Raw genomic sequence first — 56,743 nt, 5'->3', positions numbered from 1 at the left:
GCGGACGTTGATGCGGGCCGCAGATGAGGCAACGCCGCGCTGGATACACCTGACATCATGGAACGCTCTCCGATACTTGCTCAACCTATGAGAGCAAATCCCGGGCCGCCGCCCCGAGCTTGAAGAGACTGGTTTTTTTTGCGTTCCGGGAGCTGCGGGGATCGGTCGATTTTGCCATGGTAGGCAGGACTTGCCGAAGACGACACTGGTGGCGAACAGGGATAGCCGAGATAGCGGCCGCGTTCGGGATGATGGCGGGACGGTTCTGTTTTGCCCGACGTGTCAAATGGCCTTGCTGCCGGAATCAGCCGTCTTGCGACTCGCGTAAGCCGTTGATTCCGCTATCACTGGCTACTGTGCATGGGGTTGTTTTCGCGATTTTTGTTTTGAGGCCACAACGACCCCACGCAGAACCTATCGATTCCCGCCGAACAGCCGGTCCATCAGCCAGCCGTCGAGTCCTGCGGCTGCTTCCGGACGGGCATTGGCGCGCGTCGGCGGCGGCCGATAGCCGCCGTTGTTGGCAGGTGCCGGTGCGGGCGCTGCCGCTGTTGGCGGCGACACTTGCGACGTTGCCTGCGCCAGGTTCGACAGGCCCCAGCCACCTGGAGAGCTCGGCAAGGCTGCCACCGGCACGCCCTCGTGCGCCGTCTTCATGAAGCGCGACCAGACTTCGACCGGCAAGCCGCCGCCGGTTGCCTTCTTGGTCGGCGAGTTGTCGTCATTGCCGAGCCACACGCCGGTGACGAGGTTGGCGGTGTAGCCGATGAACCAGGCGTCGCGGTAGTCTTGGCTGGTGCCGGTCTTGCCGGCCGCCGGCCAGCCCGGGATCTCCGCCTTCTTGGCGGTGCCGCTGATCAGCGTTTCCCGCATCATCGCGTTCATCATGCCGACATAGCGCGGGTCGACCACCTGGATGTGCTCGTCCGCCTGGCGCATGTAGAGCAGCTTGCCACTGAGTGTCCTGATCCGCGTGACGACATGCGGCGTCGCCGCGAAGCCGCCATTGGCGAAGGGCGCATAGGCGCCGACCAGCTCGACCATCGAGACTTCGGAGGTGCCGAGCGCGATCGAGGCGTTGGGCTCGAGTTTCGAGGAGATGCCGAGCCGGTGCGCGGTGCGCACCACGTTCTTCGGCCCGACCTCGAGGCCGAGGCGGATGGCGACCGTGTTGAGCGACATCGCGAGCGCCTGGGTCAGCGTCACCGCGCCGAAATATTCGTGGGTGTAGTTCTCAGGTTTCCAGCCCTTGACCTCGATCGGCGCGTCCTGGCGGAGCGTGTCGGGCGTCAGCCCCTGCTCGAGCGCGGTCAGGTATACGAACGGCTTGAACGAGGAGCCCGGCTGGCGCCTGGCGGTGACCGCGCGGTTGTACTGGCTCTCGGAGTAGTTCCGCCCGCCGACCATGGCGCGAACCGCGCCGTCCGGCGTCATCGCCACCAGTGCGCCCTGGCTGACATTGAACTTGACGCTCTTGGCCGCGAGCTCGTCGATGATGGCGGCTTCCGCCACGCTCTGGAGCTTCGGATCGATCGTGGTCTCGACCTTGATGCTCTCGTCGATCTGGCCGACCAGATCGTCCAGCACCTCGCCGATCCAGTCGGCGACGTAATTGACCGTGCCGGCGCCGACCGGCTTCACATTGTAGGAGGGTTGGCCGATCGAGGCCTGCGCCTGCGCCTCGGTGATGAATTTGGCATCCGCCATCGCCGTGAGCACGATTTTCGCGCGCGCTTCCGCGCCCTCGGGGTTGCGGTTCGGCGCGAGCCGCGAAGGCGATTTGACAAGGCCGGCCAGCATCGCGGCCTCCGCGACGGTGACGTTCTTGGCCGACTTACCGAAATAGCGCTGCGCGGCGGCCTCGACGCCATAGGCGCCGGAGCCGAAATAGACGCGGTTGAGATAGAGCTCCAGGATCTCGTTCTTGGAATGCTTGCGCTCCAGCCAGATCGCGAGCTCCGCTTCCTGCAGCTTGCGCGCCATGGTGCGCTCCTGAGTCAGGAACAGGTTTTTCGCCAATTGCTGCGTCAGCGTCGAGCCGCCCTGCGACACGCCGCGATGGAGCACGTTGGTGACGAGCGCGCGCAGGATGCCTACGGGATCAATGCCGAAATGCGAATAGAAGCGGCGATCCTCGATGGCGATGAACGCCTTGGGCAGATATTGCGGCAGATCCTTCAGCGAGACGTTGGCGCCGGCCATCTCGCCGCGTTGCGCCAGCATGCTGCCGTCGATGCCGACGATCTGGATCGTCGGCGGCCGTTTGGGGATTTCCAGCGACTGGATCGGCGGCAGATGAGCGCCGACCCAGATCACGACGCCGATCACGGCGATCGCGCCCCACAGGCCCAGCACCGCGCCCCAATAGACCAGGCGACCGAGACCAGCGCCGATGCGCGACTTCGATCGCCGCTTGGCACTGCCGCGGCCGGCTGGCGCCTTCCGCTCGCGCGGGGGCTCGTCGCCGGCATCCTCGCGCTTACGCTTGGCGGATGATTTCGTTGGTTTCTTCGGCTTGTCGTCGCCGCCGGGAATGCGGTCGGCTGCGGTCAGGCGCAGATCGGCGAGTGCTGCAGGCAAGCCGAACAGCGGCTCCTTGCGCCCACTCTTTTTCTTTCCCAACCCCATACGCAAACGCCCGGTCAGCCCGCCCCGCCGCACGCTAGCGGTCGCTGTTTAAGGCCCGGTTACCCAGAGCTTAACGCGCGATTAGGAGGTGCGGCATTCGCTGGCCGCAGTTCCGCTGCGCAGTCGGCAGAGCTAGGATCGCCGGCATAAAACAAGAGGGAACTCAGATGGGCCACATCGATCCGACCAAGGAGATTTTCGCGCAGTTCCGGGACAACGACCGCCCCGGTCCGATCCACATGCTCAACCTGGTACGCTTGCGCAAGGAGGCGGCCTATCCGGACGGCCGCAAGACGAGCGGTGCGGAAGCCTATGCGGCCTATGGCCGCGAGAGTGGTCCGGTGTTCGAACGCCTCGGCGGCCGCATCGTCTGGCAGGGCAAATTCGAGCTGATGCTGATCGGCCCCGAGACTGAGCGCTGGGACCATTGCTTCATCGCCGAATACCCAAGCGTCGCCGCCTTCGTCGAGATGATCCGCGATCCCGTCTATCGCGAAGCGGTGAAGCACAGGCAGGCCGCGGTGGAGGATTCACGGCTTATTCGGCATGCGGTGCTGCCTGCGGGGAAGAACTTTGGCGAGATACCGGAGTAGAGCCACGTCGTTCCGGGGCGATGCGAAAGCATCGAACCCAGGTGCGCAATTGCGCACCTGAGAATCTCGAGATTCCGGTCTGGCGCTCGCGCGCCAGCCCGGAATGACCGTGCAGAACTAACCCGCCGGACTCGCATCCTCGATGATCGGGCCGAACAGCTCCCAGCGTTCGCCGTTGAACTTCATCATCTGAAGCTGCTTGTTGACCCGGTAGTCGGTCGGTGAGGTGTTGGCCTTGATGCCCGGCAGCGCGGTGTCGCTGGTCACGTCCTTCAGCGACGCGGCCTGCTTCATCACGTTCTCGCGCGTCAGGTCGTCGCCGCACTGCTTCAGCACATGGACCAGCAGCTGCGCCGTGCTGTAGCCGTAGGTATTGAAGTTCGAGTCCTTGTCGCCGTCCGGATAATATTTGGCCATGAAGTCGAAATACCTCTTGAGGCCGGCATCGTCCTTCCAGGTCGGATCGAGCGGTTCCTTGCCGTAATTGACGCTGATCAGGCCCTTGGCGGCGTCGAGGCCGGCCGGCTTCAGCACCGCGCCGACCGAGGTGGCGTTGATGTCGACGATCTGCACCGGATGCCAGCCCATCTCGGCGATCTTCTTGATCGCCTGGGCCGCCTGCTTCGGCGTGGTGGCGCTGAAGAACAGATCGGCGCCGGCGTCCTTGATCTTGAGGATCTGCGAGTCGACCGTCGGATCGGAGACTTCGTAGGAAGCTTCAGTCACGATCATCTTGGCAGCCTTGTCGCCGAGGCCGGCCTTGATGCCGTTCAGATAGTCCTTGCCGAGGTCGTCGTTCTGATAGAGCACGCCGATCTTGGCGTTCGGATGCTCTTTCAGGATGTACTGTCCGTAGATGCGGCCTTCGACGAAGTAGTTGGGGTTGAAGCCCATCGTCCACGGAAAGTTCTTCGGATCCGTGAACCTCGAGGCTCCGGTCGCCGCGAACAGTTGCGGCACCTTCTTCGAATTGAGATATTTCTGTACGGCTGCGTTCACCGGCGTGCCGATGATCTGGAAGGTCAGCAGGACCTCGTCGCTCTCGACGAGCTTGCGAATCTGCTCCACGGCTTTCGGCGGCGAGTAGGCGTCGTCATACTGGATCAGATTGATCTTGCGGCCGTTGACGCCGCCCTGGTCGTTGATCATCTTGAAATAGGCGGCTTGGGTCTTGCCGATCGACGAATAGGCCGACGCCGGTCCAGAAAACGGCATCGTCTGGCCGACCTTGATCTCGGTATCGCTGGCGCCCGGATCATATTTCTTCTGGGCATTGGCCGCCGAGACCGACAGCGCCAGGGTCAGCGCCGTTGCCGTGGCCAGATGCAGCATTCCATTCCTCATTCGCGTTTTCCTCAGTGTTTATTGCCGGTGATCAATCGGGTGCGCTTGTGCGCACCTGATGTCACCGCTGAGGGCGATTGTGGATGAGGCATTGCTGCAACGCAAGCTGGGCGTGCGCCCGCAGTTCGTAGCATGGGCGGCTTCGTAGCAGCTTCATAAGGTGGGCCAGCCCAGGCGGATGCGCGATGCGCATCCGGGGCGTGACCCACCACTTCTGTTTCCGCGGAATCAAAGAGGTGGGTTACCCTGCGCTAACCCACCCTACCCAGTAACTAACCCGCTGGACCTGCATCCTCCATGATCGGGCCGAACAGCTCCCAGCGTTCGCCGTTGAACTTCATCATCTGCATCTGCTTGTTGACGCGGTAGTCGTTCGGCCCGGTGTTGATCTTGATGCCGGGCAGCGCGAAGCTCGGGGTGAAGTCCTTGATGTTGGCGACCTGCTTCATCACGTTCTCACGCGACAGGTCGTCGCCGCACTGTTTCAGCACCTGCGTCAGCAATTCGGCGACGGAATAAGCATAGGTGTTGACGGTATTGAGCTTGTCGCCTTCGGGGAAATACTTGTCCATGAAGGCGAAGAACGCTTTCACGCCCGGATCGTCCTTCCACTGGGGATCTCCGGGCTCCTTGCCGTATTGGGTCGAGATGATGCCCTTGGAGATCTCGAGGCCGGCCGGCTTCAGTGTCGCCGAGATCGGGCTCGCGTTGATGTCGAGAATGTGCACCGGCGTCCAGCCGAGCTCGGCGACCTTCTTGATCGCCTGCGCCGCGAATTTGGGTGTCGAGGCATCATAGAAAAGATCGGCGCCCAACGACTTCAGTTTGACCACCTGCGAGTCCACGGTCGGATCGGTGACCTCGTAGGAGACTTCGCCGACGATCATGCTGGCGGCCTTGTCGCCGAGACCGCTCTTGAGGCCGGCGAGATAGTCGCGGCCCATGTCGTCGTTCTGATAGAGCACGCCGATCTTGGCGTTCGGATGCTCCTTGAGAATGTACTTGGCGTAGATGCGTCCCTCGGACACGTAATTGGGATTATAGGCGATGGTCCAGGGATAGTTCTGCGGATCGTTGAAGCGCGCGGCGCCGGTCGAGGCCAGCAGCTGCGGGATCTTCTTGCCGTTGAGATATTTTTGCACGGCGGCGTTCGCGGCCGTGCCGATGATCTGGAAGGTGAACAGCACCTCGTCGCCTTCGACGAGCTTGCGCACCTGCTCGACCGTCTTCGGCGGCGAATAGGCGTCGTCATACTGGATCAGATTGATCTTGCGGCCGTTGATGCCGCCTTGATCGTTGATCATCTTGAAGTAGGCGGCCTGGGTCTTGCCGATATTGGCGTAGACGGAATAGGCCCCGGAGAACGGCACGGTCTGGCCGATCTTGATCTCGGTGTCGCTCGCGCCGGTGTCGTATTTCTTCTGGGCGAGAGCTTGGTTGGCGGAGAACGCGAAGGCGAGCGCCGCCGTGGCAGTGATGAAGGCTCTGCGATTGCTCATGTGGGGTTGTTCCTCCTGACGGAATTTCCGACCGACGGTCTTGTCCCGTTGATTGCCAACGGTCGCCATCGCTGTCGGAGATTGTGGAGGAACGGCAGGCGACGCGCAAGGATCGCGGCGCCGCGCCTTAGCGTCTCACGTCAGGAACAGCGCTAACAGCGCGAGCGCCGCCGGCAGCGCCTGCACCATCAGGATGCGCGTGCTGACGGTCGCTGCACCATAAGCGCCGGCCACGATCACGCAGAGCAGGAAGAATGCCTTGATCTGGAACGCGAAGGCCGGATTGCCGTGCACCAGCCCCCAGACCAGGCCTGCGGCCAGGAAGCCGTTATAGAGCCCCTGGTTGGCGGCCAGCACCTTTGTGATCGCTGCCTTCTCGGGCGTGTTGCGGAAGACCTTCAAGCCTTGCGGCTTGTCCCAGAGAAACATCTCCAGGATCAGGAAGTAAGCGTGCAGTGCGGCGACCAGCGCCACCAAAATATTCGCGATCCAAATCAAGTTGAGCTCCCCCAGCGCCAGCTTTCGGGTGGACGTTAGCACGGCGGGCGTGGCAAGTGCGATGGCGTGTTTCGATGCCATGGTGCCGCAATGCCCGCGCGACCAACCAAATCACCTGTAAGCTTCGGCCTCGATCGGCTGGCGACGCCGATCGGGATTGCGCTGCTCGTCACCGACGCTGCGGGCGCATTGCGCGCGCTCGACTGGGAGGATTACGAGCACCGCATGCGCGAGCTCTTGCGCCTGCATTACGGTGTGGTGGAGCTGAGTGACCAATCCGCGCCCGCGGCCATGCGGACTGCGCTGTCGGACTATTTCGACGGCGATCTCGGTCAGCTCTCGGGCATCGCCTGGCGCATCGCCGGCACGCCATTCCAGCAGAAGGTCTGGAATGCGTTGGCGCAAATCCCTGCCGGCACCACGATGAGTTACGGCGCGCTCGCAGCAAGGATCGACATGCCCAAAGCCATTCGTGCCGTCGGCCATGCCAACGGCTCCAACCCGATCAGCGTGGTGCTGCCGTGCCACCGCCTGATCGGCGCCGATGGTTCCCTGGTGAAGTATGGCGGCGGCCTCGCGCGCAAGCGCTGGCTGCTGCGGCATGAAGGCGTGGCGGTTTAGGTCTCCCCGCTCACGCCGCGGGCTGAACCGCCTTGTCGCCGGCCATCACGTGGGTCAGCGCGCTCTTGATCGCGGATTGCCGCGTCGGCGCGCTGATCTGTGCGCCCAGGAGGTCGGTGACGTAGAACACGTCGCGGGCGCGCTCGCCGAAGGTCGCGACATGGGCCGAGGCGATGTTGAGGTTGAGCTTCGAGATCGCGGTGGTCAGCTCGTAGAGCAGCCCGGGCCGGTCGAGGCCGGACATCTCGATCACTGTGTAGCGGTCTGACCATTGGTTGTTGATGGTCACTTCCGGCTCGATCACGAACGGCCGCGCCTTGCCGCGTACGGTGCGCCGGGCCACCACCTCGGGCAGACGCAGCTTGCCTTCCAGCACGTCCTCGATCATCTCGCCGATGCGCGTGGCGCGCCGTCCCTCGTCCTCGTCGCGGTCGTATTCCCTGGAGATCGAGATCGTGTCGAGCGCGCGGCCGTCGGTCGTGGTGTAGATCTGGGCATCGACGATGTTGGCGCCGGCCGAGGCACAGGCGCCCGCAATGATCGACAGCAGCCAGGGATGGTCGGCGGCGAAGATGGTCAGCTCGGTGACGCCACGCACCTCGTCGAAGCCGACATTGATCGCAAGCTTGTGGCCGGCCTGCTCGCTGGCGCGGACGAAGCGCGCATGGCGGATCTTGCGCGGCAGCTCGACCTTGAGCCAGTAGGCCGGATAGTGCCGGGCGATATAGGCGTCGAGCTCTTCCGCCGGCCATTCCGCGAAGGCGTTACGGAATTCGGCGTATGCGGCCGTGAGGCGCTTGCCGCGGTCAACCTCCGAGAAGCCGCCCGTCAGCACCGGTTCGGTCTCGTAGTACAGCGACCGCAAGAGCTGCGCCTTCCAGCCGTTCCACACGCCCGGGCCGACGCCGCGGATGTCCGCGGTGGTCAGGATCGTCAAGAGCTTCATCTGCTCGACCGACTGCACCACGGCGGCGAAATTCTCGATGGTCTTGCGGTCGGAGAGATCGCGCGACTGCGCGACCGTGGACATCGTCAGATGCTCCTCGATCAGCCAGGCCACGAGCTCGGTGTCGGCCGGACTGAAGCCGAGCCGCGGGCAAAGCCGTCGCGCCACCTTGGCGCCGGCGATCGAGTGATCCTCGGGCCGGCCCTTGGCGACGTCGTGCAGCAGCGTCGCAATGTAGATCACGGAGCGATGCTCCGGCCGGATCTTGCGCATCAGGTCGCTCGCCACCGCGAATTCCTCGATGCCGCCGCGCTCGATGTCCTGGAGGAAGCCGACGCAGCGGATCAAATGCTCGTCGACGGTGTAGTGATGATACATGTTGAACTGCATCATCGAGACGATCTTGCCGAAGGCGCGGATGAAATGGCCGAGCACGCCGGTCTCGTTCATCCGCCGCAGCACGATTTCCGCGTTGTCGGACGTCAGGATCTCCATGAACAGCCGGTTAGCCTCGGGATTCTCGCGCATCTGCGCGTTGATCAGGCCAAGCGAACGCGTCACGTCGCGCATCGCGTCCGGGTGGAAGGCGAGATTGTTCTTCTGCGCCAGGCGGAAGATGCGGATCAAATTGACCGGATCGTGCTTGAACACGTCTGGCGCGGCGACGTTGATGCGGTTGTTATCGACGATGAAGTCGTCGCTGTCGGGCACCCGCCGCTTCACCGCGGTGGGGCGCAGCCGCGCCATCATCCGGCTGAGCACCGGCGCGGGCTTGGCCTGCTGGTCCTCGAGCTTGGCGCAGAGGATGGCGGTGAGGTTGCCGACTTCCTTGGCGACCAGGAAATAGTGCTTCATGAAGCGCTCGACGTCCTGCATGCCGGGATGCGAGGTGTAGCCGAGCCGGACCGCGATCTCGCGCTGGAGATCGAAGGAGAGGCGCTCTTCAGGGCGGCCAGAGTAGAAGTGAAGATTGCAGCGCACCGACCAGAGGAAGTCGGCGCAGCGGCGGAAGGTGCGGTATTCCTGCGCGTCGAACACGCCGCGGTCGACCAGCTCGTCGGTGTCGCTCACGCGGTAGACGTATTTCGCGATCCAGAACAGCGTGTGCAGGTCGCGCAGGGCACCCTTTCCGTCCTTGACGTTGGGTTCGACCAGATATCGCGATTGGCCGCCGCGGCGATGCCGCTCCTCACGCTCGGCGAGTTTCGCGGTGACGAACTCGGACGCGGTGCCTTGCACGACCTCCTTGTCGAAGCGGGCGACCAGCTCGTCATAGAGCGGCCGGTCGCCGGTGAGGAATCGCGTCTCCAGGATCGCGGTGCGGATGGTCATGTCGCCGCGCGCCTGCCGGATCGACTCGTCGACGGAGCGCGTGGCGTGACCGACCTTCAGCCCCATGTCCCAAAGACAATAGAGGATGGCCTCGGCCACCTGCTCGCCCCAGGCGGTCTGCTTGTAGGGCAGGATGAAGAGCAGATCGATGTCGGACTCGGGAGCCATCAGGCCGCGGCCATAGCCGCCGGTCGCCACCACCGCCATGCGCTCGGCACCGCTCGGGATCGGCGAGCGGTAGAGATGGCGGGTCGCGGCCGAATACAGGATGCGAATGATCTCGTCCTGCACGTGGCACAGTCGCTCGGCGCAGCGCCGGCCGTGACGGTCCTTCAGCAGGATCGTCTGTGCCGCGGCGCGCGACGCAATCAGCTCGGCCTTGAGCAGTTGCGCCATGGCGGTGCGGAACGCGTCCTCGCGTCCCTGGTGCTTCTCGGCAAGCGCATCGACCGCGGCGGTGATCCGCGCGGTGTCGAAGCGATCGTCCACCTCGGCCTTGTGCTCAGTTGCGACGCTGTCCATGTCTCACCGGATATAAGAGGCGGCAGGCGCTGTCACCCGCCATTCTCTCGCAATAGTCGTTCCATGCTGGAAACGTGCGGCTTTGGGCAAAGCTGTTCTCAGCCGGCGCGCTTTCGAGGGGCGGATTTTCTCGTTGACCTCTAGATATAACTCATTGAAAAACAATGAAGTTTTGGAGGAGGCCGGGCATGACCAGAATTACTCGACGGATACTTTTGGCGGGAGCGGTCGCTCTTGCCGTGTCCCCCGCGGCGCGAGCGGCGGATCCGCTCAAGGAAATCCGTATCGACTGGGCGACCTATAATCCGGTGTCGATGGTCCTGAAGCAGAAAGGGCTCCTGGAAAAGGAGTTCGCCAAGGACGGCATCACCGTCACCTGGGTGCAGTCGGCCGGCTCCAACAAGGCGCTCGAATTCCTCAATGCGGGCTCGATCGATTTCGGCTCGACCGCAGGCTCGGCGGCGCTGGTCGCCCGCATCAACGGCAACCCGATCAAGTCGATCTATGTCTATTCGCGCCCCGAATGGACGGCGTTGGTGACATCAAAGGATTCCAAGATCGCCGATGTGGCCGACCTCAAGGGAAAGCGCGTCGCGGTGACGCGCGGCACCGATCCGCACATCTTCCTGGTGCGCGCGCTGCTTGGCGCAGGTCTCACCGAAAAGGACATCACGCCGGTGCTGCTCCAGCACGCCGACGGCAAGACCGCCCTGATCCGCGGCGACGTCGATGCGTGGGCCGGGCTCGATCCGATGATGGCGCAGGCCGAGATCGAGGACGGCGCGAAACTGTTCTACCGCAAGGCCGACGCCAACACTTGGGGCATCCTCAATGTGCGCGAGCAGTTCTTGAAGGACTATCCGGACGCCGCCCGCCGCGTGCTTGCCGTTTACGAGGAAGCGCGCAAATATTCGCTCGCGAACTACGACGAGCTGAAGAAGACCTTCATCGCCGTGACCAAGCTGCCGGAACCTGTCGTCGACAAGCAGCTCAAGGAGCGCACCGAGCTTACCCACAGCCGCGTAGGCGCACCCCAGCGCGAATCGATCCTCGCCGCGGGCCTCGCACTGCAACAGGCCGGCGTCGTGGACGCCAAGGTCGATGTGAAGGCAACGCTGGATGCGTTGATCGACGATCGGGTGCCGCTGCCGACGAACTAAAGGCAGGCGCGCGGCAAACTCGGTCGTCGTCCCGGGGCGCGAAGCGAGCCCTGGACCCATAACCAGAGGAGCAGTCTGGGCCAACGGGCAAATCCGAGTCCCCGTAACCAGTTCGCCCCGTGGTTATGGGTCCCGGATCTGCGCTCCGCTCCGCTGCGCTTGTCCGGGACGACGGCTGAGAATGCCGCGCGCTCTTGCAATCTCGCACAAGACGCGCTTCCTACCGGCCATGATCTCCGACGCGCCAGTCCTGCAACAGACTACGGAACCGGCCGAAGGCGCCGCCGCGCCTTCGTGGTTGTCGCGCTATGCGCGTCCATTGCTGGGCGTGTTGCTGCCGCTCACCCTCGCGCTCGGTTGGGAGTTCCTGGTCTGGCTCGGCTGGTCCAACGGCCGGCTGGTGCCGCCGCCCTCGCGCGTGTTCGCCACCATCGTTGATCTTGCCCGCTCCGGCGAATTGGTCCGTCACATTGCCGCAACGCTGTGGCGTGTCGGCCTCGGCTTTGCGTTCGGCGTGGTCGCGGGCACCTTGCTCGGCGCCATATCCGGCTATTGGTCGCTGGCGCGGCGGCTGCTCGATCCGACCGTGCAGGCGCTGCGCGCGATCCCGTCGCTGGCCTGGGTGCCGCTGTTCATCCTCTGGCTCGGCATCTTCGAGACCTCGAAGATCGCGCTGATCGCGGTCGGCGTGTTCTTCCCGGTCTATCTCGGCGTGATGGGCGCGATCCTCATCGTCGATCGCAAGATCGTCGAGGTCGGTCGCACCTTCCGTCTCTCTGGACCCGCCATGATCCGGCGGATCCTGCTGCCCGCGGTGCTGCCGGCCTATGTCGTGTCCTTGCGCGTCGGACTTGGTCTGGGCTGGATGTTCGTCGTGGCGGCCGAGCTGATCGGCGCGTCCGAAGGCCTCGGCTATCTCCTGCTCGACGGCCAGCAGCTCGGCAAGCCCGCGCAGATCCTCGCCGCCATCGTGATCTTCGCGATCCTCGGCAAGCTCACGGATTGGGTGATCGAGATCGCGGCTGCGCCCTTCCTGCGCTGGCAGGACGCCTTCGGGCGTACGACGGGAGCATAAGGCGATGCTGGCGCTCGACCGGGTCAGCAAGACCTATCCCAACGGCGTGCAGGCGCTGGCGCGCTTTTCCGCCGAGATCAGGCAAGGCGAGATCGTCGCCATCATCGGCGGCTCGGGCTGCGGCAAGTCCACGCTGCTGCGCGCCATCGCCGGCCTCGACCGCGCAAGCTCGGGCACGGTGACGCTCGACAACGAGGCGATCGCCGCGCCGCATGCCAAGATCGGCATCATCTTCCAGGAGCCGCGGCTGCTGCCCTGGCTCAGCGTCGCCGACAATATCGGCTTTGGGCTTGCCGATTGGCCCGTGACCGAGCGGCGTGAAAAGGTGGCGCGTGCGCTCGAGCGTGTCGGGCTCGCCGAGAAGGCGCAGGCCTGGCCTCGCGAGCTCTCGGGCGGGCAGGCACAGCGCGTCGCGATCGCCCGCGCACTGGTGCCGCAGCCCGAGGTGCTCTTGCTCGACGAACCGTTTTCGGCGCTCGATGCCTTCACCCGCAGGGACCTCCAGGATCATCTGCTCGACCTCTGGGCCGACACGCGGCCGACGCTCATCCTCGTCACCCATGATGTCGACGAGGCCGTGGTGCTGGCTGACCGCGTGCTGGTCATGCGGCCGCGGCCGGGCCGGCTGTTCGACCAGATCGAGATCAATCTCGGCCGCCCACGCGACCGCAATTCGCCGCTGTTCGAGAATTTCAAGCGGAGTGTGCTGACGTCACTCGACCGTTCGCTCGACCGCAGCGTGCCCGACCGTGACGCAACCCAGGGTCCCGGTCAGGCCATGTGGTGGTGACAATTTCTCTCCAAGCCGGTACATCGCAAGCCGGTACTTCGTAGAGACGATTTTCCCGGGAGAGACAAAATGGACGCTGCAGCACTGCGCCAGATGCAGGCCCCGATCAAGGAGCGCTACAAGGCCGACCCCAAGACCGCGATGATCACGTTGAAGGCCAAGGGCTCGACCGACAGCGAGGGTATCGCGTGCAAGGTCGAGACCGGCCGCGCCATCGCAATGGCCGGCCTGCATCCCGCAACCGGCGGCTCCGGCCTCGAGCTCTGCTCCGGCGACATGCTGCTCGAGGCGCTGGTCGCCTGCGCCGGGGTCACGTTGAAATCGGTCGCGACCGCGATCGAGGTGCCGCTGAAGACCGGCAACGTCTACGCCGAGGGCGATCTCGATTTCCGCGGCACGCTCGGCGTCGACAAGGAGACGCCGGTCGGTTTCGCCGAGATCCGTCTGCGCTTCGAGGTCGACACTGATGCGCCGCAAGACAAGCTCGACCTGCTGCTCAAGCTCACCGAGCGCTATTGCGTGGTCTATCAGACCATCAAGAACGGTCCGAAGGTCTCGGTCTCGATGCAGCGGATGTAGCGAGCGAAGGCCGCTCGCCCAACAATCGTGTCGTCTCGGCGAAGCCCGGGACGACAAAAGAAAAAAATGTCCCCCGATCTCCACTTCATCCTCATCCTCGTTCTGCGCATGATGGTCGCGGCGGCGTTCGTCGTGACGGCCTCGATCATCACCGAGCGCTCAGGGCCGGTGATCGGCGCGCTGGTCGCGACTTTGCCGGTTTCAGCCGGACCATCCTACGTCTTCCTCGCGCTCGACCACGATGCTGGCTTCATCGCGGAGGGTGCGCTCGCAAGCCTGCCGGTCAACGCCGCGACGATCTTCATGTGCCTCACCTATGTGGTGCTGGCACAGCGGCGCAGCCTTCTGGTGAGTTGCGGAAGCGCGGTCGCGGTCTGGATCGTGTTCGCATCGATCATCAAGCAGTTCGATTGGCCGCTCACCGCCGGGCTCGCCGCCAATCTGATCGCATTCGGCATCTGCATTCCGCTGCTCGCGGGCTATCGCCACGTCAAGATGCCGCTGGTGACGCGGCGCTGGTACGACGTGCCGATGCGGGCTGCGCTGGTCGCGACGCTCGTCGCCATCGTCGTCTCGACCTCGGGCTGGGTCGGTCCCCGGATCAGCGGCATCATTGCGCTGTATCCCGTGGTGTTCTCCAGCATCATGGTGATCCTGCATCCGCGCATCGGCGGTCCGCCGACTGCTGCCGTACTGGCCAATTCGGCCTGGGGCCTGCTCGGATTCGGAATGGCGATCGCGGTGTTGCACGTGGCGGTGGTGTCGTTCGGCTCCGCTATCGGACTCTCTGTCGCGCTTGGCACTTGCGTGACCTGGAATCTGACGCTGTGGTGGATGGGCCGGCGGAAGCTTCGAGGCAACGAGGCCTGACAACATCGTCGCGCAGACTTTTCAAGGCGAGCCGCAGGTCACCCGGAGTACTACGGTGGTGGGCTGACGCGTGGCGGCAGTTGCAGCCTGCAGTGCACTTTTCATCCTTCAGGCATCGTTGCCCCGCTAAGTCATTGAATGATCATTCATCTGCCGATGCGTCGGCGCCCAGGTGCAGGTTTTTTTTCGAGCGTTCTTCAATCACTCGCGCGTGCCATTTATCGATAGCTTAGTTAGCGGTTTGTTTCAGCTTGCGTCCTATACCTGGACTCGTTGGCGTCCAGTTTAGCATTCAACGCCATTTTTTTTCGGCCATCGGTCCATGGCACCGAGCACAACCAGATCAATTTGGAGAGACCATGTTCAAGCGCAAGTCGAATAGCGGTGCATTGGTTATGATGGCTGCCAAGGCCGTGAGCGCCAACCTGATGGTGGCCGACAACGACCTGAACATCGTCTACATGAATGATGCGGTGACAGACCTGCTGCGCGCGGCTGAGCCCGACCTCAAGAAAGAGCTGCCCCACTTCAACGTGGCGACGCTCGTTGGAACTAACATCGATGTGTTTCATAAGAATCCCCAGCATCAGCGCAAGATGCTAGCGAGCCTCAGCGCGGTGCATCGTGCGATGATCCAGGTTGGTGGCCACAAATTCGACCTCGTCGCGACACCGCTGAAGAACGAAGACGGCAGCCGGGCCGGAACTGTCGTGGAATGGTCCGATGCTTCGATCCGCCTTCAGAACCTCGACTTCGGGGGACAGGTTGCGGCCGCGAACCGCTCACAGGCGGTCATCGAGTTCGCGATGGATGGCACGGTCCTCACCGCCAACGAGAATTTCCTGCGTACGCTCGGATACACGATGAACGAGATCCAGGGCAAACATCACAGCATGTTCGTTCCGTCTGTCGAACGCGAAAGCCCGGCCTATCGCGAGTTCTGGGCTGCGCTCAACCGCGGCGAATATCAGGCCGCCGAATACAAGCGGATCGGCAAGGGCGCCAAGGAAGTCTGGATCCAAGCCTCATACAATCCCGTTTTCGACGAGAAGGGCAGGCCCACCAAGGTGGTGAAGTTCGCGACCGGTGTCACTGAACAGAAGCTCAAGAGTGCCGACCTTGCGGGCCAGATCGCGGCGATCGACAAGGCGCAAGCCGTGATCGAGTTCAACATGGACGGCACGATCACAACCGCTAACTCCAATTTCCTCGGCGCCCTCGGCTATTCGCTGGCGGAGATCAAGGGCAAGCACCACAGCATGTTCGTCGAGCCCTCGGAGCGCGATGGCAATGACTATCGCGAGTTCTGGGCGGCGCTCAACCGCGGCCAGTACCAGGCGGCCGAATACAAGCGCATCGGAAAGGGTGGCAAGGAGGTCTACATCCAGGCCTCCTACAACCCGATCATGGATCTCAACGGCAAGCCGTTCAAGGTCGTGAAATATGCGACCGACGTCACGAAGCAGGTGCTGGTCCGCATGGGCAACGAGCGCGTCCGCAGCATGATGGAATCGGTCGCCGCGGGTTCGGAGGAGCTGAACGCCTCGGTGCGGGAGATTTCCGAGGCCATGACCAAATCGCGCGAGACCGCGATGAGCGCGGTGGAGCAGGTCGCGTCCGCTGATGCCCAGGCCCAGCGCCTCACTGAAGCGGCGCTGGCGATGAGCGGGATCGTCGAGCTCATCAACAACATCACCGGGCAGATCAACCTCCTGGCACTTAACGCCACCATCGAATCCGCCCGCGCCGGCGAAGCCGGTCGGGGCTTTGCGGTGGTGGCCTCGGAGGTCAAGAGCCTCGCCAACCAAGCCAAGCAGGCCACTGACAAGATCGGCGCGGAGATCGGCAGCCTCAACGGCATCTCCGGAGACGTCGTCACCGCCCTGGCTTCGATCAAGACGGCCATCAGCAACGTCAGCGAATATGTGACGTCGACGGCCGCGGCAATCGAAGAGCAGAGCACCGTAACCAACGAGATGTCGACCAGCATGCAGCGCGCCGCAGCGGAAGCCGCGGCGATCTCGGCGAGGGCATAGCCAGCGCTCGGAACGGTAGGGTGGGTTAGCGGAGCGTAACCCACCTCTTTAGTTTCTGCGGTGACAGAAGTGGTGGGTTACGCCTTCGGCTGACCCACCTACGGCACCGTCACTGCTTCGGCAGCTTGGCCTTCAACGCATACAGCGCGTCGAGCGCTTCGCGTGGCGACATCTCGTCCGGATGCAGCGCCTTCACCGCGTCCACCAGCAGTTCGGCCTCGCTGAGTGGGGCGGCTTCTGCGGCAGCGCGCGAGGGCACTGCGAACAACGGCAGATCGTCGGCGAGCGCCCGCGCCGTCTGACCGCGGTCCTGGGCTTCCAGCTTCGCCAGTACCGATTTCGCGCGCGTGATCACGGCCGGCGGCAGGCCCGCGAGCTTGGCGACCTGGATGCCGTAAGAGCGATCGGCCGAACCCGGCAACACCTCGTGCAGGAACACGACATTGCCCTGCCATTCCTTCACCCGCACGGTGGCGTTGAACATCCGCGGCAGCTTTGCGGAGAGCGCCGTCAGCTCGTGATAATGCGTCGCGAACAGCGTGCGGCAACGATTGCTCTCGTGCAGATGCTCGATCGCGGCCCAGGCGATCGAGAGACCGTCGAAGGTCGCGGTGCCGCGGCCGATTTCATCAAGGATCACAAGCGCGCGCTCGCCGGCCTGGTTGAGGATCGCAGCCGTCTCGACCATCTCGACCATGAAGGTGGAACGGCCGCGGGCGAGATCGTCGGCGGCGCCGACACGCGAGAACAGGCGGTCGATGATGCCGATCCGCGCGCGTGTCGCCGGCACGAAACTTCCGATTTGAGCAAGAAGAGCAATCAGCGCGTTCTGGCGCAGGAAAGTCGATTTACCGGCCATGTTCGGACCGGTCAGCAGCCAGAGCTGGCCGGATTTTTGCGCAGGGCCCGGCGAGAGGTCGCAGGCATTGGCGATGAACGGCTCGCCATTGCGCTTCAAGGCCTGCTCGACCACCGGATGACGGCCGGCCTCGATGGCAAAGCCGAGAGACGAGTCCACCTCGGGCCGCACATAGTTCTCGTCGATCGCCAGCTTGGCAAGCGACGTCGCGACGTCGAGCAGCGCAAAGGCGTGGGCGGCGGCGCGCAGCTCCTCGCTGATTGCTAACGCCTTGGCGCAGAGCCGCTCGAAAATCTCGAGCTCGAGCCCGAGTGCGCGGTCGCCGGCATTGGCGATCTTGGCTTCGATCTCCCCCAGTTCCGAGGTGGTGAAGCGGACCTGGCCGGCCAACGTCTGGCGGTGAATGAAGGTTGCGTTCAGCGGCGCCGACATCAGCTTGTCGCCGTGCTGGGCGGTAACTTCGACGAAATAGCCGAGCACGTTGTTGTGCCGGATCTTGAGACCCTTCACACCTGTTTTGTCGGCGTAGCGCGCCTGCATCGAGGCCACCACCAGGCGCGAGGCGTCGCGCAGGTTTCGCGTTTCGTCCAGCGCAGGCTCATAGCCCTGTCGAACGAACCCGCCGTCCCGCTTGATCAGCGGCAGTTGATCGTCGAGCGCCCGGGCGAATTCCGCCGCGAGCTCGCGCGATGGCCTTTGGAGCGCCGCCGTCACCGCGGCGATCTCCTGCGGCGGCTGGTCGAGTTCGTCAAGCCGCGTCAGCACCTGGTCGGCGGCGATGATGCCGTCGCGCAGGCCGGCGAGGTCGCGCGGCCCGCCGCGGCCGACGGATATACGGGCCAGCGCCCGCGACATGTCCGGAGCGCCGCGCAGGATGCTGCGGATGTCCTCGCGCGCGGCCGAGTCGGCAACGAAGCTGCCGACGGCATCGAGCCGCCGCGCAATCGCCACCGCATCGGTCAGCGGCGCCGCAAGCCGCTGCGCCAGCAGGCGCGAACCGGCCGAGGTCACCGTGCAGTCGATCGCATCAAGCAGCGAGCCGCGGCGTTCTCCGGCCAGCGTCCGCGTCAGTTCGAGATTGGCGCGGGTGGCGGGATCGATCGCTATGGTCGCGCCTGAGGCTTCGCGCGCGGGCGGCGACAGCGGCGGATGTTTGCCGACCTGGGTGCGGTCAACATAGGTGACGGCAGCGGCGGCAGCAGTGGCTTCCAGCCGCGTGAGCTGCGACAGTCCGTCCATGGTCGCGACGGCAAAATAGTCGCACAGCCGCTTCTCGGCGGTGGCGCCGTCGAAGACGTCGCGGGTCAGCGGCGTCACTGCCGGCAGCTCGCGCAGGGTCTGTCCGAGCTCGCTATCGTTATAGAGCGCGTCGGTGACGATCACCTCGTTCGGATTGATGCGCGCGAGCGTGGCGGCGAGTTCGCCGCCCGAACATTCCGTCACCATGAATTCGGCGGTCGAGATGTCGATCCAGGCGAGGCCAAAGCGGTCACCGCCCGCCGATGAGCGCGCGCGCGCGAGCGCGAGCAGGTAATTGTTGGCGCGCGCGTCGAGCAGCGTGTCCTCGGTCAGCGTGCCCGGCGTGACCAGGCGCACCACGCCGCGGCGCACGACGCTCTTGTTGCCGCGCGCTCTGGCGGCGGCGGGATCCTCGGTCTGCTCGCACACGGCGACCCGGTGCCCGCCGGCGATCAGCCGGTGCAGATAATCCTCGGAGCGCTCGACCGGCACGCCGCACATCGGGATATCGGCGCCCTGATGTTTGCCGCGCTTGGTCAGGACGATGCCGAGCGTCCTGGAGGCGATCTCGGCGTCCTCGAAGAACAGCTCGTAAAAGTCACCCATCCGGTAGAACAGCAAGAGGCCCTGATGCGCCGCCTTGATCTCAAGGTACTGTTCCATCATCGGCGTGACGCGCGCGGCGGCTTCCCCCTGCGGGGCGGGCGCTTCGTCGGGGGGCGGCACTGGGATCGGCTGTTGCATCGTCATGGGTGGCGCAACCTACAAAATTTCACCTCGCGCTCCTATCGCTTTGGCCGCGGAGGGGAGGTTTTCCACGTTGTCCGCACCGCGGCATGCGCAACTCGCGTGCGCACCCCTCGGAACACGGGCGTATCGGTCAATTGACCTGCCGCGGGCGCCCTCCTAAAACTCCGTCGACATTGAAGAATTCAGGCCGGATCGCGGCATTCAGGGAGAACAACGATGCGTGACGTTTTTATCTGCGATGCCGTGCGGACCCCGATCGGCCGTTTTGGCGGCTCGCTCGCCAAGGTGCGTGCCGACGACCTGGCTGCGGCCCCGATCAAGGCTCTGATGGCCAAGCACCCCAATCTCGATTGGGCACAGGTTGACGAGGTCTTCTTCGGCTGTGCCAACCAGGCCGGCGAGGACAACCGCAACGTTGCACGCATGGCGCTCCTGCTTGCGGGTCTGCCGGATTCGGTTCCGGGCCAGACCCTGAACCGGCTCTGTGCCTCCGGCCTCGATGCGGTCGGTGCCGCCGGCCGCGCCATCCGTTCCGGCGAGATCGAGCTTGCGATTGCCGGCGGCGTCGAATCCATGACGCGCGCGCCCTTCGTGATGGGCAAGGCGCAGGAAGCGTTCTCGCGCTCCGCTGAGATCTTCGACACCACGATCGGCTGGCGCTTCATCAATCCGTTGCTGAAGGCGCAGTATGGCGTCGACGCGATGCCCGAGACCGGCGAGAACGTCGCCGAGGAATTCCAGGTCTCGCGCGCCGATCAGGACGCCTTCGCGATCCGCTCGCAGCAGCGCGCGGGCGCCGCGATCGCGGCCGGCTATTTCGCCGAAGAAATCACCCCCATCACCATTCCCGGCGGCAAGGCCGGCCCTGTTACCATCGACAAGGACGAGCATCCGCGTCCCGAGACCACGCTGGAAGCCCTGACGAAGCTCAGGCCGATCGTGCGCAATCCAGGCACGGTGACCGCCGGCAACGCCTCCGGCGTCAATGACGGCGCCGCCGCGATGATCCTGGCGTCCGAGGCTGCCGTGAAGAAGCACGGCCTGACGCCGCGTGCGCGCATCCTCGGCCTCGCTTCGGCCGGCGTGCCGCCGCGCATCATGGGCATTGGACCTGTGCCGGCCACCCGCAAGCTGATGGAACGTCTCGGTAAGAAAATCAGCGATTTCGACCTGATCGAGCTCAACGAAGCCTTTGCCTCGCAGGGTATCGCCTGCATGCGCCAGCTCGGCGTTGCCGACGATGCCGATTTCGTCAATCCGCATGGCGGCGCCATCGCACTCGGTCATCCCCTTGGCATGAGCGGCGCGCGCCTCGCGCTCACCGCGGTGCACGGCATGGAAAAGCGCGGCGGCAAGCTGGCGCTCGCCACCATGTGTGTCGGCGTCGGCCAGGGCGTGGCCGTCGCGATCGAGAAGCTGAACTGACGGGACGCGAAGCGTGCCGTCATCCCGGAACCGGGTGCCCAGACTCGTCATGCCCGGGCTTGTCCCGGGCATCCACGTTCTTGTGCCGCGAGAAGAAGGTCGTGGATGGCCGGGACAAGCCCGGCCATGACGCAAGGTGAGGCGAGCATCCCATGATCATCGCGAGCGAGCAGGACGTCACGGCCGCGGCATTGGCGGTGATGGAGCGGACGTCCGATCCCCGGCTGCGCCAGATCATGGTCTCCCTGATCAAGCATCTGCACGGCTTTGTCCGCGACGTGCGCCTGACCGAAAAGGAATTCCGCGACGCCACGGCTGTGATCGCCGAGCTCGGCAAGCTCTCGACCGACACGCATAACGAGGTCGTGCTGATGGCAGGCTCGCTCGGCATCTCGCCGCTGGTGTGCCTGCTGAACAATGGCGATGAGGGCAACACGGAAACCGACCAGTCGCTGCTCGGACCGTTCTGGCGGCTGAACTCGCCGCGGGTGGAAAATGGCGGATCGATCGTCCGCTCCGAGACGCCGGGCGCGCCGCTGTTCGTCAACGGCCGCGTCGTGGACAAGGACGGCCGTCCCGTTGCGGGCGCCGAGGTCGACGTCTGGCACGCGTCGCCGGTTGGTCTCTATGAAAACCAGGACCCCGAGCAGGCCGACATGAACCTGCGCGGCAAGTTCACGACCGACCAGGACGGAGCCTTCTCTTTCCGCTCCGTCATGATGGTCGGCTATCCCATTCCGACCGACGGCGTGGTCGGCCGTCTCCTGAAGGCGCAGAGCCGGCATCCCTATCGTCCCGCGCACCTGCACGCCCTGGTCTTCAAGCTCGGATTCAAGGTGTTGATCTCGCAGGTCTACGACCCCGCCGATCCGCATATCGACAGCGACGTGCAGTTCGGCGTGACCAAGGCGCTGGTCGGCAAGTTCCAGCGCCATGACACGCCACATCCGACCGAGCGCGACGTCGCGACGCCCTGGTATTCGCTCGATCATGTCTACCGGCTCGAAGCCGGCGAGGCCGTCCTGCCGCGTCCGCCAATAGGGCCCAAAGCCGCTTCCCCCAATTAGTTATATCCTATAATGATTGGCGGAAGCGTTGACCGGTCGGAAACAGGCCGGGGAGGAGTTCGCCAATGACATTCATCTATCCCGTCGGCAGCAACGCGGCGCATCCGCTGCCGCTGTCGCCCGAGTACAAGAGCTCGATCAAGCGGGCGCCGAACAAGCCCTTGATCCCGATGCGCCATACGCTCTCGGAGCTGACCGGCCCGGTCTATGGCCACGAGACCGTGCGCGAGGGCGACAATGACCTCACCACTCAGCACACCGGCGAGCCGCTCGGCGAACGCATCATCGTGCACGGCCATGTGCGCGACGAGGACGGCCGCGGCGTGCCGAGTTCGCTGGTCGAGATCTGGCAGGCCAATTCCTGCGGCCGTTACGTTCACGTCCGCGACCAGCATCCGGCGCCGCTGGATCCGAACTTTACGGGCGCCGGCCGCACCGTGAGCGACGCCTCCGGTTACTATCGCTTTGTCACGATCAAGCCTGGCGCCTATCCCTGGGGCAACCATCACAACGCCTGGCGTCCCGCCCACATCCATCTCTCGGTGTTCGGCCATTCCTTTGTCACGCGTCTCGTGACGCAGATGTACTTCCCGGCCGATCCGCTATTCCCGTTCGATCCGATCTTCAATTCGGTACCGGACGAGAAGGCGCGGGCGCGGATGGTGTCGTCGTTCGATCTCGAGAACACCCAGCCCGAATGGGCGCTGTGTTATCGCTTTGACATCGTGCTGCGCGGCAAGAACGCCACCCCTATGGAGAACCATTAAGTGCAGGACAATGGGATCACGCCGTCGCAGACCGTCGGCCCGTTCTTCAAATACGGCCTGACGCCGACCGGCGAGTATGCCTGGAACGATGCGTTCAGCAACTCGACCCTGACGCCCGACGTCACCGGCGATCGTGTCCGGATCGAGGGCCGCGTGTTCGACGGCGATGGCGTCGTTGTGCCCGATGTCATGCTGGAGATCTGGCAGGCCGATGCGCAGGGGCGCTTCGCCGATCCGCAGGACAAGCGCGCGCTGCCGAATGCGAGCTTCAGTGGCTTTGCCCGCTGCGGCACCGACAAGGACGGCAATTATTCCTTTGAAACCATCAAGCCGGGCGCGGTGCCCGATCCCGACGGCAAGCCGCAGGCGCCGCATATCCTGCTTGCGGTGTTTGGCCGCGGCATGCTGCGACATCTCTACACCCGCATCTATTTCAACGACGAGGCCGGCAATGCCGCCGATCCCGTGCTGGCGGTGGTGCCGGCCGACCGCCGCGCTACGCTGACCGCCGTGCGCGAGGCCGGCAAGCCGGTTTACCGGCTCGACCTGCGGCTTCAGGGCGACAACGAAACGGTGTTTTTCGACGTGTGAATCCAGCGTCGTCCCGGGCAGGCCGAGCGCCGATCCGGGACGACAGCGGAGGACGGGCCTGATTTCGCTGCCCAAAACCGTTCACCTGACGCCATTTCCCGTATTTTTTCGGAGTTCGCGCGATGCAATTTCCGCGCGATGCAATCCCGTGTTTACCGTAATCCTCTAGGGTCCGTGGGATTCGGCGCGGCCCATTGGATTGTTCCATGAAAATTCGCCTTTCACTTTCTTCGGCAATCATTGCTTTCGGCATCGTTCTGGCGATCGGTTTCACCGCCGTGGTCTCCACCAGCCTTTACGCCTTGAAAGAGCTCAAGGTCGGCGGTCCGCTCTATTCCGACATCAAGCTGGGCAATGACCTCATCGCCGACATCCTGCCGCCGCCGGAATATGTGATCGAGGCCTATCTCGAGGCCACGCTCGCCATGCGCGAGCCTGACCAGTTGGCGGCCCATGGCGAGCGCCTGGTCCAGCTCCGCAAGGACTACGACGAGCGCAAGGCATTCTGGGTCACCTCCAGCCTCTCGGCCGACCTGAAGACGGCCCTGGTGTCGAAATCGGACGCCGAGGTGCAGAAGTTCTGGAAGCTGTTGTCCGACCAGCTCCTCCCCGCGCTCAAGGCCAAGGACACGGCCGCCTCCGAGCGCGCCTACGCGCAGCTCAAGGACGCCTACACCGCGCACCGCGCCGTCATCGACAGCATCGTCGAGAGCGCCAACAAGCAGAATGCCGACATGGAGAAGCTCGCCGCGGACCGCGACAGCTCCATGCTTTATATCCTCCTCGGCGTCTCCGCCGCCGTCCTCGCCTTCATTGCGGCGGGCCTGCTCGGCGTCGCGCTCGGCGTGATGCGTCCGATCGTGCGCATGACCGGCGCGATGCAAAAGCTCGCGACCGGCGATCTCGCCGCCGACATTCCTTTCGCGCACCGGCGGGACGAGGTCGGCTCGATGGCGGGCGCGCTTCTGGTGTTCAAGCAGGCGGCGGTCGAGAATTCCCGCCTGCGCGAGGAGCAGTTGCAGAAGGAGCAGGAGGCGGCGCTCGCCAAGCGCGGGGCCCTGCACCACATGGCCGAAACCGTCGAGCGCGAGACCGGCCGCTCGGTCGACACCGCGAGCGCGGCGACGCAAGGCGTGGAGCGTGCCGCCTCCAGTCTGTCCGAGATCGCAAAGTCGCTCTCGACACAGTCGCAGGCGGTCGCAGCCGCCTCCACCCAGGCCCTCGGCAGCTCGCAGACCGTCTCGGCCGCAGCTGAAGAACTCAGTGCTTCGATCCGCGAGATCGCAACACAGGTCGCGCGGACCAGCACGGTTACAAAATCGGCGGTCGCCGGTCGGGAACAGGCGCGCTCGACCATCCAGACGCTGGCCGGATCAGTGAAGAAGATCGCCGAGGTCTCCGACCTCATCGGCGGCATCGCCGGCCAGACCAATCTGCTGGCACTCAACGCCACGATCGAGGCGGCGCGCGCCGGGGAGGCCGGCCGTGGCTTCGCGGTGGTCGCCGCCGAAGTGAAATCCCTGTCCGACCAGACCGCCAAATCCACCGAGGAGATCGCGCGGCTGATTGCCGAGATTCAGGCCTCGACGCAGGCCGCGGTCGACGCCGTCGAAACCATGGGAGGCCACATCGTCGAGATCGACGGCGTCGCCACCTCGGTTGCCGCCGCGATGGAAGAGCAGGACGCCGCGACGCGAGAGATCACGCGGTCGATCTCCGAATCGGCTTCCGCGGCCAAGGAGGTCTCGGCCAAGATCGGTGATGTCAGCCGCGACGCCGCCTCCGTGAACGAGCGCGCCGCGGAGGTCAGACAGGCGATCGCCGGCATGGCGGCCAATCTCGAACAGCTCCGGTCGGTCGTGGTCCGGACGGTGCGCGATTCGACAGCGGCGGCGTGAGCCCGGCATCAGGTCGGCCGCTGGGTGCATGGGGCGTTATCGTGCAGTATAGCGCGGGACAGGGGCATCGGGGTTATGACACCTCCACCATTGCCGGCGGTCGTTGAGCCCGCCCGACTGACGGCTGCACTACGCAGGGGTGGCGTACTGGACGCTGGCGCAGTGCGCGAGGTGAAGGTCCTGCACCAGCGCGAGACCGTCGTGTCACAGATCGTTCGCCTCGGCCTGCGCTATGTCGGGGAATCCGCCGGTGCGCCGCAATCGCTGATCCTGAAGACTGCCAATTCCGACTTCGCCAAGACGCTTGCAGATGCTGGTCGACAGGAAGTGGCTTTCTACACGCAGCTTGGGCCAAGCATGCCGCAGGGGCTCGCGCCGCGCTGCTTCGACGGGAGTTTCGACGAGGAGAGCCTCGATTGGCACCTGCTGCTCGAGGATCTCACCGACAGCCACGAGATCGCGACCAAATGGCCGCTGCCGCCGTCGCGTGAGCAGGGGGTGGCGATCGTCACGACGCTGGCACGCTGGCATGCGGCGTGGTGGGACCATCCTGGTCTGGGTGATACCGTCGGCACTTGGGCGAGCCCCGAGGACCGCATGCAGCACATGGAGACCTTCGCCGGCCATTACGATCGTTTTGCCGATCTGCTCGGCGACCGCCTCGGCGAAGAGCGCCGCATCCTCTACCGCCGCCTGATCGAGCACTCGGCCCGGCTATCCCAGCGCTATCATTCGCGACGTCACATCAGCATTGCCCATGGTGATGCCCATATCTGGAATTTCCTGCTGCCGCGCCCCGGCGTCGCGGATACCGCGCGCATCTTCGATTTCGACCAGTGGCGCATCAACGTGCCTACGAGTGACCTCGCCTACATGATGGCGATGCAGTGGTATCCGGACCGCAGGCAGATGCTCGAGCGGCCGCTGCTCAACCTCTATCACGAGACGCTGATCGCCAGCGGTGTCAGCGGCTACACGCGCGGTGCGCTCGACCAGGACTATCGCCTGTCTGTGCTCTGGCACATCACGAGGCCGGTCTGGCAATGGAGCATCAACCTCCCGCCGTTGATCTGGTGGAATAATCTGGAGCGTGTGATGATGGCGGTCGAGGATCTGGGCTGCGAGGAGTTGTTGGGGTAGAGACGGGCAACATCATCGGTGTCGTCCCGGCGAAGGCCGGGACCCATACCGCGAGGTCTATCGGTCTTGAGTGACGTTCGTCCCAAACGAAGGTCACTCCCAGTCTTCGTCAAACTGCATCCGGTGGGTATGGGTCCCGGCCTTCGCCGGGACGACGGCGTTACTCCATCACCGCGTGCTCCGGCCCGGCCGCCTGCTTGCGCAGGGTGGCCTTGGTCGAGCCGATCAGCAGGGCGAGCGGGATGGTGCAGAGGATGAAGAACATCACCAGCTGGTAGTCGTGCGCGAAGGCGATGATCTGCGCCTGCACGCTGACCATGCGATCGGCCATGGCACGGCCGGCGTCGGTGGAGAGATTGATCATGCCGCTCACGCTGGGCATCTGGAGCGCGTGGTTGAACGGGTTGATGTGCTCGGACAGGATCGCGTAGGTCCGCCGCGTGCCCTGCGTCAGCTGGGCGATGACGACGGAAATACCGACCGAGCTCGCGACGTTGCGCATCAAGGTCAGCATCGCGGTGCCGTCGGTGCGCAGCTCGTTCGACAAGGTCAGGAACGCCACCGTCGATAGCGGCACGAAGACGAGGCCGAAGCCGAAGCCCTGGATGACGCTGACGGTCACGATCTCCGGCACCTGGGTCAAATCGGTCCAGCCGGTCATCTGGAACAGCGAGCCCGCGGTCAGCGTCAGGCCCGTGATGATCAGCGTGCGGGCCTCTACATAACGCATCATGCGGCCGACCAGCATCATGGCGAAGAAGGTGCCGAATCCACGGCTCGCCAGCAGCAGGCCCGCGGTGATGATGGGATAGCCGATCACGTTCTGCATGTAGGGCGAGGCCAGCGCCATGGTCGAGAACAGCACGAGCCCCATCACGACCATGAACATGCAGCCGGTGACGAAGTTGCGATCCCTGAAGAGCGCGAAGCGGATGAACGGCGTCGAGGTCGTGAAGGAGTGCGCAATGAAGAAATAGAAGGCGACGGCCGAGACGATGAACTCCGCAAGGATCTCACCCGATTCGAGCCAGCCCAATTGCTCGCCGCGGTCGAGCGCGAGCTGAAGCGAGCCGATTGCGACCGCCAGCGCCGCGAAGCCGAACCAATCGAACTTGAGACTGAGATCCTTCCGGGTCTCGTCCATGAAGATGATCAGCCCGATCACGGTAATGGCGCCGAACGGCAGATTGACGAAGAACACCCAGTGCCAGGAATAAGTCTCGGTCAGCCAGGCGCCGAGCGAGGGACCCATGATCGGTCCCATCATCACGCCCATGCCCCAGATCGACATGGCCTTGGCGCGTTCCTGGAGCGTGTAATAGTCGAGCATCACCGATTGCGACAATGGCACCAGGGCCGCGCCGAACACGCCCTGCAGCAGGCGAAACAGCACCATCTGGTTGATGTCCTGCGCAAGCCCGCACAGCACCGATGCCATGGTGAAGCCGGCCGAGCAGATGATGAAGATGCGCTTGCGGCCGAAGCGGTTGGCGATCCAGCCCACCGGTGCCGTCATGATCGCGGCGGCGACGATGTAGGAGGTCAGCACCCAGTTGATCTGGTCCTGCGAGGCCGACAGAGTGCCCTGCATGTAGGGCAGGGCGACGTTGGCGATGGTGGTGTCCAGCGCCTGCATGATGGTTGCCGTCATGGCGCAGATCGTCACCATGTTCCGGCGCAGGCCGGGAACCATCAAATGGGCATTGGGGCCGGACATCGGATCAGTCCCTGTCTCAGTCTTTGTCCGAATCTTTGTCTTGGCTCGCGGTCGCCGACAGGCCGAGCAGGCCGGCGAGCGAGCGCCGGTGGCCGGTGTCGATGGTGGCGTAAACGCTCATGCCGGCCTTCAGCTTGCGCACGTATTTGTCGGTCTCGTCGAAATAGATCCGGATCGGCACGCGTTGCACCACCTTGACGAAATTGCCGCTGGCGTTCTGCGGCGGCAGGATCGCGAATTGCGCGCCGGTGCCGGGCGAGAGCGAGCCGATCTTGCCCTTGAAGAGATGGTTCGGGAATGCATCGACCTCGAGCGTGACCGGCTGTCCTTCGGTGACGTAGGTGAGGTCGCTCTCCTTCGGATTGGCGTCGACCCAGGGATGGGCGACGTCGATGATGGAAAACACCGGCGTGCCGGCAGCGACGTAGCGGCCGAGCTGGATCTGCTCGACCTGGGTTGCCACGCCATCCATCGGCGCGCGGAGCACGGTGTGGTCGAGGTTGCGCTGGGCATCGTCCAGCTTGGCTTTGGCTTGCGCGTAGGCGGGGAATTGCTCCAGCGGCAACTCGGGATTGCCGAGCAATTGGGTCTTTGCATTGGAGAGCTGCTGCTTGATGTATTGCGCCTGCGCGCCGGCGGTCACCAGTGCATTCGACGCGTTGTCGAGATCGAGCTGCGAGCCGTAATTGTTCTTTACCAGCGCCTGCTTGCGCTCGACGTCGCGCTGCTTCAGATCGACGCCCTGCTGGGCGAGATTGAGCATGTCGCCGTAGATCTTGATGTTGGCAACGAGATTGTCATAGGTGATGCGGGCTTGGGCGAGTTGCGCTTTGGCTTCTTCCAGCGCATGACGGAACGGAGCGGGGTCGATCTCGAACAGCTCGTCACCGTGCTTGACGATCTGGCCCTCCTTGACGACGACCTTCTGGATTTTGCCGGAGATATCGGGCGTCACCAGCACCTTCTGGGCGCCGACATAGGCGTCGTCGGTGCCGACGTAACGGCCGCCATTGAGATAGAAGGTGAAGCCGGCAACCGCGACGACGACCGGCAGCACGACCAGGAGCAGGACGCGGCGATAACGGCGCAGGCCCGCCACCAGGCGGCGGCGCGGATTGGTGCCGGCTTTCTTGGTGGGCTTGCCGCTGTCGCTCTTCTGCTCGGGCTGGAATTTGAGAACCTGATCAGCCATAGCGCTGCTCCTTACGCGCTTGTTCCGCTCCGCTGGTCTGGATCGCGGACCGCACGTTTTCCTTGATTGTTTCGAGTTGGGTGAGGAGGCGATGGGCGTCCGCCGGCGTGATGCCGTCGAGTGCGTTGGCCGTGAGCTCGGACTTCAGCCCGCTCATCCGCCCGAGCAACTGCCGCCCGGCCTTCTTCAGGTACAGCCGCTTGACGCGGCGATCCGAAGGATCGTTGCGTCGCTCGATCCAGTCGCTGTCGCAGAGTTTGTCGATCAGGCGCGTCAGCGTGATCGGCTGCACCTCGAGAAGCTCGGCGAGCTCCGACTGCTTCATGCCTTCGCTGCGCTCGACCTTGGCGAGCACCGCCCATTGCGCGCGGGTGATGCCGAAGCGCGAGGCTTCCTTGTCGGCATAGACCCGGAGCAGGCGATAGAGCTCGGCGAGCGTAAACAGGAAATTCTGGTCCACGGGCCCTGGGCTCATGAGCTTGGTCTCCAATAAGCTTGGAATATAATAAGCAAGCTTATGATTATTTCACGGCGGGTTTGCGGGACGCTGTCCCGCAGGCCGAGCATGGCTGATGGGCGCATCGCCGGTCCTGCTTTGGGTTCCCCTGTCGAAATGCTAGAACGCCGGTCGCATGACCCTCGTAAAGCCGGCATTTCCCGCGCCCGACCACGATCACGGCCGCTGCACCGCGGATGCGCTGGCGCATGCCGAAGCCGTCTGCGGAGAGCGCGCGCAGAAATTCACGCCGATACGCCGCCATGTGTTGGGGGCGCTGCTCTCGAGCCACCGGCCGCTCGGCGCCTATGAGGTGATCGACGAGCTGGCGAAATCGATGCCGCGGCCGGCGCCGATCACGGTCTATCGTGCTCTCGATTTCCTGATGGCCAACGGCCTCGTGCACCGCATCGAAAGCCGCAACGCCTATCTCGCCTGCGCCGCTCACGACCACGACGCGACCTCGGCGGTGACGTTCCTGATCTGCGAGCGCTGCGGCCTGGTCGGTGAGATTCCGTCGGCTTCCTTCGCCAAGGACCTCAACGCCGCCGCGCGCAGCTCAGGCTTCGCTCCCAAATTGTCCGTGGTGGAAATCACGGGCGTCTGCGCGCATTGTCAGAAAGCTGCATAGAACAACAACGGCGCAAGCCGGTTTTTTTTCAGGAAGAAATGTCCCCACCTCAAACCATGCCGTCCGCCGGTCGTCCCCTCAGTGCCGGCGCCATCGCCCTGATGCTCATGCTGTGCCTGACCTGGGGGTTCAACCAGATCGCGGTGAAGCTGGTGCTGCCGGACATCCCGCCGATGCTGCAGGCCACGTTCCGCTCGATGGGCGCGCTGCCGGTGCTGTTCATCATCGGCAGCTTGCGCGGCGTTAACTTCTTCGAGCGCGACGGCACCTGGAAGCCGGGCGTCATCGCCGGACTGATGTTCGGCATCGAGTTCGTGCTGATCTTCCAGGGTCTGCGCTTCACGCCGGCATCGCGGGCGGTCGTGTTCCTCTACACCGCGCCGTTCTTCGTCGCGCTCGGCTCCTACCAGGTGCTCGGCGAGCGGCTTGGCGGGACGCAATGGCTGGGGCTCGCCATCAGCTTTGCCGGTGTCGCACTCGCGATCGGCGTGCCGCAGCCCAATGTCGATTCGCATGTTCTGCTCGGCGACCTCATGATCGTCGGCGGCGCGGCGCTGTGGGCTGCGACCACGCTGGTTGCCAAGGGCACCCGGCTGCGCTTCGCGGCGCCCGAGAAGGCGCTGGGCTACCAGGTCGCGACCTCGGTCCCGATCCTGGGGCTGGCCGCCTGGCTGTTCGGGGAGACGATCCCCCACACCCCGTCGCCGCTGTCGCTGGGCCTGATGGCCTTCCAGGCGATCTGGGTCGTGGGAACCACGTTCACGCTTTGGTTCGCGCTGGTGAAGACCTATTCAGCCAGCAAATTGTCGGCTTTTACCTTCATCACCCCTTTGTTTGGCGTGGTGGGTAGCTATTTCATCATGCACGATACGCTGAACCTGACATTCGGGGCTGCCGCGGTCCTTGTCATTGCTGGGCTTTTTCTGGTTAACCGTCCCAGCCAATCCGCTGCGGCGCCGCGCGATGCATTGCTGAACGTCACCAAAACCTGATATTTGGACGCCATGAACAAGCTCGAAAACACCATCGATTCCGACGTTGCGGGCCCCGCGCCCCGGCACAAGACCACCCAGGTCAAGGTCGGCGACGTCGCCGTCGGCGGCGGCGCGCCGATCGTCGTGCAGTCGATGACCAACACCGACACCGCCGATATCGACGGCACCATCGCCCAGGTCGCGGCACTCGCCCGCGCCGGCTCCGAAATGGTCCGCATCACCGTGGACCGTGAGGAGGCCGCCGCTGCCGTCCCGCACATCCGCGACGGCCTGCTCAAGCGCGGCATCACCACGCCGCTGATCGGCGACTTCCACTATATCGGCCACAAGCTGCTCGCGGCCTATCCGGCCTGCGCCGAGGCGCTCGCCAAATATCGTATCAATCCCGGCAATGTCGGCTTCAAGGACAAGCGCGACACCCAGTTCGCCGACATCATCGAGATCGCCAACAAGAACAACAAGCCGGTTCGCATCGGCGCCAATTGGGGTTCGCTCGACCAGGAGCTCTTGACCAAGCTGATGGACGAGAACGCCGCGTCCGCCGATCCGCGCGACGTGCGCGCGGTGACGCGCGAGGCCATGGTGCAGTCCGCGCTGCTCTCGGCCGCGCGCGCCGAAGAGCTCGGCATGCCGAAGGATCGCATCATCCTCTCGGCCAAGGTGTCGGCCGTGCAGGATCTGATCGCGGTCTATCAGGATCTCGCCAGCCGTTCCGATTACGCGATCCATCTCGGCCTGACCGAGGCCGGCATGGGCACCAAGGGCATCGTGGCGTCCTCGGCCGCGCTCGGCATCCTGTTGCAGCAGGGCATCGGCGACACAATCCGCATCTCGCTGACGCCGGAGCCCGGCGGCGACCGCACCCGCGAGGTGCAGGTCGGCCAGGAGCTCTTGCAAACCATGGGCTTCCGCACCTTCGTGCCGCTGGTTGCGGCATGCCCCGGCTGCGGCCGCACGACTTCGACCACGTTCCAGGAACTGGCCAGCTCGATCCAGGGTTTCATCCGCGACGAGATGCCGACCTGGAAGACGAAATATCCGGGCGTGGAAGAGCTCAACGTCGCGGTGATGGGCTGCATCGTCAACGGCCCCGGCGAATCCAAGCACGCCAATATCGGCATCTCGCTGCCGGGCACGGGCGAGGCGCCGGCTGCCCCGGTGTTCGTCGACGGCAAGAAGTTCCGCACCCTGCGCGGCCCGACCATCTCCGCCGACTTCAAGGCGCTCGTGATCGACTACATCGAGCAGCGCTACGGCCAGGGCGCCAAGGTGCCGGTGACCGCGGCGGAGTAGTATTGCTCCAGATCAGGAATCGTAGGGCGGGTTAGCGAAAGCGTAACCCGCCTTATTTTTGCGGGCGCGAAGTGGCGGGTTACGCTTCGCTAACCCGCCCTACATTGCTACGATGCTCCCAAGCAAGAATGCATCGGGAGACACGCCATGAGCTCACTCGCCGGCAAGCACGGCCCGCGCTATCGCCACGCGACGGACGACGGCGCGCCCTACGAGACCATCGCGGTCGAAAAGCTCACCCCCATCATCGGCGCGGAAATCTCCGGCCTCGACATCGGCAAGCTCGTTTCCGATGATGCGCGCTCTAACCGGCAGATGGACGAGGTCCACCGCGCGCTTGCCGAAAACCTCGTCATCTTCTTCCGCGACCAGGCCATCACGCCCCAACAGCATCTCGCCTTCGGTCGCAAGTTCGGCGAGCTGCATTTTCATCCCGCTGCTCCGCACGAAGATGAAGACCCGGCGCTGATGAAGATCTATGCGGATGCGAATTCGCCGCGCGCCAACGGCGAGGGCTGGCATTCCGACGTGTCCTGCGATCTCGAGCCGCCGATGGGCTCGATCCTCTATATCAAGCAGTGCCCGCCGCGCGGCGGCGACACGTTGTTTGCCAACATGTACGCAGCCTACGAGGCGCTGTCGGACCGGATGAAGGCCTATCTCGACGGCTTGACCGCGCTGCATGACGGCGAGCCGATCTATCGCGGGCTCTACGCCAATTACGGCGTCGCCGACCGCCCGTCCTATCCGAGTGCCGAGCATCCCGTGGTGCGGACGCACCCGGTCACCGGCAAGAAGGCGCTCTACGTCAACCGCGGCTTCACCCGCCACATCAACGGCATCCCGCGCGACGAGAGCGATGCGATGCTTGCCTATCTCTACCAGCACGCCGAGAACCCGCTGTTCCAGTGCCGCTTCCGCTGGACCGAGAACGCCATCGCGTTCTGGGACAACCGCTGCACCCAGCACCGCGCGATGTGGGACTACTGGCCGCACACGCGCTCCGGCACGCGGGTGACGGTGAAAGGGGCGCGGCCGGTTTAACCCGCCTGCGCACCGCTTCCGCGTTGACGTCTTCCCGCATCCGCGCCAATCTTCCCGAAAAACAAATCGGGAGGATCATCCATGCTCCGCGCCGAGGACAACAAATTCCTGACCGAGTCGGGCCCCGGAACGGGGATGGGCGAATTGCTGCGCAGGTTCTGGATCCCCGTGCTTCTCTCCGAAGAACTCCCCGAGCCCGACGGCGAGCCGAAGAAGATCTTCGTGCTCGGCGAGGAGCTGCTCGCCTTCCGCGATACGCGCGGCGTCGTCGGAATCATCGACCAGTACTGCCCGCATCGGGGCGCCAATCTCTGGCTCGGGCGCAATGAGGAATGCGGCATCCGCTGCGTCTATCACGGCTGGAAGTTCGACACCGACGGAAGGTGCGTCGACATGCCGACCTCCTATCCCGACCTCAACGCCAAGGATCTCATCCGCATCAAATCCTATCCGGCGCGCGAATGGGGCGAGATGATCTGGGCCTATATGGGTCCCGCAGATGCGATGCCCGACCTGCCCGATCTCGAAATGGCGCTGCTGCCGGCCTCGCACCGCTATGTCAGCAAGAAATGGCAGGACTGCAACTGGGTGCAGGCGCTGGAAGGCTCGATCGACACCGCGCATTTCACCTTCGCCCATCTCTCCTTCGACAAGGAGGAGAACGAGATTCTGGACATCAAGAAGCATTTCGTGAATCCGATCGCGCGGATGTCGAGCGATCACATGCGCTGGATCGCGGAGGATCCGCGCCCCGTGATCAAGATCGCCTCGCACGAGGCGGGCCTCACCATCGCCGGCGGGCGGCTCACCGGCGGCGACAACATCTACTGGCGCATTGCGCAATTTCTGATGCCGTTCCACGCCTATGCCCCGAGCGCGATGCCCGGCGAGAACATCTTTGGCCAGACCTTCGTGCCCGTCACCGACTCCAATTGCTGGATCTACACCTATGCCTGGAATCCGGAGCGGCCGCTGACGCAGGCCGAGCGGGACGCCTTTGACCGCGGCAATGGCGTGATCGCGGAGGTCGGCGACAATTACGTTCCGCTGCGCCACAAGGGCAACGACTATCTGATCGACCGCAAGCTGCAGAAGACCAGGAGCTACACCGGCATCAAGGGCGTCTCCGAGCAGGACGCGGCCGTGCAGGACAGCCAGGGCCCGATCGCCGACCGCACCCGCGAGCATCTCGGTCCGACCGATCTCGGTATCATGCATTTCCGGAAAGTCGTGATGGAGCTGGCGCGGGCGCTTCAGCAGGGCGAGCCGCCGCCGCACGCCGCGCATCAGGATCGCTACGCCGTGCGCTCGGGCGCCTGCGTCACCAGCAAGGCCAAGGACCTTTCCGCGGTGATGCTGGAGCGTTTCGGCGACGTCACAGGCTTTGTCGGCCGGCCGCGAACAGCGGCAGCGGAGTAGCACTTGGGGCAGCCGCGCAGCATCATCGCAAGTCTCGTCTCGACGCTGGTCGCGTCGATCTTGCTATGGTCGCTGGCGCCTGCAGGTGAGGGCCATGCTGCTATCGCGCGGAAAATCACGAAACCCAAGCCGCCGCACGCGCCGGTCAAATGCGAGATGTCGAAATTCCGGATCGTCGTGGATGTCGGGCACACCCCGGACTCCTACGGCGCACTGAGCGCGCGCAACGACACGGAGTTCGGCTTCAACTTCCGGCTTGCGAGTCTGATCACAGCGAAGCTCAAGGCCGAAGGCTTTGCCGCGACCCGGCTGCTCGTCACCGACGGCAAGGCGCGGCCGAGCCTGCTCAAACGCGTCGGTACCGCGAATGGTGCCCGGGCCGATCTCTTCCTGTCGATCCATCACGATTCGGTGCCGGACAAGCTGATCGAGACCTGGGAGTTCGACGGCGCGAACAGCTATTTCAGCGACCGCTTTTCGGGCCACTCTCTGTTCGTGTCGCAGCGCAATCCGCACTACGCTGCGAGCCTGATGCTGGCCCGGATGATCGGCCGGCAGCTGAAGGATCAGGACCTGCATTATGCCGGCCAATACGCCCTGCCGGTGATGGGCCGCTACCGGCGCCAATTACTCGACAAGGATGTCGGCGTCTACCGCTATGACGGGCTCGTCGTGCTCTCGCAAACCCGCAGCGCCGCTGTGCTGCTCGAAGCGGGCTCCATCATCAACCGCGACGAGGAGATGGCGATGAACTCCCCGGAGCGGCAGGAGATCATTGCGGGCGCCGTGGCGGTGGCGATGAAGGAATTTTGCGAGAGGCGGTAGTCGGCTCGCTTGCAATGACGAGAAGCTACAGTGGCCCTCCGCGATACTCGCGGTTTGCCAAACTCGCCTCCTCTAGATCCAGGTCCCGCTCGATCCGCCGGCGTGTCTCGTCAGTGATCTGGCCGTCACGCAGCAGGTTGTGGATGAATTTGCGCTCGGCGGCGATCAGATCGCGAGTCAAGGCGGTACCGGCGGCGGAGACGTCGTGGCGGGTGGGATCGAGCGAATCGGGCAGCTGGTTGACCCGGATCTCGTGGCGGGCGCGCAGGAGCCGCATCACCTCGTCCGACACGTCCTTCTCCTCGGTCAGCGCGTCGAGCGACTTCAGGGCGGCATCGAGGGCCTGGCGCCGGGCCGCGATCTCGAACTCGTGCTCGGCGGCATGCTCGCTGCGGCCGGCTTCCGCGACTCCGAGCCAGCGCACCACCGGAGGCAGCGTCAGGCCGACGCCGATCAGCGTGATGAAGATGATGCCGAAGGCGACGAACAGGATCAGGTCGCGAAACGGAAAGGCCTCGCCGCCCGGCAGCGTGAACGGCAGCGCCAGTGCTGCCGCCAGCGACACCGCGCCGCGCACGCCGGTGAACGCAAGCACGAACGGCCATTGCCATGGTGGTGACGGATCGCGCGCACGCAGCGACTTGCTGAGCATTCGTGGCAGATAGGTCGCGGGATAGAGCCAGGCAAAGCGTGCGATCACGACGACCGCCAGCACCACGGCGGTCGCGATCATGATGTCGTCGAGCGGAAACGCCTTCGACTTCTCGTAGAGCGCGCGCATCTGGAATCCCGTGAGCAGGAACAGCAAGCCCTCGATCAGATAGATCACGAGATCCCAGAAGAAGATTCCCTGCAGGCGCGTCGATGCCGAGATCAGCAGCGGGCCGTTCCAGCTCACATAGAGGCCACAGGCGACGGTGGCGATCACGCCGGAGCCGCCGAGATGCTCGGGCAGCCAATAGGAGACGTAGGGTGTGATCAGCGACAGTGTCAGCTCGACCTGCGGGTCCCCCGACCATTTGCGGAAACGCAGGGAGAGCCAACCGACACCGATGCCGAAGGCGATCTCGCCGGCGACGATGAGCAGGAACTCGCCGCCAGCCAGGGGCAGCGAGAAGTGTCCGACCATGATTGCGGCGAGCGCGAACCGATAGAGGATCAGCGCGGTGGCGTCATTCGCCAGCCCTTCGCCTTCGAGGATGACCATGAGCCTGCGCGGCAGATGCAGCCGACGCGCGATCGCGAGCGGCGCCACCACGTCGGGCGGCGCGACGATGGCGCCGAGCAGGAAGCCGATGGTCCAGGGCAGGCCGATGAAATAATGCGTGGCGGTTGCGACCAATGCCGCGGTGAAGATCACCGCGCCGACCGCGAGCAGCACGATCGGGCGAAGATTCTTCTTGAACTCGCGCCAGCTCATCGCGACGCTCGCCGAGTAGATCAGCGGCGGCAGCACCATCAGCAGCACCAGTTCCGGCGGCAGCTCGACCGGCGGCATGCCCGGCACGAAGGCAAGGCCGACACCGGAGAGCATCAGCAGAATAGCGGGCGCGATGTTGAAGCGGCGCGCGACAAGCGCGGTGCCCGCCAGCACGGCGAGCAGGATGAGAAAGGTTTGAAATTTCGCTTCCATGATGATCCCTCTTCACCCGGAAGCGGCCGCAAGGTCAATGCATGCGGCTTACGCGAACCGCTCGGCCACCATGCGGCCGATGCGTGCGAATACGGTTTCGATCTGCGCCGCACTCGGCGTGCCGCCCTGGGTATAGGCCGCGATCAGGATCGGTGCATCGGGCTTCGCATCGGGCTTGGGCCAGGCCACTGCGATATCACCCGAGGCGTCCTTGCCGTTGTTGCCGGTCTTGTCGCCGATCTTCCAGCTAGCGGGGAGCCCGCCACGCAGCCGGTTCGCGCCCGTCTTGCAGCCCACCATCCATTCCGTGAGCTGTGCGCGCGAGGTGGCCGACAGCGCCTCGCCCGTCATCAGCCGGCGCAGATTGCCTGCCATCGCCGCCGGCGTCGTGGTGTCCCGGGGATCGCCGGGCGGTGAGCGGTTGAGCTCGGGCTCGTTGTGGTCGAGCCGCGAGGTGGTGTCGCCGAGCGACCGCCAGAATGCCGTGAGCGCGGCGGGGCCGCCGATCCGTGCCAACAGCAAATTGGCGCAGGTGTTGTCGCTGAGCTCGACGATCGCCTTGCACATCTCGGTGACCGACATTGCGCCGGCAGCAATGTTTTGCTTGGCGACCGGTGCGTATTCGAGCAGGTCGGCCTTGCCGTACGGGATCATGGCCGCAAGCTGCTCCTCGCCACGATCGACCCGCGCCAGTACGCAGGCCGCGAGCGAAGCCTTGAACGTCGAGCACATGACGAACCGTTCGTCGGCGCGCCATGCGAGCTTCGCGCCGGTCGCGAGATTCTCGGCATAGACCCCGATCCGGCCGCCACTCTCGCGCTCATAGGTTTCGAGCTCAGGCAGCGCGTCCGCGGCGAACGCAGGGGACGCAGCAATCCACCACAGCGAGGCGAGCAGCGAACGGCGGTCGAGAACCATGGGGACCTGTTGGACGGAGACGAGGGGAGGGAACGTAGCGGCGAGCGGGAGGGAAGCCCCCTCACTCCCGCAGGTCATACCGATAAGATTTCGACACGATCTGCCAGCCGTCGGCGAGTTTCATCGCCACCAGGTAGTCGGTGAAAAAACGCGGCGGCAACTGGCACCGGACCTTGATAAAGGCGGTCTTGTCGTCGGAACGGTCGATGGTGACGATGAAATCCTCGCGCGCTTTGCCTTCGGCCTTGCCGGAGGGACGTTTGCGCACGCGGTCGAGCCAGTCCGGCACGGTCAGCACCTGCAGCTCGCCCTTCTCGACCCAGCGCAAATCGGCGGAGGGGTGGAAGATGGCGCCGAGTTTTTCGGCATCGCCCTCGTAGAGTCCGTCGAAGTAAGATTGCACGACGGCTTCGACGCTCGAACGGTTCTGGCTCATGGGTCATCCCTTTGAATGATGGCTCGGGGCGAACTTAGTCGTACACATCAAAATGCGCTATGGTGTCCGTACCATTTGCGCAAGGACACGGTGATGACCGGATCAGAGAATTCGAACGCTCGTATCCTGGTCGGCGAATGCTACTGCCGCGCCGTGCGCTACGAGGTGGCGGACGCGTTCTCCTATGCGATGAACTGCCACTGCTCGAATTGCCGCCGCACCACCGGCGCCGCCTTCAAGCCGTTCGCCGGCATCGAGCAGAGCAAGCTCCGCATCGTCAGAGGCGAGGACCAGCGCACCATCTACGGTGACGACACCACCCATGACGCCCACTGCGCCCGCTGCGGCTCGCTGCTTTATTCCCGGGTGCGCGAGGGAAAATGGGTCCATGTCGCCATGGGAACCCTGGTCGACGCCCCCTCGATCCGACCGAGCGCCCACATTTTCGTGGGCTCGAAGGCGCCCTGGCACGAGATTACGGACAATCTGCCTCAATATCGGGGCCACATCGGGGTGTTTGAGGGAACCTGCTGTGGGATTCTCGGCGAACCGCGCACGGACTGGCGCGACAAACAAAAGGGGCCTTTCGGCCTGCCGCTGGCGCCACCTTCGTGACCTCCATCACAAGCGCTCGCGGCGGACCCTGCTAAAGCCATCCCAAAGGGACTTGAAATGCCCTGAACCCGGAAGTCGTGTCATGCGCAAATTGCTCAGATTTTGCCCCCTTCTCCTCGCCGTCGCGCTGCTATTCGTCGCCGGGCCGGCTTTCGCGGGGAAGCGCGTCGCGCTGGTGATCGCCAACTCCGCCTATCAGCATGCGCCGTCGCTTACGAACCCGGTCAATGACGGTTCGGTGATGGCCAAGACGCTGAAGGAGGCCGGGTTCGACATCGTCGATTCCCGGCACGATCTGACGGCGCTGGAGACGCGGCGCGTGCTGCGCGAATTCGCCGACGGGACCCGCGATGCCGATATCGCCGTCGTCTATTATGCCGGCCACGGCATCGAGGTCGAAGGCTCGAACTATCTGATCCCTGTCGACGCCAAGCTGGAGCGTGACACCGACGTCTTTGACGAGGCGCTCTCCCTCGACCGCGTCCTGGTCGCGGTCGAACCGGCCAAGCAGCTTCGCCTGGTGATCCTGGACGCCTGCCGTGACAATCCGTTCGGCAAGACCATGAAGCGCACGGTCGCCTCGCGCGGCCTCGGCCGCGGCCTCGCCCAGGTTGAGCCGACCAGCCCCAACACGCTGATCGCCTATTCGGCCAAGGCCGGCTTCACGGCGCAGGATGGCGACGGTGCGAACAGCCCCTTTACCGTTGCGCTGTCCAAGCATCTGACGACGCCCGGCCTCGACGTCCGACGCGCCTTCGGCTTCGTGCGCGACGACGTGCTCAAATCGACAGGCAACAAGCAGGAGCCGTTCGTCTATGGCTCGCTCGGCGGCGAGGACGTGCCGCTGGTGCCGGTCAAGGTGACCGCTGCGGCTGCTGCTGCGCCCGTGCCGAACCCGCAGGCCGACATCCGCCGCGATTACGAGCTCGCGCTCCAGGTCGGCAACAGGCCGGCATGGGAGGCGTTCCTCGCCCAGCATTCCGACGGCTTCTATGCGAGCCTTGCCAAGCTTCAGCTCGAAAAAATTGGCGCCGAGCAGGCTCATGCGGCGGCCACCGAGAAGGCGAAACAGGCCGAGGCCGAGCGCGATCGTCTTGCCGCACTTGGCGCGCAGAAGGATACGCAGGCCAAGGCAGCTGCCGATGCCAAGGCCGCCGAGCAGGTACAGCTTGCCGCGCAAAAGGCCAAGGAGCAGGCGCAGCAGCAGGCGGCCGCCGCCGAGCAGCAGCGCGTCAATCTCGCCGCCGCGGCGCCGGGTGCAGCGCCGGCCAGCACGGCGAGCCCCGCCGGCACCAACGTCGCGTCGCTGACGCCGGCCACCGCGCCGGCCGATCTCAGCCGCTCGGTGCAGACCGAGCTCGGCCGTGTCGGCTGCTTCTCCGGCGCCGCCGACGGCAACTGGACGACGTCCGCGCAGCGCTCGTTGTCGCAGTTCAACCGTTACGCCGGCACCAAGCTCGACGTGAAGGTGGCGAGCACCGATGCGCTCGACACGGTCAAGTCGAAACAGTCGCGCGTCTGTCCGCTTGTTTGCGAGCACGGCTTCAAGGCCGATGGCGACAAGTGCACCAAGATCGTCTGCCGTGATGGCTATGCGCTCAACGACGACAACGAGTGCGAGAAGCAGCGTGCCGCCAAGCCCGCCAAGCCCGCGACCGCCAAGCCTGCGACCGCAAAGCGTGACGACGGCGATGAGCGTCCCGCACGGCAGCGTCGTCAAGCCGGCGGTGAGGCTGCCGGAGCGGCGGGCGGCTTTGGCGGTGCTGCGGGCATTGCTGCTGCGGCTGGCGCCAGCCGCCGCTCGAGTGGCGGACAGCTATTCTGCAACAATAGCGGCTGTCGTGCGGTCAACCGCGGCTGCCATCTCGAATATCGTGGCGGCGGCGGCCCCGGCAACGATGCCAATGCCGAGGTATGTAATTAGCTCCCAATGTCGTCCTGGCGAAAGCCAGGACCCATTACCCCAGGGAGAAATTGCGGCGCCGAGGAGCCAACCACCAGTCTTCGCAAAACCACGGCCGGTGGCAATGCGTCCTGGCTTTCGCCAGGACGACGACTACGTCGAGATCGCGCTCGCCGCGATGTTGACCGTCAGCGCCAGCAAGGCCGTATTGTAGATGAATGAGACGATGCCGTGCGCGGTCGCGGTGCGGCGGATGGTCTTGTCGGAGATGCCGACGTCGGAGACCTGCGCGGTCATACCGATCACGAACGAGAAATAGACGAAGTCCCAATAATCCGCGTGGTCTTCCTTGTCGCCGCTGGGAAACTGAAGGCCACCCGGCGTGGCGTGCCGGTAATAATCATGCGCGTAATGCAGGGCGAAGATCGTGTGCACGGCGGCCCACGACAATACGATGGTGGTGATTGCGATGCTCAGCTCCAGGACGCCGCGATGCGGCGTTCCAAGCTCGGAGACGATCGCGGCGATGCTGGCGAAGGCGCCGATCGCCGTCACCAGCAGGATTACGAAGCGACCGTCGTCCTGCATCGCTGCGGCGCGGCGGATGTGCTGGTGGTCGTTGCACAGCATCATCGCGTAGACCAGCACCAGATAAACGGCGATCAACGCATCCCAGCCGAACAGAAGCCGCGTGACCAGCCGGTGCGAACCCGGGATGAGCAGGCAGACGAGAATACCAACGGCAAGCGACATGAACGTCCGCGGACGCGCATAGATCAGCCGCATCGGCCGCGACATCTTGCGAAAACGGGCGAGGGCGGGGTCTTCCTTGCTACCGCCCGCCATCGCGCTATCAGCTCTTCCGTTCGGCCACGAACCGCGCAGCCGCTTGCAGCACGGCGGCCCGTTCGCCGAAAATCGAGACCGCGCTGTCAGCCCGCGCGAGCAGGTCGCGGACGCGCTGCTTGGCGCCCTCGATGCCGAGCTGGGTGACGAAGGTGGTCTTGCCGAGCGCTGCATCGGCGCCGGCAGGCTTGCCGAGCGCGGCGGCATCGCCTTCGACGTCGAGCAGATCGTCGGCGATCTGGAAGGCTTCGCCGAGCGCGCGGCCGTAATCGTCGAGCGCCTGATATTCCTTTTGCGAGGCCTGGCCGAGGATCGCGCCGGCGATGCAGCCGTAGCGCAGCAGCGCACCGGTCTTCATCTGCTGAATGCGGGCCACGTCGATCGGCTCGTTGCCGCCAAAGCGGCCTTCGCCGGCGAGATCGAGGATCTGACCACCGACCATGCCGCCGATGCCGGCGCAGCGCGCCAGTGCGCGGGTCAGCAACAGCCTCACATTGGCGTCGCGATGGATCTCGTCGCGGGTGATGATGTCGAAGGCGAGCGTCAGGAGGCCGTCGCCGGCGAGGATCGCGGTCGCGTCATCGGTCTTCTTGTGCAGCGTGGGGCGGCCGCGGCGCAGGTCCGAATTGTCCATCGCCGGCAAATCGTCATGGATCAGCGAGTAGCAGTGGATGCATTCGAGGGCGGCGCCCACGAGCAGCGCGGCTTCGCGGGGAACGCCGAACACCGCCGCACTCTCGACCACGAGGAACGGCCGCAGACGCTTGCCGCCATTCAGGCTCGAATAGCGCATTGCGTCCATCAGTCGCTTGGGACGGGCGATCTCATCGTGCAGGATGTCGTCCGACAGCAGGCGCCCGAGCAGGGCCTCAGTGTCATCAGCGGTCTTGTCCAGACGTTTGGCGAAATCGGACGGGGACGTGCCGGTCATCAAGAAGGGCTCCAGAACTAAAATTCGGCGGGACAATCCTTTATGCGCCCGCCTCAGTCAATCGTTTGGAAGGCCTAAAAAGTGCTGGAAAAGGCCCGAATTATCACAGACTTAATGCCGGGCCCGTGGCCGCGTTTCGTTCTGCGCCGGAAAGGTTGATTTGCGCGTCGTCAAAACCCTTCTTCTGGTGCTCGCGGTCGCGGCTCTCGCGCCCTATGTCGTCGCGCCATTCTACCGAACCGGCCATCCCGTTTCGACGCTGATGGTCTGGCGCTCGCTTCGGGGTGCGCCGATGCAGCGGGAATGGATCGATCTGGCGGCGATGTCGCCCTCGCTGCCCCGTTCGGTGGTGGCGGCCGAGGACGCCCATTTCTGCAAGCATCACGGCATCGACTGGGGTGCGCTGCGTGAGGCGATCGACGATGCGAAGGAGGACGGGACCCCGTTCCGGGGTGCTTCCACCATCACCCAGCAGGTGGCGAAAAACCTGTTCCTCTGGCAGGGGCGGGACTTCGTCCGCAAGGCGTTGGAATTCCCCCTGGCGCTGTGGATCGATCTCGTCCTGCCCAAGGCACGGATCCTGGAGATTTACCTCAACATCGCCGAGCTGGGACCGCAGGGCCAGTTTGGGGCCGAGGCGGCCAGCGCCTATGCCTTCGGCAAATCGGCCGAGGACCTCTCGCCCCGGGAAGCGGCACTTCTGGCCTCGATCCTGCCGAATCCGGTCAGACGCAGCGCCAGGACGCCGGGACCGGGTGTCCGGCGGCTGGCCGGGACCTATGTGGCGCGAGCGCAGGCGAGTTCACTTTCGACCTGCTGGCGGGAGAACCGGTGATTTCCGGTCCTTTTCGGGCGCATTTTCCGGCCCAGAGCCCTAGATTTAAGGCAGGCCTTCCTCTATAAGCCCGGCCTTGACCGGCATTCAGCTCGCCTCGGTTTGCGGGTGCTGAGCCGTCCCCTCGCGGACGATGCCCTGATGACACCAATCCCTAGAGGATACTGAAATGGCCGTTCCGAGAAGAAAAACCTCGCCGTCGCGCCGCGGCATGCGCCGCTCGGCTGACGCCATCAAGAAGCCGACCTATGTGGAAGACAAGGATTCCGGCGAGCTCCGTCGTCCGCATCATCTCGACCTCAAGACCGGCATGTACAAGGGCCGTCAGGTCCTGAAGAAGAAAGAGTCCTGAATTCGGGACCTTTCCCCAGGCAGGATGATTTCGCCTGCCTGATTTCGGCCAATCCATGAGATATGACAGTGACGGCGGCGGAGCGAATGCTTCGCCGCCGCATTGTCTGTCTGGATTTCTTGATCGAGAAGGCATTTCGCCGATGGTCGGTTTCCCGCTGCTCCTGATCCCGCTCGCGGTCTACAACATCATCGCCTTCCTGATGCCGAGCGTGTCCTTTACGGACGTGCTGTTCAAGGTGCCGATGATCACGGGCGAGGCCTGGCCGGTCACGCTTTCCGACCTGATGCTCGCGCTAGGTGTCGTGCTGCTGCTGCTCGAAGTGGTCAAGGGCGCGCGGCCTGGCTCGAAATTCCTGATGGATCATCTGCTGTCGCTGATCGTGTTCGGCGCAGCTGCGGCCGAATTCGTGATGTGGCCCAAGTTCGGCAACTCCACCTATTTCCTTCTGGTGCTGCTCGCGATGGCTGATTTCCTCGGCGGCATCGCCCAGCGCACCCGCCGCCGCGTCGCTTATGTCGCCGAAACGACGGTGCCGGCGCCCCGCAAGGCCAAGCGCCGGGCCGAGACGCCGGCGGATGAGTTCGAGCCCAAGTTCGAGCCAGTGTCCCCTCCGCAACCAGCTCCGGCGGAGCCGCCCGCGCCCACGGCACAATCGGTCGCCGAATCCGTGCTGATGGATCACCCGGCGCCGAAGCCTGTGAGTACGCCCTCGCCGGAAATTCCCTCGCCGCATTTGCAGCCGGGCAACGGCACCCAGCCGTCTCCCGACGCGCCGCGCTGATTCAAGCCACCTGCCGCGTGCGCGCGGTGACGCTCGGAAGCGGGCGCTTGCTCCCATAGGCGGCCTGCGCATCCTCGGACGACACGCGGCGAAGTCGGCTCGCCTGGGGCAGATGCTCGGCATTGGCGATGAGCTGGGCGACGAAGCTCGGATCGGGGCGCGGCAGCGGGGCCTTGTGGACCCACTGCAAAACCGGCATCAGCGGCACCAAGGCCGAGCCTGTGCCGTTGTTCGCCACGTCCAGTTGATCAGTACTCAACATCGCGATCACCGTTGACCCGGCCAAGATTGTCGCGTTTCGAGACGCTGGCGCCGGTGCGTGTCATGTACTCGCAAGGCCTATGCCGGGCGGGCCGGTTTGGTTCCTGCCCGCGAACAAACGTGGTTTCCAAATTGTTTATCAACTTTGCCTAGGGTCAATGGCGAATCTGGCTTTATCCTGCGCCAGCTCAGGACTCCCCGCTGTCCCGAAACGAGGCGATTTTGACCCCCGCATTGCCGCAAGCCTCCGACATCCTGGCTGCCCTCGGCCAAGCCGTGTTCGCCTGGGACATCGCCAGCGATGCCATTGTCTGGGGTGAGCAGGTCAGCGCCATCTTTCCCGGGATTCCCGCCGAACGGCTGGCCACCGGCGCCGAATTCGCCAGGCTGATCGAGCCCGTGCAATCGCTGCGGACCGCCGCGCTGGCGCAGACCTCGGCCGTGCATGGCGCCGACGGCACGCCCTACCGGGTCGAGTACGGCGTGCGCATGAGCGCCGCCGATCCAGTGGTCTGGATCGAGGAGACCGGCCGCTGGTTCGCCGGCCCCGACGGCCGACCGGTGCGTGCGATCGGCTCCGTCCGCATCAACAATGAACGCCATGCCCGTGACGAGGAACTGACGAAGCTGGCCCGGCTCGATCCGCTGACCGGCGAGCTCAATCGCTCGCATCTGATCGCCGCGCTGGCCGAGGCCATCGAGGAGACGACCCGTTTCCGATCGACTGCGGCCTTCATGCTGGTCGGCATCGATCATCTCGCGCGTGTCAACGAGGCCTTCGGCTTCGACGTCGCCGACGCCGTGATCCTCGACGTCGCCACGCGCATTCGCGCGCGCTTGCGCGGTGGCGACGTGCTCGGCCGCTTCTCCGGCAACAAGTTCGGCCTGATCCTGAAGAACTGCACCGTCGACGACATGAACGTCGCCGCCGAGCGCTTCCTCGCCGGCATCCGGGACGAGGTGGTGCCGACCAAATCCGGCCCGGTGTCGGTCACCGCATCGATTGGCGCGGTCAGCGTGCCGCGCTATGCCCGCAACACCGATGAAGCCGTCAATCGCGCCCACGAGACCCTGGACACCGCGAAACAACGCCGCGTCGGCTCGTTCGCAGCGTGGCGCCCGGATGCCGCGCGCGACGCCCAGCGCCGCGTCAACATCCGCGTCACCGACGAGATCGTCACCGCATTGAACGAGCGCCGCATCAAGCTGGCCTATGAGCCGGTGGTTGCCGCCCTCTCGCGCGAGTGCGCTTTTCACGAATGCCTGGTGCGGATGGACCAGGGCGACGGCCAGGTGCTGCTCGCGCCCGACATCGTGCCGGTCGCTGAACGGCTCGGCTTGATCCGCCTGGTCGATCACCGCGTGCTCGAGCTCGTGGTCGCCGAGCTCGCCGCCGCGCCCGACATCTGCCTCAGCCTCAACATCTCCCCGGACACCACCATGGACCCGGATTGGTGGGCGGGAATCGAATCGCTGATGCGCGCCCATCCCGGCGTCGCCGAGCGGCTGATCGTCGAGATCACCGAAACCGTCGCGATCCAGGACATCGACGACGTGCGCGGCTTCGTCACCCGGCTGAAGAATTTCGGCAGTCGCATCGCCATCGACGATTTCGGCGCCGGCTACACCTCGTTCCGTAATCTGCGCAAGCTCGGCGTAGACATCGTCAAGATCGACGGCGCCTTCGTGCAGAACATCACTCGTTCCGCCGACGACCGCGCCTTCGTGCAGACCCTGATCGACCTTGCCCGCCGCCTCGACATCAAGACGGTGGCCGAATGGGTGCAGGACGAAGAAGCTGCGAACATGCTGCGCGACTGGGGCTGCGACTACATCCAGGGCCGCCTGATCGGGCTCGCCTCAGCCGACCGCCCCTGGGGCGCGCCGCCGGACAGCGCGTTGCCGGCGGCAGGGTAGTGTCGCTACGATCTGCGGCTACGCCACGCAGATATTCGGCACAGCGATCGTCTGTGCAAGAAACGCGTCGCGCCGGCCTGCCCGCGTAATTGCGCGTTAGGTCCGGATGGCATCGTATCTGGTTTAAACGCGGCTTACGGCCCGTACAGCACGAGTTCCGTATCGGTGAGATCGGCGAGCTGCGGCCGATGCGGGCCCTTGAAATATTTGCGGCCGCGACGCTCGGTGTAGATGCCGACGAGGCCGGGAACCGGGCCGTTGGAATCGACGGCGACCGCGATCTTGCCGAGCCGCAGCAGCAGCCGGCCGATGCGGCCTGCGCATTCGGTGTATTCGGCCGCGTTGCGGCAGTAGATCAGCTTCATCGCGGGTGGCGCAATGATGCCACGGCGGATGCGCACCGGTTGCAGGATGAAGGGGAACGCTCCCTTCGGCGTGCGGCAGACGAGGCTGAGGCAATTGTAGCGCGCATGCCGCGTCAAGAGCTCGGTCTCGGCATCGGAAAGCCCGTCGATCGTCTTGGCGTGCTGCGAGATGACGTCGATCGTGCTCCAGCGTGCGACGCGCGCCAGCGCAGGCACCGAGAAGAATATACCCCTGCAATAGGCGCGAAAGCCCTGCGTCTCGATGATCGGCCAGGTCCACGGCGCCGGGCTGATGTTGAGATAGGTGACGTCCTTGTGCCGCTGCGCGATCTTGGTCAGGAGCGGGGCGTAGTTGCGGTAGGCCGGATCGACGTACCAGCTCGACAAATTGCACTGGATGGCGGTCTCGTCGCCGTCCCTCCGCGCCGTATAGATCAGCAGCAGCACGCCGACCGGCGTACCATCATTGTCGAGCATGTAGCCGAAGCGCGGGTAGCCGTCCGGTACCGGTCGGAAGGCTTGCCGGCGCAGGCCCTGGATCCAGTAGCTGCGCGAGCGGCCGACGAAGCCGCGCGTCAGCAAGTCCGCGACCGCATCGACGTCGGACTCGGTGATCTCGCGGCATCGGACCTTGGTATGGATCACGCTCGTCTTTCCCCTGGAAATGACCGGCTTCGTTCCGTTAGCGCCAGCCTTCGCCGTGGGCATCGGCCGCAATCTGCGGCTGCATGCCCATGATCTCCCGCACCTTGGCGGGCCAGGCGGCGATGTCCGTGCCGTGGGTGTGGAACATGGCGACGGCCAGGCGGTCCATGCCGAAAGCGACGCAGCCGGTGTGGGCCGGCTCGCCATGGGCGTCCTTGATGTCCCAGGTCGTGCCGAAATGCTCGCGGTGATAGTTGAAGCTCATGCAGGCGGTCGGCTGCTCTTCCGAGCGCAGCGGGATCAGCAGTTCGAACTTGAGCTGCTGCTGCTTCTGGCTCACCGCCTTCATCTGACCGACGCGGCCGAAGAACGGATCGCTGGCATAGTCGACGCGGAAGGTGAGACCGAGACCCGTCGCAATCGCCTGCGCGCGCACCATCCAGCGCTCGCGGAAATCGGCGACGTCATCCGGGCTGCCGATGCAGACATATTCCCGCATCCGGAACGATTGCAGCCGGTCGAGATGCTTTGACGGTTCACGGCGGAAGCAGTCGGCGGCGACGTCGAAGCGCAGGCCGCCTTTCGGCAACTGGCCGCGGCTCGCCGCGATCGGATAGACGGGATAGCAGGCCGCCGGCGACAGCACGAGGTCTGCCGGCGAGAGCGAGCTGGTCCAGTCGCCGCCGGCATCGAAGCGGCTGACCGCAGCGTTGATCTCGCGCTCGGTGCCGTGCAGGCCGCAGACGCAACCGAGCAGGTTCGGAAAGCTCTTGAGATAGCCGGATTTTTCCAGCTGGGACCGGCTCATCACCGGCGGGAAGCGCATCACTTCGGTGCCGGCTTCACGATGGCTCGTGATCAATGCGGCGAGCCGCTCGACGATGCCCTCGTAAAGCGCGGTGCGGGCGTAGACGCCGTCCGAGCCCATGGGGTGAAAGAGCTTGTCGGCGAGATGATCGAGCGGATCCGCGATCTGCGGCGCGGTCTCAGGCGAGTTGGGGAGAACAGCAATGTTCATGTCGGCTTCCTGCTATCTGAAATTATTCTAATTGAACGAAGGCACGTCGGTCTCGAAAGCTCGTCAGTCCCGAAGGCCTGTCGGCACGCCGCTCATTAGGGTCGACGTTGCGGCATTGGCCAGAATGCGGTCGTTGTTGATCATGATCGGCGACGACAGCACGTCGCGCAGGTGGCGGCCCATCGTGAACTCGCCGTCATTGCGGTAGCCGGAAAGGCCTGTGGTGCGCATCGCATGCATCACGGTCTCGACCGCGAGCTCCGAGGCCTGCACCTTCAGAAGCGTGATCGAAGACTGGAAGTCGAGCGAGCCGAGCGCGCGTTCGTCGTGCTCGGCGCGAGCAAAGGTGTCGATATTCGCCGATATCAGCGCCCGCAGCTTGGCCAGCGACATCTTGGCGGCGGTGAAATGCGCGGCTGCCGGGGGCATCTGTCCGCCCGAGGTGCGGGCCGCCTTGCGGACGAAGGCCTGCGCACGGGTGACGGCGGCTGCAGCGATACCAGCCCAGGCCGAGGACCAGCACAGATGCGCGAACGGCGTCATGGTCTGGGCGTGGATCTTGTCGTAGGATTCCGGGAACACGCGGTCGGTCGGGCAGTCGACCTTCAGCTCGAAACCGGTCGAGCAAGTGCCGCGCATGCCGAGCGTTTCCCAGCCCAGCGTCCGCTTCAGCGAATAATCGTCCTTGGCGAGCGCCAGCAGCACCTGGTCGGACGCGGAAGCGTCGGTAGCGCGGCGGGCGATGGTGACAAGGCCGTCGGCCTCGGCGCCGTACGAGATCACGGTGGCGTCGCGCAGCAGCGAGACGGTGTCGCCGGCGACGTCGACGGCGGCGGCGCTGGCGCGGATGTTGCCGCCGTTCTGGCCTTCGGTGGTGGAGGAGGCGAGCAGCCACTGGTCGCGCGCGACCCGGCGCATCATGGTTTCCATCCAGGGAATGCCGTGACCGTGCCTGACGACGCAGGCGACCTTTGTCGTGTGCATGGCGTAGATCATCGCCGTGGAGGCGCAGGCGCGTCCGAGCGTGTAGCAGACATCGGTGACATCGTGGATCGAGGCGCCGAAGCCGCCGAACTCGACCGGGATCATGACGCCGAGCAGCTTCTGCTCACGCGCGACCTCGAAGGCCTTGTGAGGGAAGCGGGCATCACGATCGACCCCGTCGGCGTCGGCTGCCGCCACGGTGGCGGTCCGGGCGGCGCGCTCGACGAGGGAGGGACCCTGCTCGAGAAAGCTGGTCTGCGTCTCGTCGACAGTGAGGACTGCTTCACGCACGTTCATACTCGTCCGCCTCCGGTTTGCCGTTCAGGATCGCCGGCATCATTCGCGATGCCGCTTGAGCGATCCTTCGACCATCTTTGCTTATGAGATGAGGCTACGGATTTAATTCAAATTCGTCGATGAAATAGAGGGTAAACAAAGCCCAATTCCGAACGAACAGTTAAGTTCGGGTTGTTTGCATCGCCCGGATTTCCGCGGTCGCGTTAGGGATCTGTAAGAAGCCGGAATTTCAGACAATCTGAGTCATCGTTTACTAAGAAACGCGAAGTAATGGTGGCGTCCATTGCGGGATCGGCCCGCCGTGCCCATCGTAGCCGGCGACCGGTCCGACCTTTGTCGACAGATGGGAATTTACCGATGCAGGCTTTCGATACCGAATTGCGCAATCGCATCATCAAGCTGGTGAAGGGCATCCTCGCCCAGAACGCGCTCTCCGCCGAGGTCACGCCGCAGGCCAAGCTCGTCGACGTCGGCCTGACCTCGATGGACATGGTCAATCTGATGCTCGGCGTCGAAGCCGAGTTCGACTTCACAATTCCCCAGTCCGAGATCACACCGGAGAACTTCCAGTCCGTCGAAACGCTGGAGCGCATGGTCGCGACCCAGCTGCAGTCGGCGGCCGCGGCATAATCGAGATTTCCGGCCTTCGCCGGGACGACACCGAATGTGTGGCGAGTGCTTTCCGCTCGTCTTTGGCATCGGCACCCATCACCCGTTTCAAAATCGACGTAAAACTGGCATAGCTTCTCCACGGAATCGCGATGGCGCGAACGGGGTGGAGCAGGCATGACGCATGCGGTATTGGGCATCATCGGCGGCTCCGGCATCTATGATCTGCCGGGGCTGGAGGACGCTCGCGAAGAGGTGATCAGGAGCCCCTGGGGTGAGCCGTCGGCGCCCCTGCGGCGCGGCTCAATTGCCGGCCTGCCGATCGTGTTCCTGCCGCGTCACGACAAGGGCCACCGGCTGTCGCCCTCCGACATCAATTATCGCGCCAATATCGACGTCCTCAAGCGCGCAGGGGTCACAGACCTGATCTCGCTGTCGGCCTGTGGCTCGTTCAGGGAGGAGCTGCCGCCGGGAACCTTCGTTCTCGTCGACCAGTTCGTTGATCGTACCCACAAGCGCGAGAGCTCGTTCTTCGGGAGGGGATGCGTCGCGCATGTGTCGATGGCGCACCCGGTCTCGCCACGGCTGCGCATCCATCTTGCCACGGCGGCCGAAGCCGAGGGCATCGCGTTTGCGCGCGGCGGCACCTATGTCTGCATGGAGGGACCGCAATTCTCGACCTATGCGGAAAGCATGACCTACAAGACGCTTGGCTATTCCGTGATCGGCATGACCAACATGCCCGAAGCGAAGCTCGCGCGTGAGGCCGAGCTTTGCTACGCCACCGTCGCGATGGTGACGGATTTCGATTGCTGGCATCCCGATCACGACGCCGTCACCGTGCAGGACATCATCCGCGTTCTGAGCTCGAATGCCGACAAGGCAAAAGCGCTGGTGGCGCGGCTGGCGAAAGACTTCCCGCGCGAGCATGAGCCGTGTCCGATCGGCTCGGACCGCGCGCTCGATACCGCGCTGATCACCGCGCCCGAGGCGCGCGATCCCGAGCTCTTGAAGAAGCTCGATGCGGTGGCTGGGCGCATCCTGCGAACGTGATACGAAAGGCAGAATGCCATGAAGGTCGACGGCAAGCATTTCCGCAGCATCTGGCGTGAGCGCGATGGCTGGTCGGTCGGCGCGATCGACCAGCGCCGGCTGCCGCACGAATTCATCGTTGCGAAGCTGACCTCATGCGAGGACGCGGCCCTCGCCATCCGCGACATGCTGGTGCGCGGTGCGCCGCTGATCGGCGCGACCGCGGCTTACGGCATGGCACTCGCAATGCGCGAGGACGCTTCCGACGAGGGCCTGAAGCGCGCCTACGACACGCTCGTGGTGGCGCGGCCAACGGCGATCAATCTGAAATGGGCCTTGGACGAGATGCGCGCGAGCCTCGCGCCGATCGATCCGCTGGAGCGCGCGGAAGCTGCCTATGCGCGCGCCGACGAGATCGTCGAGCAGGACGTCGAGATCAACCGCGGCATCGCCGGCAATGGCCTGAAACTCATCGAGGCGATCGTCGCAAAGAAGAAGCCGGGCGAGACGGTGAATGTGCTGACCCATTGCAATGCCGGTTGGCTTGCGACCGTCGATTGGGGCACGGCGACGGCGCCGATCTATCTGGCGCATGAGCGCGGCATCAAGATCCATGTCTGGGTCGACGAGACGCGGCCGCGCAACCAAGGCGCCTCACTCACGGCCTGGGAACTCGGCCATCACGGCGTGGCGCATACGGTCATTCCGGACAACACCGGCGGGCATCTGATGCAGCGCGGCATGGTCGATCTCGCCATCGTCGGCACCGATCGCGTTGCCGCCAACGGCGACGTCTGCAACAAGATCGGCACATATTTGAAGGCGCTGGCCGCTCACGACAATAACGTGCCGTTCTATGTCGCGCTGCCGTCACCGACGATCGATTTCGCCGTCGACGACGGCATCCGCGACATCCCGATCGAGCAGCGCAGCGGTACGGAAGTCACCGACATGACCGGCCGCACCGCAGACGGAAGGCTTGAGACTGTGCGCATCGTGCCAGAGGGCTCGCCGGTCGCGAATTATGCGTTCGACGTGACCCCGGCGCGGCTCGTCACCGGCCTTATCACCGAGCGCGGCGTATTGAAAGCCGACCGCGCGTCGCTGGCGGCTGCGTTTCCCGAGCGTATTGCCGCCGCTGCGGAATAGTCAGTTCGCCAGGCGCGATTTTTCCACGCTGTCATTGCGAGTGCAGCGAAGCAATCCAGAAATCCCACCGCGGAAGCGGTCCGGATTGCTTCGCTGCGCTCGCAATGACGGAGAATGACGCTCTAGCTCAGCTTCAATCCCGTTGCTGCCTCGAGCTCGGCAATCGCCTGAGCGCCGCTGGTCACCTTGATCGTCGTCATGCCCATCTCGCGTGCCGGCTTCAGATTGACGCCGAGATCGTCGAGATAGACGCAATTCTTCGGATCAACCTTCAGAGTCTCGACCATCAGCTGATAGATGCGCGGGTCGGGCTTGCGCAGGCCGATCTTGGCGGACTCGATCACATGGTCGAACAGCACCATCACCTCGGCGACATAGAGTGAGCGCCCGGTCATGCTGCCGATCGCATTGGCCGGCAGATTGTTGGTAATGCAGCCGGTCTTGAATTGCGCCTTGATGCGCTTCAGCGCTTCGACCATCTCGGGGCGCAGATCGCCCTGAAGCAGCGGTAGCACGTCGCGGCCGCGCACCTCCGCGCCGAGCGCCAGCGACTCCGTCGCGAACAAATGATCGAACGTGTCGATATCGACCTCGGCGCGTTCGAACTTGGCCCAGGCATTTTCCAGATGATTGGCGGCATTGGTGCGCCGGATGATATCGAGGGGCAGGCCACGCTCCGTCTCGAACCGCGTGAACGCCTCGAATGGCGAACTCGTCAGCACGCCTCCAAAATCAAAGATCACAGCCTCGATCGTCAAGATCCCGCCCTCGTCAATTCCTTTCCAAGAGCGCTAGCATGCGCTATCGGCAAGGGCCAGTCCGAAGCCATCCCACCGCGTCACCGATGCCGAAGCGTGTTCCCATGAAAAAGCTTGCAACCATCATTACAGCCGCGCTGCTGCTGGCCGCGCCCGCTTATGCCATCGTTGGTGGCGGCACGCCGCAGGCCGATGGCGTGGCGCGCGCCGTCGTCACCATCGTCGGCTCGCGCGGCAATTTCTGTACCGGCACCCTGGTTGCGCCAAAGCTGGTGCTCACCGTTGCCCACTGCGTGCAGCCCGGCGCGGACTACAAGATCGTCGATCGCGGCATCGACGGGCAGCCGCAACTGCTGAATGTCCGCACCGTCGCGATCCATCCGAGTTTCAACATGCAGGCAATGCAGGCGCATCGCGCTACCGCCGACTTGGCGCTGCTGCAACTGGAAATTCCACTCAAGGGAAAATCGACGGTGCCGGTCGGTACGCCGAATATTCCGATTCAGGTCGGCAGCCGCTTCGTCATCGCCGGTATCGGCGTCACCGTGCGTGGCGACGGCAAGAGTGGCGGCGCGACGCGTGTTGCCGGTCTCGTCGCGACGGGTCAGCCCGGCACGCTCCAGATCAGGCTGGTCGACCCCGTAACCAACGGTGTTCGCGACGGAATTGGCGCCTGCACCGGCGATTCCGGCGGGCCCGTGTTCGAGGACAAGCCGACCGGAGCCGTGCTCGTCGGCGTGATCAGCTGGTCCACGGGGCCGAACGGAGCCGCCGGCTGCGGCGGGCTGACAGGGGTCACGCCGCTCACGCTCTATCGCGACTGGATCTTGCAGACCGCGCGGAGCTGGGGTGCGGCGCTGTGATTTGACCGCGACCTGATCTATGTCATCTTGAAGCGGAAGCGCGATGGGCGACCACGTCCATCACGGAGGAAACGCGCCGCCCGATCAAGGGCGGCCACAAAAAGAAGCAAGGCATAGAAGCAACAATGAATGTCGCTGTTCGCAGTCACGCCACGGCCAAACAGGCTTCTGAACATTTCGACGTGCTGATCGTCGGCGCCGGGATCTCGGGCATCGGTAGCGCCTATCACATGACTAGGCAGCTTCCGGATGCGAGCTTCGTCATCCTGGAAACGCAGGCGACGTTCGGCGGCACATGGACCACGCATCGCTATCCCGGAATTCGTTCGGACAGCGATCTCCACACCTTCGGGTATAGCTTCAAGCCCTGGGTCGGTCCGCCGATCGCGACCGCCGAGGAAATCCTCGCCTACATGAACGAGGTGATCGACGAAAACGATCTCGCGCGGCATATCCGCTACAAGCACAAGATCAATTCGGCGAGCTGGTCGAGCGAGCAGAACCTCTGGACCATCGAGGCGGTGACGACCGACACCGGCGAGCCAAAAACTTTCACGGCGAACTTCCTCTGGATGTGCCAGGGCTATTACCGCCATTCGGAAGGCTATACGCCGGAATGGAAGGGCGCGGATCGCTTCAAGGGCCGCATCGTTCATCCGCAGACCTGGCCCGATGATATCGACCTCGCGAACAAGAAGGTCGTCGTGATCGGCTCCGGCGCGACGGCGGCGACACTGGTGCCGAACATTGCCGACAAATGCGCGCATGTCACGATGCTGCAGCGGTCGCCGACCTATTTCCGTTTGGGGCGCAACGCCATCGAGATCGCAGAGGAGCTGCGCAGGCTTCAGGTCGACGAGGCCTGGATCCACGAGATCGTCCGCCGCAAGATCCTGTTCGAGCAGGACGCGTTCACCAAACTTTGCTTGTCAAAACCCGAGCAGGTGAAGCAAGAGCTGATCGGGCAGATCAGCGCCGTGCTCGGTCCGGAGTACGATGTCGACACACATTTCACACCGAGCTACCGGCCCTGGCGGCAGCGCATCGCCTTCGTGCCCGATGCCGATCTGTTCAAGGGCATCGCCAGCGGCAAGGCGTCTGTCGTCACCGACGAGATCGAATGTTTCGTCGAGAACGGCATCCAGCTCAAATCCGGCAAGCTGCTGGAAGCTGACATCATCGTCACCGCAACCGGCTTCAATCTCGCGGCGCTCGGCGACATCGCCTTCGAGGTCGACGGCAAGCCGCTCGCCTTCGGCGACACCGTCACCTATCGCGGCATGATGTTCACGGGCGTGCCGAACATGGTCTGGGTGTTCGGCTATTTCCGCGCCAGCTGGACGCTGCGCGTCGACCTCGTCGCCGACTTCGTCTGCCGCCTGCTCGGTCACATGAAAACCAAAGGCAAGAAGAAGGTCGAGGTCAAGTTGCGTGCCGAAGACCACAACATGCCGATCCTGCCCTGGATCGATCCGGAAAACTTCAACCCCGGCTACATGATGCGCAACATGGACCTGCTGCCCAAGCGCGGCGACAAACCGGAATGGCAGCACAGCCAGGATTACTGGACCGAAAAGGACGAGATCCCGAAGACCGATCTGGATGGCGGGGAGTTTGTGTATGGGTGAGGTGGGGTAGGCGCTAACCACGCATTGCAATGTCGTCCCGGCGAAGGCCCTAGGGCATGCACATATCTGGTGCGGCGGATTGACTCAGAGCGGCATCTGGGGATTCCAGAATCGGGAAACCGT

Annotated in this window: 50 protein-coding genes and 1 pseudogene (1 of these 51 cut by a window edge); 31 read left to right on the top strand and 20 right to left on the bottom strand. The window is 64.4% G+C overall.

Features of this window, described 5'->3' with window-relative positions; translation table 11 throughout:
* On the bottom strand, positions 1 to 59 hold the beginning of the coding sequence (locus tag AC0L21_RS13770; RefSeq protein WP_473262263.1) for a hypothetical protein. The gene continues 601 nt to the left of window position 1, outside the view; the window shows 59 of its 660 coding nt (coding positions 1-59); its start codon is at positions 57 to 59; its stop codon lies beyond the left edge, outside the window.
* Positions 60 to 414: 355 nt separating this feature from the next.
* Positions 415 to 2,628: a transglycosylase domain-containing protein gene (locus AC0L21_RS13765; protein ID WP_473262261.1), complete on the bottom strand. Its 2,214-nt coding sequence runs from the start codon at positions 2,626 to 2,628 to the stop codon at positions 415 to 417.
* 167 nt (positions 2,629 to 2,795) lie between these two features.
* On the opposite strand from AC0L21_RS13765, the gene AC0L21_RS13760 reads away from it, so the two are divergent.
* Positions 2,796 to 3,221: a DUF1330 domain-containing protein gene (locus AC0L21_RS13760; protein ID WP_473262258.1), complete on the top strand. Its 426-nt coding sequence runs from the start codon at positions 2,796 to 2,798 to the stop codon at positions 3,219 to 3,221.
* Between the two features lie 117 nt (positions 3,222 to 3,338).
* Here AC0L21_RS13760 and AC0L21_RS13755 read toward each other — a convergent pair whose 3' ends face one another.
* From AC0L21_RS13755 to AC0L21_RS13745, 3 genes are all read right to left on the bottom strand, one after another.
* Positions 3,339 to 4,565 carry an ABC transporter substrate-binding protein gene (locus AC0L21_RS13755; protein ID WP_473262256.1) on the bottom strand — a complete coding sequence of 409 codons (1,227 nt, stop codon included), beginning with the start codon at positions 4,563 to 4,565 and terminating at the stop codon, positions 3,339 to 3,341.
* Positions 4,566 to 4,837: 272 nt separating this feature from the next.
* Positions 4,838 to 6,064 (bottom strand): ABC transporter substrate-binding protein, encoded by a 1,227-nt coding sequence (locus AC0L21_RS13750; protein ID WP_473262252.1) that lies wholly within the window; start codon positions 6,062 to 6,064, stop codon positions 4,838 to 4,840.
* Between the two features lie 135 nt (positions 6,065 to 6,199).
* A complete protein-coding gene (locus AC0L21_RS13745; protein WP_473262249.1) occupies positions 6,200 to 6,643 on the bottom strand; it encodes a DUF1304 domain-containing protein in 444 nt (147 codons plus the stop codon).
* Between the two features lie 9 nt (positions 6,644 to 6,652).
* Between AC0L21_RS13745 and AC0L21_RS13740 the strand changes: the two genes are divergently transcribed.
* A complete protein-coding gene (locus AC0L21_RS13740) occupies positions 6,653 to 7,183 on the top strand; it encodes a methylated-DNA--[protein]-cysteine S-methyltransferase (RefSeq protein WP_473262247.1) in 531 nt (176 codons plus the stop codon).
* Positions 7,184 to 7,193: 10 nt separating this feature from the next.
* Here AC0L21_RS13740 and AC0L21_RS13735 read toward each other — a convergent pair whose 3' ends face one another.
* The gene (locus AC0L21_RS13735; RefSeq protein ID WP_473262245.1) at positions 7,194 to 9,983 is read right to left on the bottom strand and encodes a [protein-PII] uridylyltransferase; all 2,790 of its coding nucleotides are present in this window, start codon (positions 9,981 to 9,983) and stop codon (positions 7,194 to 7,196) included.
* Between the two features lie 188 nt (positions 9,984 to 10,171).
* Between AC0L21_RS13735 and AC0L21_RS13730 the strand changes: the two genes are divergently transcribed.
* From AC0L21_RS13730 to AC0L21_RS13705, 6 genes are all read left to right on the top strand, one after another.
* The gene (locus AC0L21_RS13730; RefSeq protein ID WP_473262243.1) at positions 10,172 to 11,143 is read left to right on the top strand and encodes an aliphatic sulfonate ABC transporter substrate-binding protein; all 972 of its coding nucleotides are present in this window, start codon (positions 10,172 to 10,174) and stop codon (positions 11,141 to 11,143) included.
* A 229-nt stretch (positions 11,144 to 11,372) separates the two neighbouring features.
* Entirely contained in the window at positions 11,373 to 12,218 is an 846-nt protein-coding gene (locus AC0L21_RS13725; protein ID WP_473262530.1) for an ABC transporter permease, read from the top strand.
* 4 nt (positions 12,219 to 12,222) lie between these two features.
* Positions 12,223 to 13,008: an ABC transporter ATP-binding protein gene (locus tag AC0L21_RS13720; RefSeq protein WP_473262241.1), complete on the top strand. Its 786-nt coding sequence runs from the start codon at positions 12,223 to 12,225 to the stop codon at positions 13,006 to 13,008.
* A 69-nt stretch (positions 13,009 to 13,077) separates the two neighbouring features.
* On the top strand, positions 13,078 to 13,587 hold the full coding sequence (locus tag AC0L21_RS13715) for an OsmC family protein (RefSeq protein ID WP_473262239.1): 510 nt from the start codon (positions 13,078 to 13,080) through the stop codon (positions 13,585 to 13,587).
* A 66-nt stretch (positions 13,588 to 13,653) separates the two neighbouring features.
* Positions 13,654 to 14,457, top strand: coding sequence for a hypothetical protein (locus AC0L21_RS13710; RefSeq protein WP_473262237.1), 804 nt, complete (start codon positions 13,654 to 13,656; stop codon positions 14,455 to 14,457).
* A 359-nt stretch (positions 14,458 to 14,816) separates the two neighbouring features.
* Positions 14,817 to 16,493, top strand: coding sequence for a methyl-accepting chemotaxis protein (locus AC0L21_RS13705; protein ID WP_473262235.1), 1,677 nt, complete (start codon positions 14,817 to 14,819; stop codon positions 16,491 to 16,493).
* Positions 16,494 to 16,602: 109 nt separating this feature from the next.
* Here the strand turns inward: AC0L21_RS13705 and mutS are convergent, their stop codons facing one another.
* Positions 16,603 to 19,341, bottom strand: a complete 2,739-nt coding sequence (gene mutS, locus AC0L21_RS13700; protein ID WP_473262233.1) for a DNA mismatch repair protein MutS — start codon at positions 19,339 to 19,341, stop codon at positions 16,603 to 16,605.
* Between the two features lie 216 nt (positions 19,342 to 19,557).
* Here mutS and pcaF point away from each other — a divergent pair, with 216 nt between their 5' ends.
* From pcaF to AC0L21_RS13670, 6 genes are all read left to right on the top strand, one after another.
* On the top strand, positions 19,558 to 20,766 hold the full coding sequence (pcaF, locus tag AC0L21_RS13695; protein WP_473262231.1) for a 3-oxoadipyl-CoA thiolase: 1,209 nt from the start codon (positions 19,558 to 19,560) through the stop codon (positions 20,764 to 20,766).
* Positions 20,767 to 20,918: 152 nt separating this feature from the next.
* Positions 20,919 to 21,833, top strand: a complete 915-nt coding sequence (locus AC0L21_RS13690) for a dioxygenase family protein (RefSeq protein WP_473262229.1) — start codon at positions 20,919 to 20,921, stop codon at positions 21,831 to 21,833.
* Positions 21,834 to 21,898: 65 nt separating this feature from the next.
* Positions 21,899 to 22,600, top strand: a complete 702-nt coding sequence (gene pcaH, locus AC0L21_RS13685) for a protocatechuate 3,4-dioxygenase subunit beta (RefSeq protein ID WP_473262226.1) — start codon at positions 21,899 to 21,901, stop codon at positions 22,598 to 22,600.
* A complete protein-coding gene (gene pcaG, locus AC0L21_RS13680; protein WP_473262224.1) occupies positions 22,601 to 23,191 on the top strand; it encodes a protocatechuate 3,4-dioxygenase subunit alpha in 591 nt (196 codons plus the stop codon).
* Positions 23,192 to 23,397: 206 nt separating this feature from the next.
* Positions 23,398 to 25,089 carry a methyl-accepting chemotaxis protein gene (locus AC0L21_RS13675; protein WP_473262222.1) on the top strand — a complete coding sequence of 564 codons (1,692 nt, stop codon included), beginning with the start codon at positions 23,398 to 23,400 and terminating at the stop codon, positions 25,087 to 25,089.
* Between the two features lie 48 nt (positions 25,090 to 25,137).
* Positions 25,138 to 26,229 (top strand): phosphotransferase, encoded by a 1,092-nt coding sequence (locus AC0L21_RS13670; protein WP_473262529.1) that lies wholly within the window; start codon positions 25,138 to 25,140, stop codon positions 26,227 to 26,229.
* 160 nt (positions 26,230 to 26,389) lie between these two features.
* Here AC0L21_RS13670 and AC0L21_RS13665 read toward each other — a convergent pair whose 3' ends face one another.
* The 3 genes from AC0L21_RS13665 to AC0L21_RS13655 are packed head-to-tail and all read right to left on the bottom strand — an operon-like array spanning position 26,390 to position 29,613.
* Entirely contained in the window at positions 26,390 to 27,946 is a 1,557-nt protein-coding gene (locus AC0L21_RS13665; protein WP_007598138.1) for an MDR family MFS transporter, read from the bottom strand.
* Positions 27,947 to 27,962: 16 nt separating this feature from the next.
* Positions 27,963 to 29,138: an HlyD family secretion protein gene (locus tag AC0L21_RS13660; protein WP_473262219.1), complete on the bottom strand. Its 1,176-nt coding sequence runs from the start codon at positions 29,136 to 29,138 to the stop codon at positions 27,963 to 27,965.
* Positions 29,131 to 29,613 carry a MarR family winged helix-turn-helix transcriptional regulator gene (locus AC0L21_RS13655; RefSeq protein WP_007598134.1) on the bottom strand — a complete coding sequence of 161 codons (483 nt, stop codon included), beginning with the start codon at positions 29,611 to 29,613 and terminating at the stop codon, positions 29,131 to 29,133. Before AC0L21_RS13655 ends, AC0L21_RS13660 begins: the two co-directional genes overlap by 8 nt.
* A gap of 157 nt (positions 29,614 to 29,770) precedes the next feature.
* Between AC0L21_RS13655 and AC0L21_RS13650 the strand changes: the two genes are divergently transcribed.
* The 6 genes from AC0L21_RS13650 (at position 29,771) to AC0L21_RS13625 (ending at position 35,841) form a co-directional block, all read left to right on the top strand.
* Positions 29,771 to 30,265: a Fur family transcriptional regulator gene (locus AC0L21_RS13650; RefSeq protein ID WP_473262215.1), complete on the top strand. Its 495-nt coding sequence runs from the start codon at positions 29,771 to 29,773 to the stop codon at positions 30,263 to 30,265.
* A gap of 38 nt (positions 30,266 to 30,303) precedes the next feature.
* Entirely contained in the window at positions 30,304 to 31,257 is a 954-nt protein-coding gene (locus AC0L21_RS13645; RefSeq protein ID WP_473262528.1) for a DMT family transporter, read from the top strand.
* Between the two features lie 12 nt (positions 31,258 to 31,269).
* Positions 31,270 to 32,553 carry a flavodoxin-dependent (E)-4-hydroxy-3-methylbut-2-enyl-diphosphate synthase gene (ispG, locus tag AC0L21_RS13640; protein ID WP_473262213.1) on the top strand — a complete coding sequence of 428 codons (1,284 nt, stop codon included), beginning with the start codon at positions 31,270 to 31,272 and terminating at the stop codon, positions 32,551 to 32,553.
* A 147-nt stretch (positions 32,554 to 32,700) separates the two neighbouring features.
* Positions 32,701 to 33,597 (top strand): TauD/TfdA dioxygenase family protein, encoded by an 897-nt coding sequence (locus AC0L21_RS13635; RefSeq protein WP_473262209.1) that lies wholly within the window; start codon positions 32,701 to 32,703, stop codon positions 33,595 to 33,597.
* 81 nt (positions 33,598 to 33,678) lie between these two features.
* Positions 33,679 to 35,016: a Rieske 2Fe-2S domain-containing protein gene (locus tag AC0L21_RS13630; protein WP_473262205.1), complete on the top strand. Its 1,338-nt coding sequence runs from the start codon at positions 33,679 to 33,681 to the stop codon at positions 35,014 to 35,016.
* Between the two features lie 3 nt (positions 35,017 to 35,019).
* A complete protein-coding gene (locus tag AC0L21_RS13625; protein WP_473262200.1) occupies positions 35,020 to 35,841 on the top strand; it encodes an N-acetylmuramoyl-L-alanine amidase in 822 nt (273 codons plus the stop codon).
* Between the two features lie 25 nt (positions 35,842 to 35,866).
* Here the strand turns inward: AC0L21_RS13625 and AC0L21_RS13620 are convergent, their stop codons facing one another.
* The 3 genes from AC0L21_RS13620 to AC0L21_RS13610 form a co-directional block, all read right to left on the bottom strand.
* On the bottom strand, positions 35,867 to 37,474 hold the full coding sequence (locus tag AC0L21_RS13620) for a Na+/H+ antiporter (protein ID WP_473262198.1): 1,608 nt from the start codon (positions 37,472 to 37,474) through the stop codon (positions 35,867 to 35,869).
* A 48-nt stretch (positions 37,475 to 37,522) separates the two neighbouring features.
* Positions 37,523 to 38,392, bottom strand: coding sequence for a class A beta-lactamase (gene bla, locus AC0L21_RS13615; protein WP_473262196.1), 870 nt, complete (start codon positions 38,390 to 38,392; stop codon positions 37,523 to 37,525).
* A gap of 61 nt (positions 38,393 to 38,453) precedes the next feature.
* A complete protein-coding gene (locus AC0L21_RS13610) occupies positions 38,454 to 38,828 on the bottom strand; it encodes a nuclear transport factor 2 family protein (RefSeq protein ID WP_106941496.1) in 375 nt (124 codons plus the stop codon).
* A 93-nt stretch (positions 38,829 to 38,921) separates the two neighbouring features.
* Between AC0L21_RS13610 and AC0L21_RS13605 the strand changes: the two are divergent.
* Positions 38,922 to 39,341, top strand: a pseudogene (locus AC0L21_RS13605) (GFA family protein); the annotation flags it as partial.
* 184 nt (positions 39,342 to 39,525) lie between these two features.
* Positions 39,526 to 41,367 (top strand): caspase family protein, encoded by a 1,842-nt coding sequence (locus AC0L21_RS13600; protein ID WP_473262193.1) that lies wholly within the window; start codon positions 39,526 to 39,528, stop codon positions 41,365 to 41,367.
* A 132-nt stretch (positions 41,368 to 41,499) separates the two neighbouring features.
* Here AC0L21_RS13600 and AC0L21_RS13595 read toward each other — a convergent pair whose 3' ends face one another.
* Together AC0L21_RS13595 and AC0L21_RS13590 are read right to left on the bottom strand one after the other, a co-directional pair.
* The gene (locus AC0L21_RS13595) at positions 41,500 to 42,192 is read right to left on the bottom strand and encodes a DUF1345 domain-containing protein (RefSeq protein WP_007598111.1); all 693 of its coding nucleotides are present in this window, start codon (positions 42,190 to 42,192) and stop codon (positions 41,500 to 41,502) included.
* Positions 42,193 to 42,199: 7 nt separating this feature from the next.
* Complete coding sequence (locus AC0L21_RS13590) at positions 42,200 to 43,123, bottom strand: polyprenyl synthetase family protein (RefSeq protein WP_473262191.1); 924 nt, start codon at positions 43,121 to 43,123, stop codon at positions 42,200 to 42,202.
* A gap of 160 nt (positions 43,124 to 43,283) precedes the next feature.
* On the opposite strand from AC0L21_RS13590, the gene mtgA reads away from it, so the two are divergent.
* From mtgA to AC0L21_RS13575, 3 genes are all read left to right on the top strand, one after another.
* Positions 43,284 to 43,958 carry a monofunctional biosynthetic peptidoglycan transglycosylase gene (mtgA, locus tag AC0L21_RS13585; RefSeq protein ID WP_473262187.1) on the top strand — a complete coding sequence of 225 codons (675 nt, stop codon included), beginning with the start codon at positions 43,284 to 43,286 and terminating at the stop codon, positions 43,956 to 43,958.
* A gap of 169 nt (positions 43,959 to 44,127) precedes the next feature.
* Positions 44,128 to 44,310: a 50S ribosomal protein L32 gene (rpmF, locus tag AC0L21_RS13580; RefSeq protein ID WP_007598106.1), complete on the top strand. Its 183-nt coding sequence runs from the start codon at positions 44,128 to 44,130 to the stop codon at positions 44,308 to 44,310.
* A gap of 142 nt (positions 44,311 to 44,452) precedes the next feature.
* Entirely contained in the window at positions 44,453 to 45,094 is a 642-nt protein-coding gene (locus AC0L21_RS13575; RefSeq protein ID WP_473262183.1) for a hypothetical protein, read from the top strand.
* Position 45,095: 1 nt separating this feature from the next.
* Here AC0L21_RS13575 and AC0L21_RS13570 read toward each other — a convergent pair whose 3' ends face one another.
* Complete coding sequence (locus AC0L21_RS13570; protein ID WP_473262527.1) at positions 45,096 to 45,356, bottom strand: hypothetical protein; 261 nt, start codon at positions 45,354 to 45,356, stop codon at positions 45,096 to 45,098.
* A gap of 221 nt (positions 45,357 to 45,577) precedes the next feature.
* Between AC0L21_RS13570 and AC0L21_RS13565 the strand changes: the two genes are divergently transcribed.
* Positions 45,578 to 47,272: an EAL domain-containing protein gene (locus AC0L21_RS13565; protein WP_473262179.1), complete on the top strand. Its 1,695-nt coding sequence runs from the start codon at positions 45,578 to 45,580 to the stop codon at positions 47,270 to 47,272.
* 134 nt (positions 47,273 to 47,406) lie between these two features.
* Here AC0L21_RS13565 and AC0L21_RS13560 read toward each other — a convergent pair whose 3' ends face one another.
* The 3 genes from AC0L21_RS13560 to AC0L21_RS13550 all read right to left on the bottom strand — a co-directional run bounded on the left by AC0L21_RS13560 (position 47,407) and on the right by AC0L21_RS13550 (position 50,581).
* Positions 47,407 to 48,282, bottom strand: a complete 876-nt coding sequence (locus AC0L21_RS13560) for an acyl-CoA acyltransferase (protein ID WP_473262176.1) — start codon at positions 48,280 to 48,282, stop codon at positions 47,407 to 47,409.
* 37 nt (positions 48,283 to 48,319) lie between these two features.
* On the bottom strand, positions 48,320 to 49,300 hold the full coding sequence (locus tag AC0L21_RS13555) for an amino acid--[acyl-carrier-protein] ligase (RefSeq protein ID WP_473262174.1): 981 nt from the start codon (positions 49,298 to 49,300) through the stop codon (positions 48,320 to 48,322).
* A gap of 63 nt (positions 49,301 to 49,363) precedes the next feature.
* Complete coding sequence (locus tag AC0L21_RS13550) at positions 49,364 to 50,581, bottom strand: acyl-CoA dehydrogenase family protein (RefSeq protein WP_473262172.1); 1,218 nt, start codon at positions 50,579 to 50,581, stop codon at positions 49,364 to 49,366.
* Between the two features lie 357 nt (positions 50,582 to 50,938).
* Between AC0L21_RS13550 and AC0L21_RS13545 the strand changes: the two genes are divergently transcribed.
* From AC0L21_RS13545 to mtnA, 3 genes are all read left to right on the top strand, one after another.
* Positions 50,939 to 51,211 carry a phosphopantetheine-binding protein gene (locus AC0L21_RS13545; RefSeq protein ID WP_473262169.1) on the top strand — a complete coding sequence of 91 codons (273 nt, stop codon included), beginning with the start codon at positions 50,939 to 50,941 and terminating at the stop codon, positions 51,209 to 51,211.
* Between the two features lie 156 nt (positions 51,212 to 51,367).
* On the top strand, positions 51,368 to 52,243 hold the full coding sequence (locus tag AC0L21_RS13540; protein ID WP_473262167.1) for an S-methyl-5'-thioadenosine phosphorylase: 876 nt from the start codon (positions 51,368 to 51,370) through the stop codon (positions 52,241 to 52,243).
* Positions 52,244 to 52,261: 18 nt separating this feature from the next.
* Positions 52,262 to 53,371, top strand: coding sequence for an S-methyl-5-thioribose-1-phosphate isomerase (gene mtnA, locus AC0L21_RS13535; RefSeq protein WP_473262163.1), 1,110 nt, complete (start codon positions 52,262 to 52,264; stop codon positions 53,369 to 53,371).
* A gap of 122 nt (positions 53,372 to 53,493) precedes the next feature.
* On the opposite strand, the gene AC0L21_RS13530 is transcribed toward mtnA, so the two are convergent.
* Positions 53,494 to 54,129, bottom strand: a complete 636-nt coding sequence (locus tag AC0L21_RS13530) for an HAD-IA family hydrolase (protein WP_473262159.1) — start codon at positions 54,127 to 54,129, stop codon at positions 53,494 to 53,496.
* Between the two features lie 104 nt (positions 54,130 to 54,233).
* On the opposite strand from AC0L21_RS13530, the gene AC0L21_RS13525 reads away from it, so the two are divergent.
* On the top strand, positions 54,234 to 54,992 hold the full coding sequence (locus AC0L21_RS13525) for a S1 family peptidase (protein ID WP_473262156.1): 759 nt from the start codon (positions 54,234 to 54,236) through the stop codon (positions 54,990 to 54,992).
* A gap of 125 nt (positions 54,993 to 55,117) precedes the next feature.
* Positions 55,118 to 56,620 (top strand): flavin-containing monooxygenase, encoded by a 1,503-nt coding sequence (locus AC0L21_RS13520; RefSeq protein WP_473262154.1) that lies wholly within the window; start codon positions 55,118 to 55,120, stop codon positions 56,618 to 56,620.
* The last annotated feature ends 123 nt before the right edge of the window (positions 56,621 to 56,743 follow it).

This window comes from Bradyrhizobium sp. WSM4873 (assembly GCF_055811355.1).
Note: the sequence above shows the minus strand (reverse complement) of the source record. Positions and strands in the feature narration are given on the sequence as shown.

Bases quoted from the DNA above. Each gene is read 5' to 3' on its own strand.
- AC0L21_RS13765 (WP_473262261.1), bottom strand. From the start codon at position 2,628: ATGGGGTTGGGAAAGAAAAAGAGTGGGCGCAAGGAGCCGCTGTTCGGC.
- AC0L21_RS13760 (WP_473262258.1), top strand. From the start codon at position 2,796: ATGGGCCACATCGATCCGACCAAGGAGATTTTCGCGCAGTTCCGGGAC.
- AC0L21_RS13755 (WP_473262256.1), bottom strand. From the start codon at position 4,565: ATGAGGAATGGAATGCTGCATCTGGCCACGGCAACGGCGCTGACCCTG.
- AC0L21_RS13750 (WP_473262252.1), bottom strand. From the start codon at position 6,064: ATGAGCAATCGCAGAGCCTTCATCACTGCCACGGCGGCGCTCGCCTTC.
- AC0L21_RS13745 (WP_473262249.1), bottom strand. From the start codon at position 6,643: ATGGCATCGAAACACGCCATCGCACTTGCCACGCCCGCCGTGCTAACG.
- AC0L21_RS13740 (WP_473262247.1), top strand. From the start codon at position 6,653: ATGCCCGCGCGACCAACCAAATCACCTGTAAGCTTCGGCCTCGATCGG.
- AC0L21_RS13735 (WP_473262245.1), bottom strand. From the start codon at position 9,983: ATGGACAGCGTCGCAACTGAGCACAAGGCCGAGGTGGACGATCGCTTC.
- AC0L21_RS13730 (WP_473262243.1), top strand. From the start codon at position 10,172: ATGACCAGAATTACTCGACGGATACTTTTGGCGGGAGCGGTCGCTCTT.
- AC0L21_RS13725 (WP_473262530.1), top strand. From the start codon at position 11,373: ATGATCTCCGACGCGCCAGTCCTGCAACAGACTACGGAACCGGCCGAA.
- AC0L21_RS13720 (WP_473262241.1), top strand. From the start codon at position 12,223: ATGCTGGCGCTCGACCGGGTCAGCAAGACCTATCCCAACGGCGTGCAG.
- AC0L21_RS13715 (WP_473262239.1), top strand. From the start codon at position 13,078: ATGGACGCTGCAGCACTGCGCCAGATGCAGGCCCCGATCAAGGAGCGC.
- AC0L21_RS13710 (WP_473262237.1), top strand. From the start codon at position 13,654: ATGTCCCCCGATCTCCACTTCATCCTCATCCTCGTTCTGCGCATGATG.
- AC0L21_RS13705 (WP_473262235.1), top strand. From the start codon at position 14,817: ATGTTCAAGCGCAAGTCGAATAGCGGTGCATTGGTTATGATGGCTGCC.
- mutS (WP_473262233.1), bottom strand. From the start codon at position 19,341: ATGACGATGCAACAGCCGATCCCAGTGCCGCCCCCCGACGAAGCGCCC.
- pcaF (WP_473262231.1), top strand. From the start codon at position 19,558: ATGCGTGACGTTTTTATCTGCGATGCCGTGCGGACCCCGATCGGCCGT.
- AC0L21_RS13690 (WP_473262229.1), top strand. From the start codon at position 20,919: ATGATCATCGCGAGCGAGCAGGACGTCACGGCCGCGGCATTGGCGGTG.
- pcaH (WP_473262226.1), top strand. From the start codon at position 21,899: ATGACATTCATCTATCCCGTCGGCAGCAACGCGGCGCATCCGCTGCCG.
- AC0L21_RS13675 (WP_473262222.1), top strand. From the start codon at position 23,398: ATGAAAATTCGCCTTTCACTTTCTTCGGCAATCATTGCTTTCGGCATC.
- AC0L21_RS13665 (WP_007598138.1), bottom strand. From the start codon at position 27,946: ATGTCCGGCCCCAATGCCCATTTGATGGTTCCCGGCCTGCGCCGGAAC.
- AC0L21_RS13660 (WP_473262219.1), bottom strand. From the start codon at position 29,138: ATGGCTGATCAGGTTCTCAAATTCCAGCCCGAGCAGAAGAGCGACAGC.
- AC0L21_RS13655 (WP_007598134.1), bottom strand. From the start codon at position 29,613: ATGAGCCCAGGGCCCGTGGACCAGAATTTCCTGTTTACGCTCGCCGAG.
- AC0L21_RS13650 (WP_473262215.1), top strand. From the start codon at position 29,771: ATGACCCTCGTAAAGCCGGCATTTCCCGCGCCCGACCACGATCACGGC.
- AC0L21_RS13645 (WP_473262528.1), top strand. From the start codon at position 30,304: ATGTCCCCACCTCAAACCATGCCGTCCGCCGGTCGTCCCCTCAGTGCC.
- ispG (WP_473262213.1), top strand. From the start codon at position 31,270: ATGAACAAGCTCGAAAACACCATCGATTCCGACGTTGCGGGCCCCGCG.
- AC0L21_RS13635 (WP_473262209.1), top strand. From the start codon at position 32,701: ATGAGCTCACTCGCCGGCAAGCACGGCCCGCGCTATCGCCACGCGACG.
- AC0L21_RS13630 (WP_473262205.1), top strand. From the start codon at position 33,679: ATGCTCCGCGCCGAGGACAACAAATTCCTGACCGAGTCGGGCCCCGGA.
- AC0L21_RS13620 (WP_473262198.1), bottom strand. From the start codon at position 37,474: ATGGAAGCGAAATTTCAAACCTTTCTCATCCTGCTCGCCGTGCTGGCG.
- bla (WP_473262196.1), bottom strand. From the start codon at position 38,392: ATGGTTCTCGACCGCCGTTCGCTGCTCGCCTCGCTGTGGTGGATTGCT.
- AC0L21_RS13610 (WP_106941496.1), bottom strand. From the start codon at position 38,828: ATGAGCCAGAACCGTTCGAGCGTCGAAGCCGTCGTGCAATCTTACTTC.
- AC0L21_RS13600 (WP_473262193.1), top strand. From the start codon at position 39,526: ATGCGCAAATTGCTCAGATTTTGCCCCCTTCTCCTCGCCGTCGCGCTG.
- AC0L21_RS13595 (WP_007598111.1), bottom strand. From the start codon at position 42,192: ATGGCGGGCGGTAGCAAGGAAGACCCCGCCCTCGCCCGTTTTCGCAAG.
- AC0L21_RS13590 (WP_473262191.1), bottom strand. From the start codon at position 43,123: ATGACCGGCACGTCCCCGTCCGATTTCGCCAAACGTCTGGACAAGACC.
- rpmF (WP_007598106.1), top strand. From the start codon at position 44,128: ATGGCCGTTCCGAGAAGAAAAACCTCGCCGTCGCGCCGCGGCATGCGC.
- AC0L21_RS13575 (WP_473262183.1), top strand. From the start codon at position 44,453: ATGGTCGGTTTCCCGCTGCTCCTGATCCCGCTCGCGGTCTACAACATC.
- AC0L21_RS13570 (WP_473262527.1), bottom strand. From the start codon at position 45,356: ATGTTGAGTACTGATCAACTGGACGTGGCGAACAACGGCACAGGCTCG.
- AC0L21_RS13555 (WP_473262174.1), bottom strand. From the start codon at position 49,300: ATGAACATTGCTGTTCTCCCCAACTCGCCTGAGACCGCGCCGCAGATC.
- AC0L21_RS13550 (WP_473262172.1), bottom strand. From the start codon at position 50,581: ATGAACGTGCGTGAAGCAGTCCTCACTGTCGACGAGACGCAGACCAGC.
- AC0L21_RS13545 (WP_473262169.1), top strand. From the start codon at position 50,939: ATGCAGGCTTTCGATACCGAATTGCGCAATCGCATCATCAAGCTGGTG.
- AC0L21_RS13540 (WP_473262167.1), top strand. From the start codon at position 51,368: ATGACGCATGCGGTATTGGGCATCATCGGCGGCTCCGGCATCTATGAT.
- mtnA (WP_473262163.1), top strand. From the start codon at position 52,262: ATGAAGGTCGACGGCAAGCATTTCCGCAGCATCTGGCGTGAGCGCGAT.
- AC0L21_RS13525 (WP_473262156.1), top strand. From the start codon at position 54,234: ATGAAAAAGCTTGCAACCATCATTACAGCCGCGCTGCTGCTGGCCGCG.
- AC0L21_RS13520 (WP_473262154.1), top strand. From the start codon at position 55,118: ATGAATGTCGCTGTTCGCAGTCACGCCACGGCCAAACAGGCTTCTGAA.